The organism is Vibrio sp. 10N.239.312.D08, from assembly GCF_041466145.1.
In the GTDB taxonomy this organism is placed as follows: Bacteria; Pseudomonadota; Gammaproteobacteria; order Enterobacterales; family Vibrionaceae; genus Vibrio; species Vibrio crassostreae_C.
This window is the reverse complement of record NZ_JBFSSD010000038.1, coordinates 1-51,407: the sequence shown is the minus strand read 5'-3', so window position 1 is coordinate 51,407 and position 51,407 is coordinate 1. Positions and strand designations below refer to the sequence as shown.

Below are 51,407 nucleotides of genomic sequence, written 5' to 3'. Positions count from 1 at the left end.
GCCTTGGAACTTCAAACACTGACAAGTCGCCCCGTGGGTTCATGGGGCGGATACCCTGTAATTCCTTGTGTTATCTCGTTCTTTATGAACAATCAAAAAAGTCCACTGAATGTGGGCTTTGATGTAGATCTTGTCGTCTTCTAAACTAAGCTCGAATGATCATTTGCTCGCGCTCAGGACCTACCGATACCATCACGATTGGAACACCCATTAACTCTTCGATACGAGTAACGTAATCTTGTGCTGCTTGAGGAAGGCTCTCAAACGTGCGGCAACCCGTGATGTCTTCATCCCAGCCAGCCATATCTTCATATACGGGCTTTAGCTCAGCCGTTTGTGGCCAAATCGGGTTCTCTGTGTGCTCTCCTGAGTAAGCAGTACAGATCTTAAGCTCAGACAAACCAGACAGGCAATCAATCTTAGTCAGTGCGATTTCCGTTGCAGCTTGCAGGTCAACACCGTTGCGAGTTGCCACTGCATCAAAGTAACCCATATCACGTGGTCGACCCGTAGTTGCGCCGTATTCGTTAGAGCTTTCGCGGAAGCTGTCTTGTTCTTCCATTGCAGTTACTAGCGTGCCAGTACCAACAGACGAGCTGAATGATTTAGCAACAGCGATAACACGTTCAGGACGAAGTGCAGGTAAACCGCTACCAATGCCAGCATAAGCTGCGGTTACATTCGAAGATGTTGTCCAAGGGTATTCACCGTAGACAAGGTCGCGACCTGCGCCTAACTGAGCTTCAAACAGTAGGTTTGCGTCTTGTGATTGCAGCGCTTTAAGCGGCTCAGTTACGTTGCAGATGAACGGGCGCCACGCTTTAGTTACTTCAAGTAGCCATTCTGTCATTTCAGAAGCAGTCTGGGAGAAGTCACATTGAGGGTATAGCGCTTTAAGCTGAGGCATCTTCCAATCAAGTAGGAATTGAATACGCTGCTCTAAAATTTCAGGTTGATTCAGCCAACCGACAAGAATGCCTTTCTTCATTACACGATCGCCGTACGCTGGTGCAATGCCTTGACGTGTAGAGCCGTAAGCGCCATCGCCCAAACGCTCTTCTTCAAGCGTATCTTCAAGAGCATGTAAAGGGAGACACAGTGTCGCACGATCTGAGATCGCCATTTTCACTTTGATGCCAGCCTCTTGAACTTCTGCAATCTCTTCAGTTAGCGCAGCAGGGCTGATCACCATGCCAGGGCCAAGAACCGCCGTACAATTAGGATTAAAAATACCACTAGGTAGTTGGTGCAGTTTGAATGTACCGAAGTCATTTACCACAGTATGACCTGCATTGTTTCCGCCTTGGAAACGAATGCTAGCAGAAGCTTGGTCTGCTAAAAAATCGACGATGCGGCCTTTGCCTTCATCACCCCAGTTTGCGCCCACAACAACGATAGATGGCATAATTTTTCTCCTAACTGATTGAGGAATCATGTTAGGCCTATAAGGTGGATAAGAGAAATTAATTATCTTTATTATCTTGATAAGGATTTCATATATCCTTAAAGTCTTAAGCTACAAACGAGATTCCCTATCACGTTCGTTCCTCACTGTAGGGAATGACGATGGGGCATTCTTTACTTTTAGGGAATGATATTAGTGACACGAGAGAGAGGACATGATGCTCGATATTAATTTGTTGAAGACGTTTGTGACGCTTGCGGAGTACAAGCATTTTGGGAAAGCGGCCAATGCACTGCACATGACACAACCCAATGTGAGTTTGCACCTAAAACAACTGGAACAACAAACACGCATAAAGTTGATAGAGAGAAGCCCTTTTCAATTGACTCAAGCGGGTGAACGGCTATTGGAAACAAGCCAAAGAACGCTACTCGAACTGCAGATTTGTCAGGCCGATCTCAATGCCATTAACGACCTTAAAATAGGGACGTTAACCATTGCCGTAAGTGACATCATTTCTCGATTTTTGCTAATTCGTCCGTTCCAGAAGTTCAAAGCGCAGTATCCCGGTATTGACCTTACGCTCTTGAATACCACGTCATCTCAGGCATCGAATTTAGTTAAAAATGCTCAAGCGGATATTGGTTTTGTTATCGCCAAAGAGCAGCACAACGAGTCTTTGTATTTCACTAAGCTGCAAGAGCTTTCTTGGTGTGCGCTTGGCGATGGGTTTGATATCCGAGACTCTGATGCAGAGCTCACTTTGATTCTACTAGGTCATGATACGAGAACGCGTGACTTTATTGATGAAGGTTTACCAAGCCTTAATCTACCTAATTATAGGGTGATGGAAGTAGGGAGTGTCGATGCTCAAATCGACTGGGCAGAAGCGGGATTTGGTGTGGCTATTGTCCCGGAGTTTGCGGTATCAACCAAGCAGCACCTGCATTCGAAAGTGACACCATTGACCAACTTCTCGAGCACCAGTCTTGGTTATATTGTTCGGCAGAACCAAGTCTTGTCGAAAGCAACCAAGCAGCTGTTAGGTTGGGTGAATGATGAGATTATTTCATTGCAAAACAAATAAATACAATCATTGAGTTTGACTCAATCAGCCCACCTCGAGTGGGCTTTTTTGTCCCTGGAAAGCCTCGTTTTTACTGAATCAATAATCTTTGGAACAAACTAGCGCTCACCATCAACTATTCGTCCCGCAAATCAGAGTTTCAAAATTCATCGTTGACAAAGTTTGATAATCAAACTAAATTTCAAATTATTACTTTGATTATCAAATTACTTGTCAATCAAAGGGCTTTTATTTGCAACGATCATCTAACCACAAACACAAGCTAAGGACGCCATTTTGAGTTTTCCAACACGTCACCAACACAACTTTTCTTCACATAACAGTCAAGGTGAGAAACGCACGTTCTATGTCCTGTTATTGACCGTCGTTACCATGGTTGTCGAAATTGTTACAGGTACTATTTACGGCTCGATGGCATTGCTTGCCGATGGTTGGCACATGGGGACGCACGCCGCAGCGTTTGGTATCACCTTATTTGCATACCGTTATGCGAAGAAACATGCCGAGAGCGAACGTTTCTCTTTCGGTACTGGCAAAGTCAGCGTGTTAGGGGGCTACACCAGCGCGATTGCATTGGGGATTGTGGCATTGTTGATGCTGGTGGAATCAGTACATCGTTTGTTTAACCCACAAGCGATTCAGTTCAATGAAGCGATCATCGTTGCTTGTATTGGTTTAACTGTGAATGTGGTGAGTATGTTTTTACTTGGCGATCACCATCATGATCACGGACACGAGCATGGCCACAATCATAGTAAGAATCACGGTCATTCACATAGCCATGAGCACGACAGCGACCGTGGTCATAAACATGGCGAGCATCACGGACACCATCATGATCACAACCTACGCGCAGCCTACATGCATGTGTTGGCGGATACTCTAACTTCGCTGCTTGCGATTGTTGCGCTGCTATTTGGTAAGTTTTACGGTTGGAACTGGTTAGATGCAGCAATGGGAATGGTTGGCGCATTCGTGATTGCTAAGTGGACGATGAACCTTATGAAACAAACCAGCCCAATCCTGCTGGATGAGAATATCGACCAAGATTATCGTGACTCAGTGACCAAAACCTTAACGCCTTATGCGTCGGTCACCGATTTCCATATGTGGAAGGTGAGTGGGCATCACTATTCAGCAGCGATTACTCTTGAATCAAACAGTGATAAAACCGTCTCTGAATATAAACAAATGCTCGCCAAGTTTGATAAGATTAATCATCTTACTCTTGAAGTGCATTCAAACGACCATGCGAAATATAGAACAGCTTAACCAAATACTGACTGAGTTCTACGATAAAATGTCTTCGTGGGAGCAGTCTGTTGTCAAAGAGACGGGTTATTCCCTGGCTCAAGTACACACCATTGAAGTACTTGGTATGCATGGCGCGTTAAGAATGAAAGAGCTCGCTGAAAAGTTAGGTATCACCACGGGTACACTTACTGTTCAAATCGAAAAGCTGGTTAAAGCTGAATTGATTGAACGCCATGAACACCCAACGGATCGTCGTGCAATTGTGGTGGCATTAACTGATGAAGGTCAGAAGATCCACGTCCACCATAACCAGCTTCACTTGAATTTGGTTAATGAGCTGACGCAAGACATCGAAGAAGACGAGAAAGCGGTATTATTGAAGTGCCTAACCAAGATGGTGAAAGCGTTTTAGCCAGCCTTGAATTCGCACCTAACTCTTTAGCTGCAAAGCGATTGACTAGAAAATCAAAAGATGGACCTGACTCGAATTGAGTAGGTCCATTTTTTTCGCCGTTTACGCTCTACTGTACAATCATCAATAGACGGATTCACTGTTTAAAAACCAAGTCAAAACCTCCAATATTGCGCTTCGCTCGTGCTCTTCTGGAGAGCCAAAAAAATGTCATCATAAATAATGCATCCAAATGTGCGTCAAAGTCTTTTAATTCAATGCCTTGTATACCATGACATTCAAACCATTTATGTTCCGTCAAATAGCTGTCTCTCACTTTTATCATTCAACTAATGTACATGTATTCAATTTGTGTTATTGATGCTTTTATCTTTAGTGAAAAGATTCATTCTCTGTTTGAATACCATTGAGAATGTCACTGCTGGTGGGCTGAACAGTCGCTAGATTTAGTGCTCATTACTGATACAAAAAATATAACAATAATCAGGTCGCGCAAGTTGGATATCCATTCTTTGATGCGATTTATTTAGATACTCATAGTTAATTTAGTAAAGACGAGCCACGTATATGAACATAAAGAGAAAGCTCTATTCGTTGGGGATGTTCTCCATCTTCGGCATGATTTCACTGCTGTTTACCACATCACAATTTGCAGACACCACCGCTCAAATGAGCGAAGCCAAACAAATTACCAAAGAGCTTGAAGTGCGTTTGCTCAACTTTCGCCGTAACGAGAAAGATTTTTTACTGCGTAGCGATATGAAATACCTCGACAAGTTCGACGTAAACTACAAAAAATTCTTAGCGTCTGAATCTGAGCTAGATACAGTGCTCAGTGATTTAGGTTTAGCCAACAGCACACACTTACGTGAAGACATCGAAACTTACCACACCAGCTTTGTTAACTTAGTTAAAGCGAGCGAAGTCTATGGGCTATCACGTGACAAAGGTATGCTAGGCGAGTTTCATGTTTTGCTCGATAGCATCAGCGCGACAGCCAGTGCGGAACAAAAAATCGAGCTTTACCTGTTCAATGACTTAATTGAGAAGGGGGAGTTTGACCCGAGTGTTCTTTCTATAACTTCAAATATGAGTAGCTCAGCTGCTTTGATTGACGCTGCTCGCCAAGTGGTTGAGCAAAAGCGAGTGATTGGCTTGAAGCACAACGAAGGTCTGCTTGGGCAAGCTCGCTCGGGTTCTCATGCTATCGAAACTCAATTTAAAGAGTTCTCCGCGGTGCTAGACCAACAAACGCAGCAAGAGATGGACAAGCTATCGCTGATCAACAACATCCTTTGCGTCACGCTACTCGTGTCGATCATTCTGTTCAGCTGGTTAATCGTCCGTTCTATCATTGGTAAAATTGAGTCACTGCTTTCGGTGATTCGTAACATCGTTGATTCTAACGACGTGTCTATTCGTTCGCACCTTGATGGCAAAGACGAACTCAGCACTTTAGGCCAATACTTCAACCAACTGTTGGATCAACTGGAAGGGCTTATCGCTGCCTCTCAATCTAAGTCACTGCAACTGACACAAAGCACATCGAACATGCATGATGAGCTAGAGTCAGTAATCAAACAGTTTGAAGTTCAAGCAAATCACACATCTACAATGACAACGTCAGTTCAAGAGATGGTACTCACCATTGGCGAGATCTCTGAAAGCACATCGGTTGCCGCTGAAGGTGTACATCAAGCGAAAGTGAATGCCGATAAAGGCCGTGAAGTGGTGGTTGAAACCATCAGCAACATCACCCAGTTGTCTGAACGTCTTTCAAGCAGCCAAGATTCGATCAGTTCACTGAACCATCATGTTGACCAGATCGGCGATGCAGTAAACATCATCCAAGGCATTGCAGAACAAACTAACCTATTGGCATTGAACGCAGCAATTGAAGCAGCACGTGCGGGTGAACAAGGTCGTGGCTTTGCGGTAGTTGCCGATGAAGTACGCGCACTAGCAAGCAGAACGCATCAATCGACCACAGAGATAACTTCAGTGGTGAGTGCAATTCAAAGCCAGATGCAGGCGTCGATGGCAGAGATTGGCGAGTGTAATCAACAAGGTCAACTAACGCTGAAAGATTCGGAAGAGCTGGATGCGAGCTTGCAACTTATCTTGAGCGACATGGAAAGCATCCAAGGTAATTCAGAACGTATTGCTTCAGCGATTGAAGAGCAGGGCGCAGTAATGGCGCAAGTGAGTGACTCAATTACTGAGCTGAACACTATCTCGAACGACAATAACGCTTCGGCGCAGCATTGCTTAGTTGAAGTGGACAAGGTAGCAGAGCAAGCGAACGATATGGACCAAGCGGTCGCGCAGTTCAAGACTTCATAAACAACATAGAACTTACTAAAACAAAAGGCGTGGATCATCTACGCCTTTTTTGTGCCTGAAATTCAAATAGATAAATGACGAGAATGAAAAAACGGCCCGATCTGGGGGAAGATCTGGGCCGTTATATTACGTATTAAAGGGGGGACTACTTATTTCGGCCTTCCAGCACATCCAGTGCCAGTTCAACCGCTTTATCAATATTGTCGCATCCCGCTAACTTACCTGAGCTGATAGGACCAAGCACATTAGCGTATAACGAGAGCTGCTTGTTAAATGGCAGGCTCAACTGCTCATATAAACGCTGGCGAATCTCGGCATGTTGCTCAGGAGCGTGAGCAGCAAGGCTTTTCAAAGTGTCATAAACAAGAGTGGTGGTAGTGTTCATTCGTCTCTTTATCATTAAGTGGGAGGCGCTTATTTTATAATCTTTTCGTATTCTTTTACTGTGATATAAGTCATACAATATTATTAATGTGTTTATCTTTTCAATCTAATGAGAATAAGGCATTCCAAAATAGACTTAAGTATCTGTGAAATATAACTAAAATAATGACAGACTATCGAACACACAAACGAATTGGCGCGTTTCTGGCAAACGGTTAAATCTATAGGAAGAGGAACAACATGCACTACGACGTATTCAACGGAGACGCAGATGGCATAATCGCGTTGTTACAGCTGCGATTAAGTGAGCCAAGAGAGAGCGTGCTCATTACTGGTGTTAAGCGTGATATTAAGTTGGTCTCTCAAGTTGTTACTCAAATTATGGATCCGGGTAAGCAAGGTGATGTTTCTTCCGTTACCGTTTTAGATGTATCGATGGAGAAAAACCTGCCTGCACTGCACTCACTGCTAGACGCAAACATCAATGTATTTTATTGCGATCACCACCGAACAGGGGATGTCCCAACTTCTAGTCATTTAGATACTCTGATTGATACCGCGCCAGAGAGCTGCACGAGCTTGCTGATTAACCAGAAGCTGAATGGTGCGCATGTGGCTTGGGCAATCGCAGCTGCCTTTGGCGACAATCTAAAAACGGTGGCGGCGCGGCTAGCGGATGAAAATGGATTCGCTCAATCTCAAAAAGAGTTTCTAGAAGAGCTAGGTACCTTGGTTAACTACAACGGTTACGGTTCGTCACTGAGTGATTTGCATTTCACGCCAGCTGAGCTCTACAAAACCCTTTATCAATACCCGAATCCGTTTGATCTTTTGGATGATAAAGACTCTGTGTTTTATCGACTACGAGATGCTTATCAAAATGATCGCCAGCAGTTATCAAACCTTGCTCCTGTTTATGAAAGTGAAGTCGCACGTGTGTTTGAACTGCCAGGTGAGACGTGGGCAAGGCGCATCAGTGGCGTATTTGGTAATGAAATCGTTAATCAAGATCCAAACCGAGCGCAAGCAGTATTAACGAAAAACCAAGACGGCGAGTCTTACACGGTGAGCTTACGTGCGCCATTATCAAATAGAACGGGTGCAGACGAAATTTGCTCAAGTTTTGCGACTGGCGGAGGAAGAAAAGCAGCGGCTGGAATTAATCAACTTAATGAACTTGATAAGGTGAATTTTATTTCACTATTGGATGCATATTATTCATCTGGCACTGACGGTTAACTGAAAAACTCCCGACGTATACATTCAAAATCCTACAAATTCTTGCTCCTATATTCCGTTATACGTGCGTATTGCTAGCACATGTATGATGGCTATATCCAGGCTGTTTTAGTGATATCACTCGCAATGGTATCTGGTCTTAGGTCAGTAATTACGGCGTATTTGGGATGATTTTTGCCGATTTAAAGTTTATTTTTTCCTATCGGTGATTTTTTATATTTTTGGTTAATTATCTTAGTGAATTAAGGTTGATTAAATATTTATATGGTCAATGCATTCAGCCGAAAATAACAGTTTTTAGCATTTCAATTTGAATGAAAAGTCAAAATCATATTGATTCTGATATTCAATCTGTGACTTAAAATCACAAGTTAAATCAAAGGTCATCTTTTCCTATAAATTCCATTACTTCTCTATAAATATTCATGATTACAATGAATTGGTTCGGTTGTGATTGGCACAGCTGTTAAGTAAGGAAGTGGGACTAATGTTGAAACGTAAAGCTCTACAATTAGCAGTATCGCTCGGCATGGCGGCAATGTCTGGCGCTGTTTATGCGAATGGTTCAGATATGACGAATCCAGACTCTGGCGTCGTGGTTGGCTATTGGCATAACTGGTGTGACGGTGGCGGCTACCAAGGTGGTAATGCGCCATGTGTGACGCTGGATGAAGTGAACCCAATGTACAACATCGTGAATGTGTCATTCATGAAGGTCTACGATGTGGCTGATGGTCGAATCCCAACTTTTAAACTGGACCCAACCATTGGGCTTTCAGAAGAACAATTTATTGACCAAATCTCGGAACTCAACAAGCAAGGTCGCTCTGTACTGTTGGCTTTGGGTGGTGCTGATGCACACGTAGAGCTAGAAACCGGTGATGAAAGAGCCTTTGCTGATGAGATTATCCGTCTAACTGAGCGTTACGGTTTCGATGGCCTAGATATTGACCTTGAACAAGCAGCCGTAACCGCCGCAAACAATCAAACCGTGATTCCTGATGCTCTTAAGTTGGTAAAAGACCACTACCGTGCTGAAGGTAAAAACTTCCTTATTACTATGGCGCCTGAGTTCCCGTATCTCACGACAGCCGGTAAGTACGTTCCTTATATCGATAATCTAGAAGGCTATTACGACTGGATTAACCCACAATTCTACAACCAAGGTGGCGATGGTATCTGGGTTGAAGGCGTGGGTTGGATTGCTCAAAACAACGATGCGTTAAAAGAAGAGTTCATCTACTACATTTCTGATTCTCTTATCAACGGAACGCGTGGTTTCCACAAGATCCCACATGACAAGCTCGTGTTTGGTATTCCTTCAAGCATCGATGCTGCAGCAACCGGTTTTGTACAAGAGCCACAAGATTTATACGACGCATTTGATAGCCTAACGGCGCAAGGTCAACCGCTACGTGGTGTGATGACTTGGTCTATCAACTGGGACATGGGCACCAACAAAAACGGCCAACAATACAACGAGCAGTTCATTAAAGACTACGGCCCGTTTGTACACGGTCAGGTAACGCCACCACCAGTCGAGGGCGAGCCCGTTCTTAAAGGTGTCGAAAATACGCGTGTTCTTCACGGCACAACGTTTGATCCTATGGATGGCGTGACGGCAACAGACAAAGAAGACGGCGATCTAACGTCATCAATCGATGTTGAAGGTTACGTTGAAACCAGTGTTATTGGCACTTACGTTTTGACTTACCGAGTGAAAGACAGCGATAACAACGAAACCACTAAAGCGAGAACGGTAGAGGTTTACAGCCAGAAGCCAGTATTTAATGGCGTATCTGACACAACAGTTGTGTTGGGTACTGCATTTGATGCTATGGCAGGCGTGACGGCGAATGATGCTGAAGATGGCGACCTGACAAGCACTATTACACACACTGGCAGTGTCGATGTAAATGAAATCGGCAACTACACACTTGTGTATAGCGTGACAGACAGCGCGAACCAAACCGTAACCGTTGACCGTAAAGTGTCTGTAACTGATGGTTCTAACTGTGCTGCTGCATGGGATGCCGACACCGTTTATGTTGAAGGTGACCAAGTATCTCATGACGGTTCAACGTGGGGAGCAGGTTGGTACACTCGCGGCGAAGAGCCAGGAACAACAGGTGAGTGGGGCGTTTGGAGAAAAGTTTCAGACTCTTCATGTGGTGGTAACCCAGATCCGGGCGATGACTTAGAGCTTTCGGTTTCAGGACTTCAATCACAATATGCGCCAGATAACGGCAATGTTCGTTTAGATCTAACACTGACATCAAATGAAGCGTTAGATGTTACCGCTATGGTGATCAACAGTGCAGGTACTGTGGTTGAGCAAACTAAGGTTAACGTAACGGACAGCCGCGCCATTACCATCGACTTATACGATGTAGCGGAAGGGCAATATGGACTTGAAGTGGTCGGTAAAGCATCTGACGGTGAAATGGTGATGGTAAACGATTCGTTCGCTGTTAAAGACGGTGGTGGTACAACACCTCCTCCAGGTGATTATCCTCCATATGAAGCGGGCACCAACTACGCAGCGGGTGACATTGTGGTCGGCAGCGATAATGGCTTGTACGAATGTAAGCCTTGGCCATACACGGCATGGTGTGCAAGCGCGTCTTACGCTCCAGCAGATAGCCAATACTGGCAAGATGCTTGGACAAAGCTGTAGTCTGAAAGCTCAACGCTAGCAATATAAAGTAGACGATCAAAGAGAGGCCATTGTGCCTCTCTTTTTTATGTTTAAACAGTTCTGACTTAGAGCTTTAAAACCCACTTAACCTTAAACTCTGCTCTGCATATTGCTCTAGATCAAAATAGGAGTGATTATCAATTGTATTACATGTTAAGAAATAGCACTATGCGCACATTGAATTTTATATATTGTTAATATTTGCATAATGAATCTTGCTCAAGTCGACCTCAATCTACTCGTTATTCTTAAACACCTTCTTGAAGAGAAGCACGTTTCCAACACGGCATTGGCGCTGGATATGAGCCAACCTACGGTGAGCCGATCTCTGCAAAAACTGCGTACCGTTTTCAATGATGATCTATTGGTGCGAGCGGCTTATGGCTATGAGTTAACGCCAAAAGCAGAAGCCATTAAGCAAGATCTCAATTCGGTTCTGACACGTTTAGAAAAGCTGGTACATGGCGATGTATTCGAACCACAAAGCAGTGACAGTACGGTTCGTTTCTTTGGTTTAGTGCCTAATGTCGCGCACTTGCTGCCCAAGGTAGTTGCGGAGATACGTCAACAAGCGCCAAACATGACTGTTGATATCGACTCGATTCCTAAACGACACTTTGAGCCTCTGTTATCCGGTGATGCGCACTTTGTGTTGTCGACCCACGAGCCGTTAAGTTCAGAGCAAAATTTGTATCGAATGTTCGTGATTAGCCGCGATTACCGTTTGCTGATGAGTAAAAAACATCCTTTGGCGGACAAAGAGATCACGGTTGATGACTTGTTGAATAGCCAACTTGGTCAAATCTCACTGCAAGGGGATAAGAAGCTCTCGATCGAAAGTCGATTTAAAGATCTTGGCTTGATTGATAAGCAGCGCCAGCTGTCCATTCCAATTCAGCTTTCCAATTTTAACGTCGCGCCGGATATGGCAGAAGCAACCGACATCATCTTTCATTTACCGACACCTTTTGCTCAACAAGCCGCTACGCAAAGAGATCTTGTTTGTAAACGCGTGCCTAAAGCGTTGCGCCACCCATCAGAAGACGTCTACTTATACTGGCATAAGCGCTTTCATAACGACCCGATGTGTCGCTGGGTTCGCAATATATTCAAAGAGCTTTATACATAATCCATCTGCAGGGTGAATGAAAATTACGAATACCTATCGAGTTGGATATAGATCTCTTTCATTATTTGAATGGTGAATAACGAGAATCGATTTTTGGTATGAAACTTTCGTTGATAAGAGTGGTAGTTGGTTGTTTAATGCAAACCATTATCATTACCAATCACATATAAGAATGAATATCATGTCTGAGAGATCTCTTTTGATTCGCAAACCTCTTTTGGTTCGTAAACCCCTTTCGATCGCAGTCGCTGTTATTTGTACCTCACTTTCAGCTAACGTGTTGGCGCAAGAAGAAGCGCAAGCAACAGATGAGCAAATGGTTGTTACGGCAACTCGTACCGAGATGGCACTAAAACAAGCGCCAGCTTCAATGTCGGTTATCACCGCGCAAGACATTGAAGACAGCCCTGGTATTACCTTGGCGGACATCGTTGCAGAATCAACGAGTGTCGAATCTGACTTTGATAGCACACGTGCTGGCCGTCAGATGATCTCTATTCGTGGTATGGATTCAGATTACACTCTTATCATGGTGAACGGTCGTCGTTTAAGCTCTGCAAGTGCCATCATCCGTGGTAACGACTTCGACCTATCAACGATTCCTGCTGATTCGATCGAACGTGTTGAAATAATCCGTGGCCCAATGTCTGCACTTTACGGTTCAGATGGTATGGGCGGTACAATCAACATCATCACTAAGGCTCCAGAAAACGATTGGAGCTCTACACTGAGCATGGACACTTCATCTCCACTTGATGGTGATGGAGGGGAAGAGTATTCGATGGGCTTCACGACATCTGGTGCGTTGATTGAAGACGAGTTGTTTGCTCGCCTATCTGTTAACCAAACTAGCCGTGATGCTTGGCAACCCTATTCTGGTACGCATAGCTCTGGTTACGATCGTTCAGACATTACTGCGTTAGAAGAAAGAGAGACATTAAGCTTACTCGCGAGCCTGACATGGAATGCAACAGACAACCAAACCATTGATTTCGATTTTGGTTACAGTGACGACGAACGTGAGTCATCTGCGGAAAACGTATCATCTGTGATTGAGTCTGACACACGTGTTGTACGTCAGAGCCAAGCGATCACACATAGTGGTTTTTGGAGCTGGGGTGACACGCAAGTACGTTATTCACGTGAAAATGTGACAGATAATGATGCTGCGGACTCAGATACTAACTATAGCAGTGACATCGAAGAGCTGACTCAAATTGTTGAAGCTTCGGCGACCACTTATCTTGGTGATAGTCACACCGTAACGTTTGGTATGGACTACCAGTTGAGTGAATTAACCAACAAAGAAAACTTAGTCAATGGTACATCTGAAGCTTATCAAGGTGCGTTATTTGTTCAAGACCAATGGTTAATGACGGATCAACTAACGGCAACCATTGGTGGTCGTTTAGATAAGCATGAACTGTACGGTGAAGAGTTCAGCCCACGTGTGTACTTGGTTCATCAAACAACGAATGACCTGATCATCAAGGGTGGTGTGGGTAAAGCATTTAAAGCACCAACATTGACTCAAAATCAGACAGACTACACAGTTAATAGCTGTAAAGGCGTATGTGATTTACATGGTAATGAAGATCTTAAGCCCGAAACCAGCTTGAACTATGAGATCGCTGCGATTTATAGCCAACCTCGTTGGAATGTTGAAGGTGCCTTATTCCGAAATGAAATCAACGACCTAATTGATCGTGATGAAACCTATTGTGAGAACGGCGGAGTGTTTGAATCGGGTAAAGGTTGCGCTGATAGTTCAAGCTCAACTGGCTATGTGAATGGTAAGCGTACTTATACAAACGTATCAGAGGCTGTAGTTCAAGGTGCTGAGCTTACAGGCCAATTCCAAATTACTGATGAATGGGGTGTGTCTGGTAATTACACATTCTTAGACACTGAAGATAAGTCTACTGGTGACGAATTACTTGAGCGTTACAAGCATTCGGGTTTAGTTAAACTGAACTGGAGCCCAACTTACGATCTAAGTACCTTCGTGAGTGCGCGTTACCGTGGTGAACGTCAGATCGAAAGCGATCTAACTCAAGACGCTTACACAACGCTGAACCTAGGTGCTATCTACAACGTGAATGCTTCAGTACGACTACGTGCAGGTATCACGAACTTAACTGACGAAGCTGTATCACAAGAGCTAGAGAGCATGGGCTATGTTGAAGAGCCACGTACTTACTACGTAGGTATGACAGCGGACTTCTAATTTAGAGTTCAGTAACTGATAGCTTGATACAAAAGAACCCACACTGGCTGATGCTCTAAAAGGAGAATGGCGAGTGTGGGTTCTTTTTTGATCTATAGATTTGGTTTAATTTGCCGTTTATCTATTAATCTAGATTTTGACACATGTGATCAGCGCATTACCGGACTGAGTATCCCAAGGAATCAGCTTATCGTAATCGTGCTCGAAGATATTAACCTCGAAGTAGGGCTTCAATATCTCGATTAACTCTTTAAACGAGAATGCCACCATTGGGTGTTCATCATTCCACACTTGAGTTTCACCAGCAGTCGTCTTTTCGATGCTAAGCTTTAGCGCTTGCTTATCACCCTGACCAGAGTAATACCAACCAGAACGGAACGTGAAATCGTCTTTGTCTTGGTTTGTTGTGTGTCTAACAAACAGGTCATTGCTGATCTTGTCTTTATCAACCACGTTAAAACAGAAAATACCTTCTGGCTTTAACGCACGATGCACACTTTCAATACACTCTTTAAGCTTCTCAAGGCCATCGTTGTAATGGATGGAATACAGGAAGCAAGTGATAAGATCGAGTGGTTCCGTGACCTCAAAGTTACTCATGTTTTGTACTGAGAACTTGGCTTCCGGGCAGCGAACTTCTGCGATATCTAACATCGGCTTGTTAAGATCTAGGCCACCGCTTTGGTAACCGAAATCAATAAAATGACGAACGTGTGGGCCAGTGCCACAAGCTAAGTCGAGGTGTGTTTTTCCTTCATTTCCAAAGATTTGATGGAGTCTACGTACGCAGTTACTTTGCGCTTGGTAGTCAATATCTACACACATTAAATCATAGTAACCGGATAGGTCGGTATAGAGTGCGTTGGCGGACATATTTGCCTGCAGCATAAGCTGAAAAATTAGGGTGGCGCATCATATACCGAAATTGGAAAATCGCAATCAAATATTCGATCAATGAAAGCGTTTTATTTTCTAACTTATGGTCGTTTTAAATGAGACCGTTTAAAGGGATGTTTAAGCTGCCAACAACATCAGTACGCGTGTCATCGCTATTCACTTTGCCCTGACTACTTATTCGTTAACTAAAACAGGTGTTGCTCCCTCAATGCAGCGACCATACGGGCTTTGCGGAACGCTTTTATCACGAGACGAGATAGGAAAAATATGGTATCTAGGTAAACCCAGTGTGACATTTATAATTTTATGATTAATCAGTAATTTTACTGATTCAAACCGAGTTCTTGAAAAGGAAACAATTCAGGAAAGTGGGCTGTTGATAAAAACCAAATCACTCAAGCTAAATAAGCGAACTAAACAAGGAGAGTTGAAACAATGACATCAGCAATAAATGCACAGGGTTCAATGGAAAATAGAACAGCATTGGAAAGCAGTGCTTCAATAGAAATTAAGGTGGATGACTTGTCGGGTGGGGAAGTCATTGAATTACTTGAAGAGCACCTCGCTGATATGTACGCCACTTCGCCAGCCGAAAGCGTTCATGCACTGGATCTAGATGGGCTCAAGTCACCAGAGATTACTTTTTTCAGTGCTTGGAAAGACAGCCAACTACTTGGGTGTGTTGCCATTAAAGAGCTAAATACCCAACACGCTGAACTCAAATCGATGAGAACCTCACAGTTTGCTCGAAAGTCAGGTGTTGCGAGCCAACTTTTACAGCACGTATTGGATACAGCAACCGCCCGCCAGTATCAAACAATCAGTTTAGAGACCGGCTCAGAAGACTACTTTAAGGCTGCGCGTAACCTGTATGAAAAGTTTGGCTTCGGATACTGTGAACCCTTTGCTGATTATGTGTTAGACCCGCACAGCCAGTTTATGAGTATTGAGTTGCGTTAAGAGACTAGCCTTAGATGTCGACTTACTTTGCAGGTTTCTCCCTTGGCCTTTCGCTGATTCTTGCGATTGGCTCTCAAAATGCGTTTGTTTTAAAGCAAGGGCTTAAGAACCAACACGTATTGGCAGTTTGTGCTGTATGTGCCATTTCTGACGCCTTACTGATTAGCTTTGGCGTGACGGGCTTTGGCGCAATCGTTAAGCAGTTCCCACAAATTGAGCAGTTCGCCCGTTATGGTGGCGCTATCTTTTTGGGTGTCTATTCATTCTTAAGCTTCCGATCAGCATTTACCGAAAACCACGCCTTAGAAGCCACGGCAGAAACTAAAGACTCATTAACCAAAGCGATTGCGATGTGTTTGGCGTTCACTTGGCTTAACCCGCATGTGTATTTGGATACTGTGGTATTGCTGGGGTCTATCTCAACTCAATATCAACCGGATCAAATGTTGTTTGGCGCTGGGGCGGTATCGGCGTCATTCGTGTTCTTCTTTTCACTTGGATATGGCGCTCGCTTCTTGGCTCCAATGTTTAAGAACCCGAGAGCGTGGAAGGTGTTGGAATTTGTCGTTGGCGTGATCATGGCATCTATTGCAATATCTTTGATTGTCTAGCTGCGCGTAATTAGGCTTCCATTTTGGTATAGGTGTTGAATACACGCCAGTAGAAAGCCTAACCTTACGTTTAATCTCACAAGCAGATGCAGTAAATATCGAATTCTTCGGCCCGAAAGCCGTGATGTAGCGTTTAGCACAGTAACTCTGGGCGCTTCGTACAATTTTTGACGACCTCTGTGAAATAGCTTAAAGCTAAAGCTATGGACACCTAAAACCGCTCTAACGTTGAGCGGTTTTTTTATGTCAAAAATAACGATTGGTCACGCTATGGGCGGAGTTGGTCCAAAGCCTGAAATTAGTTGGTTTTCACAAGCTTATAAAAGGGAATTATCTCGACTATTTTGGTAGATTAAAGGTATTACCGACTTCCAGTGAGCAGCAATGAAGATTCTTCACACGTCCGATTGGCACCTTGGCCAAAACTTCTACAATAAAAGCCGTAAGAATGAACATGAACGGTTTTTACAATGGTTACTTGAGCAAGTTACAGAGCACGACATCGACGCGATCATTGTTGCTGGCGACATTTTCGATACCAGTACACCGCCGAGTTACGCTCGTGAGATGTATAACAAGTTTGTGGTCGATTCGAACAAGATCGGTTGCAAATTGGTGTTATTAGGTGGTAACCATGACTCGGTGTCTGTGTTGAAGGAGACACAGCAATTACTGAAGTACATGGGCGCAGACGTAATTCCGAACACCAATGAAGATCATGCGACTCAGGTTGTCGAACTAAAAGGTAAGAACGGCGATGTAGAAGCGCTGGTTTGTGCCATTCCTTTTATTCGCCCTCGCGATGTGTTGATGAGCCAGGCGGGTGTCACTGGCGTTGAGCGTCAGAAGCAACTCGGCGATGCAATCAAACAGCATTATCAAAGTGTTTATGATGCGGCGGTTGCTAAGCGCGCGACGTTTGCAAACAGCGAGCACATGCCGATCATCGCTACCGGCCACTTAACTGCGATGGGTGTTCAACAATCGGATTCGGTACGTGATATCTATGTCGGCAACCTTGATGGTTTTGCCGCTGATGGCTTCCCAGACGCAGACTATATTGCACTTGGTCATATCCACCGCCCACAAGTGGTGGCAAAGCGTGAATACATTCGTTATTCAGGCTCTCCAATCCCACTAAGTTTTGATGAACTTAAGTCTCAAAAACAAGTGTGTGTGGTTGAGTTTGTTGAAGGTGAGCGCACCATTTCTCAACTGCCTGTTCCCACATTCCAACCTCTAGCTGAAATCAAAGGCGACTTGAGCGAGATCGAATCTCAGCTTAACCAATACATAGGTTTAGATAGCGACCAAAGCGTATGGTTATCGATAGAAGTGCAAGCGCAAGATTACTTGTCGGATCTACAAGAACGTATGCGCGCACTGACCGAAGGATTGAATGTGGAAGTACTTCAACTGCGCCGAGCAAGAGAGCGTCGTAATCAAGCATTAGAGCAAGAGTCGGCAGAGACCTTATCTGAACTGAGCCCGATGGACGTGTTTACGAAGCGTATTGCCTTAGAAGAGTTTGAAACCGATTCTGAAAAAGCACGTTTAGAGCGAATGACGGTGAAGTTTAAACAAGTGATGGTTGAAGTGTCTGAAAGCGCTCAAACACCAAATAAAGTAGAAGAGTAACCAGTATGAAGATTTTAAGCCTAGAATTTGAAAACCTGAACTCTTTGAAAGGGCGTTGGAAGCTCGATTTCACCCAATCACCGTTTGCAGAAAATGGTCTGTTTGCGATTACTGGCCCAACAGGGGCGGGTAAAACCACCATTCTTGATGCGATTTGTTTGGCATTGTTCCACCGCACACCGCGTTTAAAGAGCATAGCTAAAGGCAACAACGAATTAATGACGCGTGGCACGGGTGAGTGTTTTGCTGAACTGGAATTTGAAGTTCAAGGTAAAACGTACCGATCTAATTTCCACCAAAAGCGAGCGCGTGGAAAACACGATGGCGCATTGCAAACGCCAACGTGCGAGTTTGCCGATGCGGACACCGACAAAGTCTTAGAGACCATGTTGACCAAGAAGACCAAGCTGGTGGAGCAGGTCACGGGCCTCGATTTCTCACGCTTTACTAAATCGATCATGCTGTCTCAGGGTGAGTTTGCGGCGTTCTTAAATGCCAATGCCAACGATCGTGCAGAGCTACTAGAAGAGCTGACGGGTACCGAAGTGTATAGCCTGATCTCAGAGCGCATCTACGATCACTTTAAGTCGAGTGAAACATCGCTTAATCAGCTCAAAGCGAAAGCAGAAGGTGTGAGATTACTGTCTGAAGAGCAAATCAAAGAGCTAACCGCAGAACGAGAAACGCTAGAAGCCGAGCAGAAGCGTTTAGCCGAGCAATTAAAAGAGTGGCAAGCGCATCTCAGCTGGTGGAAAGACGTGACTAAAGCTGAGCAAACTATCGCGACCAGTGAGCACGATCTTAAAACAGCTCAAGATAAACTAGGCCGTAACCAACCATCACTAGAGCGTTTGGCATACAGTGAACCGGCTGAAAAGCTGCGCCCAATGCACAAAGATTTAAAGCGTTGCGAACTAGAGGTGAACACTACTCAAGCTCATTTAGATAACAGCGCTAAGTTACTTGCCGTTCGTGATGCAGAGAAGCAAGACGCGCAAACTAAACTGACTCAAAGCAGTGCAATTGTCGAACAGGTTAAAACCGAGCAACAAGAACAAGAGAAGATCATCGATCTTGTCCGCCCGCTAGATAACCAAATTGCCGTACTCAAAGACAAACAAACTGCGGCCGTTAATGCAGCGAATACGCTTAACGAGCAACATACGCAGCAGCGCAATCAACAGGTTGTTTTAGTCCAAAAAACAGATGCACTGAAGCAACAAGATCAACGCAGTACTGAGTACTTAAATACGCATCAAGCTGACCAGCATTTGGAAAAATACCTAGGTCAGTGGCAAGCAAAGGTCGAGCAAGTTCGTACTCTAGAGCGCCAGCATTCAGAGCAGTTGAATTCAGCGAAGCAAGCGTTGTCTGCGGTTGATGCACAGCAAACGATTATCAAATCTGCTCAAGACGCTAAAGCAACGCAAGATAAAACTTTAGCTGAATTGGTTGTGCTAGAAAGTAGTGCAAAGCAACAGTGGGAAGCCTTGCAAGGCAACACTAGCGAGCAAGTGTTGAATTCGCAAAAAGATCTGTTGGAGTTTTGGAATCGCAATACGCACTCATTACTCGAGATCAATCGTGGTTTCCTAAATGCCCAACAACAGCTGCACGCAAAAACACAGGCACATCAAACCAACACCCAGTTGGTCGACAAGCTTTCGAAAGAGCGTGAAGTGCTGGTGGAACGATATAAAGAGAGAGAGACTTTGCTTGAGCGATTAACGCGTTTGATTGATCAAGAAGGCGAATTGGCGAAATACCGTGCAGCTCTAGAATCTGGGTCTGAATGCCCACTGTGTGGTTCAACAGACCATTCGGTTGAACAGTCGCAAGACATTGCAAATTTGGTTGCTCAAAAAGATAGGGAAAACCTAGAGCTAACGGCTATCAAAAAAGAAGGCCAAGAGCATCGTCAGCAGTTAGATTCTCTTGCTCCTATGATTGCTGCGCTTAACGATGACATTCAGCGAGCGCAAGCGGATATTCATCAGGCTCAACTGAATTGGCAAAGCGTTGTCGGCAAGCTTCAACAGAGTTTATCGGATTTCGTTGGCACGGCTCCTGAACTGGCACTGCTAACGATTAACGATTTAGGCAATGAAGCTACAGTCGCGACCTTTGCTCAGCAGTGTGAACTTCAACTAAGTCAGAGCGCGCAGCAACTCAAAGCGTTGGGTGATGCTAAAGCGCATTACGCTGAAGCTGAGAAACAACGCCTGTCTGTAAGTGTTATGGCTGACAAGGCGCAGTCTAATCTCGAGTTGGCCGAGCAACGCTTAGCTGATTTGAATAAGCAAAACCAAGTCGCAAACGAGCAAGTGACTCAAATAGCTCAAGCGAAAGGCCAGCAATGGAACGCTTTGAAAGAGAGCATTGTTCAAACTTCTATCGAAGCACCTGAACTTGAGCATATCGATGATTGGTTTACTGCGAAATCGCAAGCATCAAGCACATGGCAGCAAACCAAACAGCAACAGGCCGATATTGAGAAGCAACTGATTACTCAAAATGCCGAATTGAAAACGTTAGACGACAAGCTAAGCAGTGTTGAGAAAGAGCTCGCGACACTGACGCAAGAGAGTGAGTCTTTAGTGTCAGAACTCACTCGTGTAACGGCTGAAAGAACAGAGTTGTTTGGTGACAAAGACATTCAAGCCACCAGCAATGCGATGAAGCAAAAAGTCACTGAAGCGGTAAATGCATTTGATGCTGCGCAGTTAGTGCTTAACCGTTGCGAGCTGGAACATCGAACCGAGCAAACCAAACAAACTGGTTTCTCGGACGAGTTAGTCAGTAAGCAATCGAGCTACATACAAGCGTCGAATGCTTGGTTAGCAGCGCTGAAAACCAGCCCATTCGAAGATGAGGCTAATTTTGAAGCAGCGTTGTTAGATGAAGAGGTTAGAACTCAACTTCAAAGCTTGAAGAAGTCTTTAGACGAAGCGATTGTCAGTGCGCAAGCTAGGTTGAACACCGCCACAGCGACACAAGTGGAGCTACAAAATCACGAAAATGCGAAAGCATGGCAAGAGCAAGACCAACAGCAAGTTGAAGAAGCGACTACTGAGTGTCAAAACGCACAGCAAAGCCATGCGACAAAGATCGGTGCAATTTCCGCCAATCTTGAAACGGATAGCCAGAACCGCAGTAATCAGCAAGATCTGTTCAAGCAGATCGACGAGCAGCAGGTCGAGTTTGATGATATTTCACGTCTGAATTCACTTATTGGTTCTAAGAACGGCGACAAGTTCCGTAAGTTTGCTCAAGGTCTAACACTGGAAAACTTGGTGTACTTGGCGAACAAGCAGCTACAGCGTTTGCATGGTCGTTACGAGCTAAAACGTAAAGCCGATGATGGCTTAGAACTGCAAGTGCTTGATACATGGCAGGGCGATGTGATGCGTGATACAAAGACTTTATCAGGTGGCGAAAGCTTCTTGGTGAGCTTGGCGTTGGCATTAGCGCTTTCTGATCTTGTGAGCTACAAAACCAGTATTGATTCTCTGTTCTTAGATGAAGGTTTCGGCACGTTGGATAGTGACACATTGGACATTGCCCTTAACGCGTTAGATAACTTGAATGCATCAGGCAAGATGATCGGTGTCATTAGCCACGTTGAAGCACTGAAAGAGCGAGTGCCCGTTCAGCTTAAAGTGACAAAACACTCTGGCTTAGGTGTGAGTGAGATGGAGAAGCAGTACAAGGTTGTCGCTTAGGTTGTTACTTTGGTTCTTGCTAAATTTATCTGCGCAGAAATAGAAACAGAGCTAGATGAAGCAGATCCCCGACTCAGTCGTTCCTCCTTCTCGAGGATGACGGAGTCGGGAGTAGTCACAAATCACTACGCAGTCACTCCTTAAAGTCAGGAACAAACGTCATAGAGAACTAGGCTTTGTTCGTATTGCCTTCGTCATTCTCTAAAGCGAGGTACGAACGTAATAGGGAATCTAGATTTGTTCGCATTACCTTCGTCATTCCCTAAAGCGAGGTACGAGCGTAATAGGGAATCTCTAGTAAACGCAGGAAGTGGATGCTTCAAGAAGGGAACGGCCATGCACAAGAAACCCCATTTACCGACTAAGATATGTCCTGTTTGCCAAAAGCCTTTCGCATGGCGTAAAAAATGGCAGCGCTGTTGGGATGACGTGATCTACTGTTCTGAACGTTGTCGTCGTAATAAGTCTTAGTCCCATAATCTGAATAGATCAGGTCAATCCTCATGATCTAAACCCGTTAACTCCAATATTTCCTTCCTTTGTCGTAATTTTGATGATCCTTTAATCGTTTCGTCATTCATTTCTCAAGTTAATATTTCTATCTGTAAGATAAGTGATGTATAAAGGCGGCATGAAGATACCTAAAAGAATACAGCCTTTAGTTGACGACGGTTTAGTCGACGAGGTGACAAGCCAACTCATGAGTGGCAAAGAAGCATCGGTGTACATTGTGCGCTGCGGCGATACGATCCGTTGTGCCAAGGTATATAAGGAAATTAGCCAACGCAGCTTTAAAAAAGCGACCGCGTATCGTGAAGGCCGAAAAGTCCGGAATAGCCGCCGTGCACGAGCGATGGAAAAAGGCTCTGGCTTTGGTCGTGAACAACAAGAAAAGGTTTGGCAAAGTGCTGAAGTGGATGCTTTATATAAACTGGCAGAAGCGGGTGTTCGTGTGCCTGTCCCTTATGGTTGCTTTGATGGCGTACTGCTTATGGAGCTGGTCACTGACGATGAGGGTTACGTTGCACCACGTTTGAACGATGTGGTGATGTCAGCAGAGCAAGCGATCGAAGACCACGCCGTGATGATGACTTACGTAGTTAAAATGCTGTGTGTTGGTTTGATCCATGGTGACTTGTCTGAGTTCAACGTATTGGTGGATGAGTACGGTCCAGTAATTATCGACCTACCACAAGCGGTTGACGCTTCGGCTAACAACAACGCTGAGTGGATGCTGGCGCGTGACATCAATAACATCCGTGACTATTACGCTCAGTTTGCTCCTGAACTGGCAAAAACCGAGTATGCCAAGGAAATGTGGGCGCTGTACGAGAAAGGCGACTTGAAGCCAGACAGCAAACTGACGGGTGAGTTTACGGAAACCGACGACTTGGCTGATATCGAAGCCATCATGCAAGAGATAGACGCTGCGCGAATTGAAGAACAACATCGACGCGAGCGAGCTAAAGAAGAGAAAGAAGGTGTTGACGATACTAAGTTCAATTGGGCTGAATAATCGTGATGATCAGTTTTGATCTTTAGCTAGATATCAACCAAACGCCTTTTAAAACAGAGGCGTTCTTTCTAAATAAAAACCCAATGGAGCTTCAACTCTGTTGGGTTTTCTTTTTTAGCACTAATGAAAGACGGACACTCGTATCAACTACCAATTTAACTGTTCACCATCGTAAGCGTAGAAGTGCCCACTGTTATCCGGTGTGGCAGTGCGAATAATATCGACCAACTGATGGGCGACATAGCTTGACTCAAACAACTTACCTTCAGGGACATTGGTCCGAAAAGGCTTCGACAGAGCTGTGTCTGTCGTGCCCGGGTGCAGAGCCAACACGGTGCCTTTCTTAATGGTGCGTTGCCATTCGATCGACATGGTTTTGATGAACATATTTAGGGCTGCTTTCGATGAGCGGTAGCTATACCAACCGCCTAATCTGTTGTCTGAAATACTGCCAACCTTTGCGGATACCACAGCAAATTTTGGATTGTCACTCGCTCTAAGAATCGGCGTGAAGTGCTTTGCCAATAATAAGCTCGGTAGGGTGTTCACAGAGATGTTTTTGAGGAAAAAATCAGGGTCGATGGACGACAAGTTTTTTTCCGGTCCAAGATCTGGAGTGTGGAGCATACCCACGCAGTTGATCAACCAATCAAGTTGTTCAAACTCAGAACTCAAACGCTTGATATCAGCTTCATTGGTCGCGTCGACTTTGTGCCAGGTCAAGCGATTGTTTTCTAGTTCCGGCTGTTGAGAGTGGTAAGTCGCGTCTACATGCACATCAAGAAAATCAAACCGAGAGAGCTCAGATAATAGGTGTTTAACCACAGCGAAACCAATACCGCCGCTCCCACCGACCACCAATATGTGTAATCTGAGTTGCTCCACCATTATAAGTTCTCCAAGTTTGTGATTCGTTGTTCAGCAGTATCGAGAATCGCTTGTTGTGATTGCTCATCCATGTTGTCCCAAGAGCGATATAACATGCCCATACGTGGGTTGCGGTTTAACGCATCGCGGTGCTGGTCCATAAAGCGCCAATACAAGCTATTGAAAGGGCAAGATTGCTCGCCGCTGCGTTCTTTTATCTTGTAGTGACAGCCTTTGCAGTAGTCACTCATGCGGTTGATATAGGAACCGCTGGCAGAGTATGGTTTGGTTCCTACGATCCCGCCATCCGCAAACAGTGCCATACCTCGCGTATTTGGCATTTCAACCCACTCAATCGCGTCGACGTAAATACCGAGGTACCAACTGTCGACTTGGTCAGGGTCTATACCCGTGATTAAACAGAAGTTGCCAGTGATCATTAACCTTTGGATGTGGTGCGCGTAAGCAAACTCAAGAGACTGGTCAATCGCATGCTTCATGCAGTTCATCTTGGTTTGTCCGTCCCAAAAGTAATGGGGCAGGTTATTATGTGCTGAGTAATGGTTTTTGTTGGCGTAAGCAGGCATGTTTGCCCAATAGACGGCGCGTATGTACTCTCGCCACCCCAGTATTTGGCGTACAAATCCTTCGACCTGTGCAATATCGATGCTTGGCTTATCTGGTGAGCTGTCTCGAAGACAGGATGCTTGGTAGGCCGACAGTGCTGCATCAATCACTTCTTTAGGGCTCAGCAGTTTACTGTTCAGCGAGAACGATATACGGCTATGATACAAGCTCCATTTAGAGTCGTGCTCTGTCGTCATCGCATCTTGAAACTGCCCAAATAACGGCAAGCAGACTTGGCAGAAATGAGCGAGTAGAGACAAGCTTTGTGCGCGGTTCACCGGCCATAGTAACTGGTTGCCGACTTGACCAATGGTTTGTACTTGGTGACGTTCGATACGTTGCAAAATGTCGGTTATATCATTGGTAAACATCAGCGGCTGAGGTAGGTTTTCGATGTCTTGTTTCTTGAGCTTATTTCGATTGTTCGCGTCGTAATTCCATTTTCCGCCAACGGGCTTTCCGTCTTCTAGCAAAATGTCGAAACGTTTTCTCATTCGGCGATAGAAGTGTTCCATCATGATGTGTTTGTCTTTTGGAAACTGTTGTTCTATCTCCTCGAATGGAAAGAGGAAGTGTTCTGTATCACAACAACCTTTGGTCGCATTGGTCAGCTTGAGCTTGTTCATCTGCTCTAAGAGGCGATATTCATCTGGCCTTTGATATTCGAATTTCTCTGCGCCGAATTCGTGTACATAGTGCTTTAAAAGTGTGTCTAGGTTTTCAAATTGCGTTGTGTCGTCAAGAGTAAGGTGGAGTACTTGATGACCTTGTTCTTTGAGTTCGTTAGCGAAGTAACCCATCGCACAGAAAAACGCGGCCACTTTTTGAACGTGAGAGGCAACATAATCTGTTTCTTGTTTTAGCTCAGCAATGATGTAAATAACGTCATCGTTAACCTGTCTAAACCATGAATGCTCAATGTTGAGTTGGTCACCTAATACAAGTCGTACCGTTTTAAATTTCATAATGCGTCCTGGTTTGTGAGGCTTGTTGTGACTGCGTTACCGCCTGTCCATTGATTGATGAAGGCATGGTCTGGGTCGTACATTTCAGTACGTTGATTCAAATCGAAATGACGTGATTTGTTAATTATTAGACGCTTACGAGTTGATAGGCTGACAAGATCACAAATGACTACTCTAAGTGGGAAATAGGAGATTTCGATCAGGATGAGTGTGTTGAAGAGGATATCAAGCCAACCAATAATACCGATAGAGGTTGGCAATGCCGGTTATTTTTGAGTGTCGAACTGGAGCTTCTATTCCATTGTAACAACGAGAATATCGATAGGGGAAGTATCGATGATCTGTTTAGAATGGGAGATGAGCTTATGCCAAAAATCATGGTGATGGCCGCACAGCAATAGGTCAACGCCGTTTGCTTCGATGGCATTTTTGAGCTTATCGTTCAAATCACCCGTTCCCACGAAAATGTGCTTGATTGGGTGTTTGGCGTAGGCTTCAAACTCTTTCAAATGCTTAACGGCATCTTCATTGATGGGTAAATCACCGTCATTTCCCTGAATATCAACGAGCTCTGGATAAATTTCTCCATGCGTACCATCGATATAAACAAATGAAATGCCAGCCTCCAGTTTATCAGCGAAGAAGGTCGCTCTATCAATGAGAATCTTGGTGTCGTCAGACAGTTCAAGTGCGACCAGAATATGTCGGTAATCCATAATTAAAGCCTCTTGTTGTGAGTTATGTAACAAGCATAGTTTCTGTTGACGCAAATGATATCGAAGAGATCTCATATTCCGTAAAATCATCATTCAATGTTCTTCTAAGCACTATCGTATTTATATCGCTTTGATTGGTAAGAAATTTACAAAAGGTTGATATAGTGGTTGAAGCGCTAGCTTATGCTGTTAGATAGGCTTGATAGTTCAATGCGCCAATAACGAAGAGGCATCAATGACAGCACTACTAACCATTCCCACTCGAACATTAGGTTTCGACTACGATATTGAGATCCGAGACTGGTCTCAAAAGCTCGTCGGCTTTCATGTGTTTGAAGATGGTAGACGACCGCTTGATGGAGGCATTGGGCTGAGCCTCAACCTTGTTGAACAGTTTGACGTGAATGGTCGTTGGCTAAATTCATTACCTGCGCGTTATCGTGAAATCACCGACGACTTTCCAGAATACCAATACCAGATGTTGTGGCTTGCTGCGAATACTTATGAAGCCGCGCAATTGCTTGAATTAAGGCCTGTTATTTTGGCTTTGATCTGCATGAAATACAGTGTCGACAACAAGAAAGCACTGGCACTAAGTCGCTTAGGGCAGAAGAAGGTCCTTACCAAGTTGGGCTTAGACGGCAGCAAGGCGACACTCAAATTCATCGACAAGCTAGAGCTTCATTACAATGTTGGTGATGAACTCGACCACATTGTTCGTATTCTCGAACCGCTGCAAAGACGAGTCCTTAAGTTTAAGCATTACTCAAAAGTTGGATACACAGCCCTGCGTTTGGACCAAGTTCATCCATTTTTAACTGGTAGCAGGCTAGGGATTGCAATGGTGGAAGAGGGCAGACTTAACGCACCGTCGAAGATGGCGATGTTCCAAGATGCGATATTGCTAGGGCAAGATTTGGAGATGGATGATCCACTGCGCGCGATTACCAGTCAGAACTCTTTTGCGATGTTTGAACAACTCCATGACCGCTGGACGGAGCAACGCCAATTACGTCGTTTGGAGGGTAATCGCCCAATGGATAAAGACATCCCTTATCCCGTTCCTTTACTTGGCAATGACAACATTCATCCGCTCACGGATTATTACGACCTTGAACACGAAGGCATCGAGCAGAAGCACTGTATTGGCGTGTATCACAACCGAATCATGAGCGATCGTTATGTGGTGTTCCGCATGCTCAAGCCTCAGCGTTTAACCATAGGTTTACGCCGCGTCCCGAGCAAAGCATTTCCTTTTGAAATAGACCAAATCTGCGGAAAACGAAATGCACCTCCGTCGGAATCCGCTCGCCAAGTGATTCACGACTGGCTAGAAGCGAGTAAGCAAAAATATCCTAAGCAATAGCCATTAAGTAGAAGGAATACAGGATGTTTCAACAAGGCGATCTTTGCCCTCATTGTGGTTTGATTATTGTGATGCCTACGGATCTGCAAGGTGAATGCCTAGGATGCGGCGAAGAAATTAATCAATACCCAGCAGACGATTACGACGAAGAAGAGTAGCTTTACCTACACTTAGATTAAACAAGGCTAGGATAGCCGAATTACTCTCTTTAAAAGGACGGAAAAATGCAGAAAGTAATCTTTAGAAATTGCGATGAAAACTCACCTTATTGGCATGAGTTAGAGGGCTTATTTCAAAGTGAATGGTCTGATTTCAAGTTTAAAGATACATATAAAGAAAACGTACAACTCCCTCCAGTAATAACAGTACTTCGCGATAATGTGGTCATTGGTGGCTTGGCGTATTCCTATTTTCAAGAACCTCACCAAGTTCGTGATGTAGTGTGGATCAACGCTGTGTTTGTCGACCCTCAATGGCGCGGTCAAGGCATTGCCAGTGAACTGATTAATCGTGGTGTCAGACAGGTTTCTTCTGCAGTGCAAACTCAACTCTACGCGTACACCAATATCATGGGTCTCTACCAAGGGCTAGGTTGGTCAATCGTAAATATCGAATCAGAACCGAACCATAAAGTGATGAGTATTGAGCTTAATCGATAAGCTCGGAATAAAAGCCTGATATTAGTTTATCTGCCGTTCGAGTATTGAATTTCTCCCTTTCATCCATAATGCATAAACCTGTTAAATTTTCGTTGAAACTCATGCCGATATCGCCTTTAAATCAAACAACTAGCTGTTGATTAAAACGATCAAGACGATTTATTGCAGCAGTTGTTGAGCACAAAGCCTATATTGACTAGAATGACGCACTTTTTTTATTTACGTACATACAGGTAATGAACATGAGCGATACTAATTCAAGACCAGCTTTACCAGATCATCTTGCAGGCAACCCACGCAGCCCACACCACGTTGCTGAGTGTTTCGAATACCCAATCGGCATTCGTCTAAATGGTAAAGAGCGTACTGATGTTGAAGAATACTGCATCAGCGAAGGTTGGGTTAAGATCCCTTCTCCAAAAGCGCTAGATCGTTTTGGTCAGCCAATGCTTATTACTCTAAAAGGCACTGTAGAAGCTTTTTACATCGACGCATAATCATGTCGTGTGGCTAGCTAATACTTCGAGTAATTAGCTAATGTTTGCTTAATTAGCCAACATCAAGCCACCAAGCGTTATTACCTAAAAGGGTCTAGAGAAATCTAGACCCTTTTTGTTTGCATTGATTTTAGCGAACTTCTTTAACCAATAGCCCAAACCACCTTCATAACTCCACAGATTCAACCAAAATTGTTGTTATTCACTATGCATTCGCAGTAATAACAAAGTTGTTGTTGGTTGATTTATGTTCGCTCGCTCTTTTTGGATTTATTCGTACTCGAAAGTTCTGATGTTTAATTATACAGATACAAACAAAAATATGAAGCGCAGTCTAATTAAATGAAACTAATATGCTGTATTTAAAGTTATTTTTTGTTAATAACTACCTCTATCACAGAAATTAATCCTGAAGCACATACAATTCCCTTGATTTCGAATGAGCGCTAAATTTTTTCGTTCGAGCATTTAAATTCTTCCTTCGCCCAATAATTATGAGGTTCCTATGTTTGGAATATTCAAACCTATGGCGCATATCGATCGCTTGTCATCAGATAAGATCGATAGCACCTACACACGACTACGATGGCAGCTGTTTCTTGGCATCTTCGTTGGCTATGCGGGGTACTACTTAGTCCGTAAAAACTTTAGTTTGGCGATGCCTTATCTCATTGAACAAGGTTTTAGCCGTGGAGAACTAGGGGTTGCATTAGCGGCGGTATCTATCGCTTACGGCTTATCTAAGTTCTTAATGGGCAGTGTTTCTGACCGTTCTAACCCTCGTTACTTCCTCAGCGGTGGCTTGTTAATGTCGGCACTGGTGATGTTCTGCTTTGGCTTTATGCCTTGGGCAACAGGCAGCATCACTGCGATGTTTATCCTGCTGTTCTTGAATGGTTGGTTCCAAGGTATGGGTTGGCCAGCTTGTGGACGAACCATGGTCCACTGGTGGTCACGAAAAGAACGTGGTGAGATAGTGTCAGTATGGAACGTTGCTCACAACGTGGGTGGCGGTTTGATTGGCCCAATGTTCTTGTTGGGGCTGTGGGCTTTTAACGACGATTGGCGAACCGCTTTTTATGTTCCTGCATTTTTTGCCACTCTCGTTGCTGTCTTTGTTTGGTTTACTGTAAGAGATACACCTCAATCTTGCGGCTTACCACCGATTGAAGAACATAAAGACGATTACCCAGACGACTACGATACGTCTCATGAGAAAGAAATGACGGCGAAAGAGATCTTCTTTAAGTACGTTTTCTCTAACAAACTGTTGTGGTCAATCGCTATTGCCAATGCGTTTGTTTACCTTATCCGCTATGGCGTACTCGATTGGGCTCCAGTTTACTTAAAAGAAGCAAAAGACTTCTCTGTAGATAAATCATCTTGGGCTTACTTCTTGTATGAGTGGGCAGGTATCCCTGGCACCTTATTGTGTGGTTGGATTTCAGATAAGTTATTCAAAGGCCGACGTGCACCTGCAGGTATCTTGTTCATGGTTCTAGTGACAGTCGCTGTGTTGGTATATTGGCTGAACCCTGCGGGTAACCCAACGGTTGATATGTTGGCACTGGTTGCGATTGGTTTCCTTATCTATGGTCCTGTAATGCTGATCGGTTTGTATGCACTGGAACTTGCACCTAAGAAAGCTGCAGGTACAGCGGCTGGTCTAACAGGTTTGTTTGGTTACTTAGGTGGCGCGGTTGCTGCGAACGCAATACTCGGCTTTATGGTTGACCATTACGGTTGGGATGGCGGCTTCATTATTTTGGTCGGCGCTTGTGTAGCTTCAATCATCTGTCTGCTGTACGCCTTCTTAGGTGAGCGTGCGCACCATAAACAAAAAGATCTCGAACGAGAGAAAGAAGCGTTAGCTCAGTAGTGTATTTACTGAATCACATCTATAAATAACAACAGAGGCAGGTATATCCTGCTTCTGTTTTATCAAGGGAAACAATAATGAAAACAACGTCACTGTCTCTGACCTTATTAGCACTAAGCTTATCTGCAAATGCATTAGCAGATCCTTTAGTGATTGCGCATCGCGGTGCTTCTGGTTATTTACCTGAACACACATTACCCGCTAAAGCGCTCGCTTATGCAATGAAACCCGACTACATCGAACAAGATGTCGTGATGACCAAAGACGACCAATTGGTGGTTTTGCATGATCATTATCTAGACCGAGTCACCGATGTCGCGGATCGCTTTCCAACACGTGCTCGTTCAGATGGCCGTTACTACGCGATTGATTTTACGCTCGCTGAGATCAAATCATTAAAGGTGACCGAAGGCTTTAAGTTAGATGAACAAGGCAACAGAGTGGCAGGGTACCCAACGCGCTTCCCAATGTGGCAGTCTGATTTTCGTGTCGCTACCTTTGCAGAAGAAATCGAGCTGATCCAAGGCCTAAATAAGACCTTAGGTTATGACGTGGGCATCTATCCTGAAATTAAAGCACCTTGGTTCCATCGTCACGAAGGCAAAGACATCTCCAAAGCGGTACTTGCGACCTTGCATCAATATGGTTACCTATCGAAAGACGACAAAGTGTATTTGCAGTGTTTCGACGCCAATGAACTTCAACGCATTAATGATGAGCTCATGCCAGCGATGGAAATGGACCTTAAGCTCGTTCAGTTGATGGCCTATACAGATTGGAATGAAACCATGACCTACCAAGGCGACAAAGCAACGCCGTACAGTTACGACTGGATGTTTGAAGCTGGTGGCATGGAAAAAGTGGCGAGTTATGCTGAAGGAATTGGTCCTTGGAAGCCAATGTTGGTGGACAATGCATCGACCAAAGATAACATCATCATTAAACCGTTAATGAAGTCAGCAAAAGACGCGGGCTTAGACGTTCACCCATACACGTTCCGTGCCGACCCAGGAAGAATCCCAGCTTATGCTGATAACTTTGATGGCATGTTGGATGTCTTCTACAACCAAGTCAAAGTCGATGGTGTGTTTACTGACTTCCCAGACAAAGCGGTCGACTTCTTGAACCGTTAATATCCTGCCAATTACGAGCGACTACTAACGAGATATTCAGAGCCAAAAGCACACACTAAATGTACTTTTTGGCTCTCCTTGTACTGGCCTCGAAATCCTACCTATATTCTTCTTTCTCAGCCCACATTTTGATATTCACTCGGTTTACAGCAATAACCTGACTTGATAGGTTACTCCCAATGCAGCCAGATGCTTATTCTATAAGTCTTTATCGGCTCAACCTAATATTGAATTTGGAAAGATCATGGAAGAAAGAAGCAAAGCTTATCTTGATAGCTACCTCAACACATTACCAGCAGACGTTGCTTCGCAATACACCTCTTTTAGTGCCGACTATTACTGTGCTGATGAATACAACGCCAACCTCTGCGCCCAGTTAATTCTCAAGGGTGAAAAACAAGCGTCTTGCAGCCTTGAATATTGGTACAGCCATGAAGGCGAGACGAGACCAGTAGTTGGTCACTTGCAAGTCGTCACTGACTGGGATGGCAAGCCAGTTTGCATTGTAGAGATCACTTCAGTCTCACAGTGCAAATATAACGAAGTGACGGCGGAGTTTGCTGCTGCCGAAGGCGAGGGTGACAAAACACTCGAATGGTGGAAAGAAGCTCACTGGAACTTCTTCTCTCGTGAATGTGAAGAGCTCAAGATCTCACCAAGTGAAGACATGTTACTTATGTTGGAGCGTTTCAAAGTGGTTTATCAATAAAGGGTATTTTGTGTTTAGAAGATCGTGCTCCATAAACAGTAACAAGGTTGTCCATAATGAGCCTAACCGTCCGAGAAGTTTTTATAGGCTCGCTTAAACATTAGATAATTCATCGTATGCAGGAGGCAAGATGACAAAGCTAATCGAATTAACAGAAATAGTCTTATTCGACTGGGGCAATACGCTGATGGTCGATTTCCCAGACGCACAAGGGAAGATGTGTGACTGGGAAACCGTGCAAGAAGTGAGTGGTGCTCGTGCATTACTGGGGGAGTTGTCGAAAACTCATCTAGTTTATGTTGCTACCAATGCTGGTGATTCCAGTAAAGACGACATCATTCGAGCCTTTGAGCGTGTTGGCCTGTCTCAATATATCTTGGGTTACTTTTGTAAGGCGAGCATTGGCTTTTCTAAGTTCGAGTCGGGGTTCTATCCTGCCATTATTTCTAAGCTCGGTGTTTCACCACAAGAGATCACCATGGTAGGCGACACTCTAGAGAAAGACATTTACCCAGCACTTGAAGCGGGTTTGCAAGCGGTGTGGTTGAACACGGAAGGTGCTGAGCTTAAGTCACAGCATCCAGGTATCGTACAAGTTCAATCCCTAAGCGAACTGTTGGAGTAGCGCGATTAACTCTCTGATATTAAGTTCAGATAAAGCGCTTGTCCGTTTTGACGTAAACCTCTCATCTCTTTGCTGTTTAATCCTCTAAGCTAACTCTAGTTTCTACTATGAGGGCTAGGTTATGAGTATCGAACGTCATGGAATATCGGTTGGAATTGAACGTGTTAGCGGTGAAACCATCGTTGTGTTTAAAGCGAAAGGCAAGCTTACACACGATGACTATCAAGCAATGATGCCAATTCTAAATACCACGCTAGAAGAACTCGATTCATCTGAACTCAAGATGCTGGTCGACATCTCCACCTTAACGGGTTGGGAGTTACGTGCTGCTTGGGACGATTTTAAACTTGGATTAGAGCTCAATTCGAAGATAGACAAAATCGCGATATATGGTGATAAAAGCTGGCAAGAAATGGCATCAAAAGTCGGCAGTTGGTTTGTGTCGGGTGAGATAAAGTCATTCGAAGACCATGACTCTGCGCTTAATTGGCTAGTCGATTGATTCTATCTGCGGACAGCTAGCTAACAATCCCTAAACAACGCCAATGACAGTAGACGAGCATTGTCTCGAAAGCTGTTATTTTTGTTTTGGCGATGATATCTCCAATTCGATTCAATAGAATATGTTCACTGCTGGATGTAATATACGCCTAGCGCGATACGTTGTGCTAACCAAAATAATAAACACAATAACAAGGTCTAAGAACATGAATAAGGTAATTGATAAGCTGGCTTGGATATTCATCAAAGACGGCAAGTTGTTGATGGTGAGATCAAAAGGCAAAGAACTGTTCTACCTACCGGGTGGTAAGCGTGAAGCTGGCGAAAGTGATGAGCAAGCACTGGTTCGTGAAATCAAAGAAGAGATCTCCGTAGATTTAGTACCAGATTCCATCAAATACGTAGAGACCTTTACTGGCCAAGCTGATGGTAAAGCGGAAGGCGTATCAGTGCAATTGACTTGTTATCTTTCTGATTATACTGGAGAACTGTCTCCAGATGCTGAAATTGAAGAGCTTAAGTTTGTTGATGGCAACGACAGAGCGGTATGCTCATTGGCGGCACTGGTTGCGCTTGATTGGTTAGAAGCGAACCAGTATTTGGCTTAAGGTTTTAGCGGCTATTAGCTAATACTGATGATTGATCTTCAAAAGATCATCGCTTACGAATAGCTTGAAGGGCGGCTGTCTTTCATCAATAGGTCGAGTTTCCTTTGAGCTTTCTTCGTGTCTTGCAAATCCACCACCTCAATCATTTCACACTCATCTCGTACCATCTCATTAATCAGGCTTGGATAGTGTCTGCAATCTTCTGGTCGGTCTAAGTAAATGCTGCATGTGTACTTGGCTTGAGCCTTGGTGTCTTTCGTCGGAACCAGCTCTAGAAAAGGGCAGCGAGTTAAACGTTCGCCAGATTCAGGGTCGAACCAGATCTCGCTTCCTCGAACATATTCAAAGATGTCTGGGTTGAACAACTCCCACAAATCGATCTCTTCTTGAGTCGCGGCAAGGTCGCCATCTCCGTATTTGATACAGCATTTTCCGCATTGATTACAATCTTTCATTATCGACTTCATAAGTTGGTGAGCTTTTATCATTTTACCACTGATAGGCGTGGCACGTTGATTTTGTTGTTCATGGTTAAGCCGTTACGGGCGGGAACTTGGAATAGCGGTACTTAAAATCAATTTATCTATGAACCGCCACTCCAATCAAAGCTGTAAACAGTGATACAATTTGCGCCTCTCACGTTATTCAAGCAAAGGCATCAAAATGAGAACCGTATACACCACCGAAGGCAACATTAACGCAAAGAAACAAAAAGAGGCTTACCCAAAGCTCGCTTTATGTGACAAGTGCGTTGGTGACTATGTGGTTATCGAGCAAGGTGAACGAACTTACAAGCCTTGTGCTAAATGTGGTGCCGACGATTAATGCGCCTTGATAAATACCTATGTAAAAGCACTGACCTAACCAAGCCTGAAGCGATTGAACGCATCCATAATGGCGAGGTGAACGTAAACAGTGAAACAGTTACTGATGAGTCAGCCCAGGTTCATGAAAGCAACACCATCTTGTTAAATGGCACGCCGCTTAAGTTGCGTGAATTTCGTTACCTCCTGATGCACAAGCCTGCGGGTACCATCTGCTCTAATGTCGATGAAGTTTATCCTTCACTGTTCAAATACATCGAGATAGACAAAGCATCAGAACTGCACATCGCAGGGCGCTTAGATGCAGACACTACTGGCTTAGTTTTGATTACCGATGATGGGCGATGGTCATTCAATATCACGCTGCCCACCAAGTCATGTAAGAAGGTCTATCGCGTGACATTGTCACGAGATATCAAAGACGATGTTGCTGATAAGTTCAAAGCGGGCATTCAATTGCAGGGCGAACAAAAGCCGACGCGTCCGGCAGAGCTTGAAGTGATTACCAGTAAAGAAGTGCTGTTGACCATAACTGAAGGCAAGTTTCATCAAGTGAAACGAATGTTTGCTGCGGTAGGGAATCGAGTTGTTGGCCTACACCGTGAACAGATTGGTGATGTTCGTTTAGATGTTGAAGCAGGCCAGTGGCGTTATCTAACTAAAGCCGAAGTCGACTCATTTCAGCAAGGCTATGAATAAGAGCTCGGAATAAACGCCGTAACCACTTAAAGCGTTCAGCGTGTCAGGAGCAGAATATCAACACTATAAGGATGTAGGATGGAAAACCTCAAAGTCTCAGAAACTAAGTCTTTTGTACCCGCGAAAGACTTCGATTTATCCAAGCGTTTTTACCAGTCAATCGGCTTCGAAGTGATGTCTGAATTTCACGATATCGCCTATCTGCGTCACGGCAGTTGTGCGTTCCTTCTGCAAAATTTTTATGAACCTGCGCACTGTCACAATTACATGATGCACTTGCTGGTTGAAGACGTAAAAAGTTGGTATCAACACATCCAAAACTCTAATGTAGTGTCGGAATTTGAAGTTACGGTTTCCGATTGAGCTTGAATTTGTAACAGACTCGCGCGCATCTTCCCAATATCAAAACAATCCTTGGAGTATTTAGAAATGTTGTTTTCTAGTCTGTCTAAACCATAGGTTCATGGCTCCGAGTTATGTTCTGAACTGCTCAATTTCTTAACCGAGCATAAGAGTGATTTCGAAGAAAAGTTAATCCCTGATCTGTCATACATCGATGATATGGCACATGTGGTGAACGGTATCAAAATCAAAGGCGTTCTCCACATCAATGCGAATCAATACCGACTTCAATATTCGTTTGATTGGGAGCGGTTTCTAGGCTGTTCAGATAGAAACGAAACCGGTGTAGAGAATGGAAGTGTTCTATTCACTCTTGAGGACGATAACGTTCTTAATATCAACTTCCCAAACTACGGTTCTCGAGACACTAGCGATGAGCTCTAGTCGGTTTTTCGTGCGTGTTATACAGAAGGAACAACAATGATAACTATCGAAAGGCTTGAAGATTCACATGTGGCGTTAGTTCAGGCCATCCAACTCGCCGATGAACAGGTTAAGTTCGCTGGTACAGCTGCAGAGTTTTTATTAGACGGCAGTGAAACGACGCACTTGCACGTGATTAAGTCTGATAACGAAGTTGTGGGTTTCTTTAAGCTGGATATCGCTTACGCAGAGCACTACGAATTCTGCCCTGAAGGAAGCATTGGCTTGAGAGCTTTTGTGCTTGATAAAAACCAGCAAGGTAAAGGTTTAGGAACAGGCACGGTGAAGGCTTTGTTTCCGTATTTAAAAGCGAATTACTCAGCGTATGAGTCGATTTACTTAACTGTGAATTGCAAAAATCCGGCAGCATTCAACTGTTATAAGAAAGGCGGCTTCGAAGATATCAATCAACAGTATTTAGGTGGCGCAGCAGGCCCGCAATTTATCATGCGCGGTCGAATTGCTTAGTAATAAATTATTGATGAGAAACACCTGCACAGCTGTATGCAGGTTGAGAGTCTTAAAGAACACGAGAAGGAAATTTGATGAAGGTTCAATATCTTGAAGTGGTTACCCCAGAGGTCGATGTCGTTTGTGCAACATACGCTCAGCTCTACAACGTGAAATTCAGTGGTGCAGATGTGAACCTTGGTGGGGCGCGCACTGCAAAGCTATCTAATGGCGGGGTAATTGGCATTCGAGCACCGCTTCGTGAAACTGAAGAACCAACTGTTCGTCATTACACGTTGGTTGAGGATATTCAGTCTGCAGTAAATGCCGCCGAGAAACTAGGCGCCGAAGTTGCGGTGCCGCCAATGGAGTTACCACGTCACGGGATGTGTGCCATTGTCATTCAAGGTGGCGTCGAGCTCGGATTCTGGCAGTTATAAATGATGTATACCTTTTAGATTGTGACGGACGAGATACTACGATTTATGATGCGACACCTAGTGTCTTTACCTGCTTCATGGCATCATTCCACGCAGCTAAAACCCCAACAAGGTATGTTATGAAACAGAATATTGTCCACATTGCACTCGTGGTAAAAGACTACGATGAAGCGCTTGATTTCTATGTAAACAAGCTTAAGTTTGATCTCATCGAAGACACGTATCTGCCAGAAGAAGATAAGCGCTGGGTTGTTGTTGCTCCACCAAATTCAACCGGTGTGAGCCTGTTACTTGCTAGAGCTTCCAAGCCAGAGCAACTCGATTTCATCGGCAACCAAGCTGGTGGACGCGTATTCCTATTCTTAAACACCGATGACTTCTGGCGTGATTACGAACGTATGACGTCTTTGGGCATTAACTTTGTCCGAGAGCCTAAAGAGCAAGGCTACGGCACCGTTGCTGTGTTTGAAGATCTTTACGGTAACTTGTGGGATCTGCTTCAGTTAAATCCTGAACACCCTATGGCTAACAGGTAGATAAGCTTAGCCCACAACCATCGGGTGTTGCGTATTACAAAATGTCGGTTCATTGGGAGTAACGCTTCTTTGTCGCTAGGTTAACCCTCCGCACCGCTCAATCATCAACTTAAGTTAAGGAAGCTTATCGTGGAAGAAATCAAAGGCATTCTGCAATTCATGGTCGAAATTGAACAATTAAAGGATGTTCATCGACAGACGAAACCAGTTGGATTGGACCGATATGAAAACTCGGCCGAGCACAGTTGGCACGTCTGTTTGAGCGCTCTTATGTTGAAAGACTATGCCAATGAAGAAATCGATATTACCCGAGTAATGAAGATGTTGCTGATTCATGACCTTGGGGAAATCGATGCGGGAGATACCATCATTTATGCCAGTGAAACCGAAGAAAACAAGCTCAAAGAGAGAAACTGCGTCGAGCGCTTGCTGAAATCATTGCCGAGCCATTCAAGAAGCGAGTATTTGGATTTATGGCTTGAGTTCGAAGCCGGTGAGTCACCGGAAGCTAGATTTGGTAAGGCGATCGATAGAGTGCCGCCTTTGCTTCATAACATCCATGGTGGTGGTCATAGCTGGAAGAAGCACAACATATCCAAAGACAAAGTCCTGACCTTCAATGGCGAGCGTATTTCTAAAGGCAGTCGTGCCTTATGGAAAGAGCTAGAAGTGCAGCTTGAAGGTGCTGCGGACAAAGAGCTATTAAAGTAAAAGTTAATTTCGTACCTAAGCGTAACAATAGCTTTAGCTGTTCAATGAGGGAAATCTCGATGGCAACTGATTCAAGATGCATGGCACTTACCTTGTGTCTCATTTCTTTCAAATAAAGATCTAGTGGACAACAATAAGTTCGAGAACCGAGTGATAAGTTGCTAGTATGCATCAACTTTATAAATATTGGTTGGCTTATATAAATGCTTGATAGTAAGTATATTAAACATCCTTATCACTGCGAACAGTGTAACGCACTTACCCCGCACCTTGCTGTTAACGCTTCCGATGCTGAATCTAAAGCGGACACTGAATCTGAAAAGAAACAATGGAAGCTAGGCGTGTTGATGGAGTACCTGATGACGTTATTGTTTAAAGGTGACCATAATGTTCCCGGTTTTTATGTCGACAGTGATTACGAATACCAGTGTGAAAAGTGTGGGACTAAGTCGTGGCACTGATTGGGGATGAAAATTTGATTCAACCTTAATTTTTTGAGCTCTAACCCCGAAATCAACTCGCTTAAAGAACTCGTTTGCTTTAAGAATTAGTGAGTTTCAGTCAGGCGTATTATTCCAATTTTGTTATAGAGGACAAACGAGTGATATACCCAAAAGCTTTAAATATTGGTGACAAAATCGGATTTTTCTCACCGTCATCGCCCGCAACGGTCTTTGCACCTAATCGATTTGCTCGTGCTAAACGTTATTTGGAAAAGCAGGGCTTCATTCTAGTTGAAGGTTTGTTAACTGGAGAGTCAGAAGGGTATCGTTCTGGTTCCATTCAAGCGCGAGCCGAAGAACTCAATCAGCTCATTCGAGATCCTGACGTGCGCTGCATTATGTCGACCATTGGTGGTAACAACAGTAACTCACTGTTGTCATACATCGATTATGATGCCCTTAGAGACGACCCTAAGATCATCGTCGGCTATTCAGATGCCACAGCATTACTGTTAGGCATCTACGCCAAAACTGGATTGGTGACTTTTTATGGCCCTGCACTTGTTGCGTCATTTGGTGAGTTCCCGCCATTAGTCGACGAAACCTTCCAATCGTTTACTGACATCTTATGCTCGGATTCAAGCCAACATCAGTACACGATGCCTGAGAGTTGGACGGACATTAAACACGATTGGGAAACTCAAGACTCTGCAAAGCCAGTTTACAATAACGAATGGCACTTCATGGGAAGAGGTCAAGTAAGCGGTCGCGTGATTGGCGGCAACCTGAGTACGATGGCCGGGATTTGGGGCAGCGAATACATGCCAGAAATTCAGTCTGGCGATATTCTGCTTATTGAAGATTCACTAAAAGGCATTGAAGCGGTCGAGCGTTCATTCGCGCACTTATTGGCTTGCGGAGTATTCGATAAAGTAGGCGCTATTGTACTCGGCAAACATGAGTTGTTTGATGACAAAGGGACAGGGCGAACACCACTCGATGTACTTCTTGAAGTGCTGAACGGTAAAAATGTCCCGATCCTGTATGGCTTCGACAGTTGTCACACCCATCCCATGCTAGTCACGCCACTAGGTGTGCAAGGCACTATTGATTTTGATGACCAAACATTCAAGCTTCAAAGCCAATGGTTAGCGTCGAGTTAACCTAAACTGATGATAATAAGACGCATTAGAAAAGTGATCCTCTCTGCAAACTGAGAATCGAATCGCGTCTATACTGACATGGGTTACGTCGCTGATTTTAGAAGTGGCGCTATGAATGTAAGTTTGATTAGGTTAAATCTCTGAGGTGACGATGAAAAAATTACTACCACTATGCGCCATTTTACTCTCTGCATCATTTTTAGCTGCGGCTTCTGATGGTTTGATTAAATACCAAAGTAATTACTCAGTTAAAGAGACCGCTGACCGCTTTGAAGAACTCGCTATAAGCAAAGGTTTGACATTGTTTGCGCGAATTGACCATCAGAAAAACGCGAGTAAGGTCGATCTTGAATTGAGACCAACGGAAGTCATCATCTTTGGTAACCCGAAAGTAGGGACACCATTAATGCAATGTGCTCAAGAAGTCGCGATCGATTTACCGCAGAAGGTGTTAGTCACTGAAGATTCAAATAAGAAAGTATGGTTGTCTTACAACGATCCTAATTACTTGGTAGAGCGTCACGCGATCAATGGCTGTGACGAGGTCGTTAAGAAAGTATCGGGTGTACTAAGCAAGCTATCAGAAGCGACAGTGGCGAAAAAGAAAGCGAAATAACCAAGACCAATTAGCACTCATTAAGACTATTAATGGGTGCGACTTGACGAGGATATAGCTTCCCAATCAACGTTTGGCTGCATTGACAACTAAGCAACAATATATAAAAGTAGTTTTATGAAACTGAATTTAGCGCCATCTAACCAACGAATTATCATCATTCCATAAGAATGGTGGGATTGTTGATGCGCTTTGTTTATCGAACCCACCCGTAAGGTGGGTTTTTTGTCGCTGTCTTATGGGTTTTATCTGAATAGAGGAAGTCATATGAAAAAGATCGCGGTTTTTGGTAAGCCTGGGAGTGGAAAGTCCACAGTCAGCAAGGCGTTAGCACTAGCTACAGGGATAGAGCTTCACCAGTTGGACTCTATTGTTTACAAGGCCAACGGAGAGTTTGTTGAACGTGAAGTATTTGAGGAGGCTCATGAGAGCATACTTAAGTCAGAAAGCTGGATCATCGATGGTTTTGGCCCTCTAGGCTCGTTCAACACACGTTTAGATGCAGCTGATACCTTGGTTTATATCGACATTCCTTATTCAACTAGCTACTGGTTTGTAACCAAGAGAATGCTCAAAGGTTTATTTGTTAAACCTGAAGGCTGGCCTGCTGGAAGCTCAGTGATAAAAGGCACGATACAAAGCTATAAGACACTACAACTGTGTCCTAAATTTTGGAATGACGACTTTAGAGCGCAGTTAGAATTGCGCGCTAAAGAGAAAGAGGTTTACATCATCAGAAGCGTGACTGAATTGAATAACTTTGTTCACCAACACTTCACTTAACAGTCGAGAGTTTACTTTTCTTTAAAACGCTCTTACTTACTCATAACTTCATGAAAATATTTAGATTTAACTCTACGTGTGGCATATTTGCCATATGTTTAGTTTGTGCTTTGAGTTAAGGAGATAGATATTATGTATGGAAGTGAGAAGACGAGAGCGTTCTGTAGTAACTGTAAGGAACTGACACTGCACAAGTACACTATGTTCAGTAACCAAGCCGAAAAAGCGCCACAACATGAAAAGAAGCCAGGGTTGCTTGGAATGATTTTATCGTCGTTAGCTTCAAGTGGCGGAAACGGTGACTATAAATGTACAAAGTGTGGAACCAATTTACGTACACCGGACAACCTTGATTAGCCTTTAACCTACTTAATACTTCAACATTCTTCTTCTTTAATTATCCGTTTTCATTTGATAATAATTCAAATTGTACCGTGTTTTTCATTGAATGAACTTCTAGTAGTCTATGCGAATAGTTAATTATTGGGCATTCAAATGACACAGTATCAGTTCCAACAAGGGCATATTCGCCCACCTTCAGAAGCGGATAGCTTATTGATTCGCACCACCCAAGGTTGTCCTTGGAACAAATGTAAATTCTGTACGCTGTTTGAGGGGATGGAGTTTGCAATTCGTCCCGTTGAAGAGATTAAGAAAGACATTTGGGCTGCGAAAGCATTCTATAAGAACCGTAAATTTGAGACCTGTTTTCTGCAAGACGGTGATTCATTCACTATGGATACCGAAGACTTGCTGGATGTGTTGAATACACTCAAACAAGCCTTCCCAGAGTTAAAGCAGATCAGCTCTTATGGACGAGCGCAAAGCATGACTAAGAAGTCGCCTGAAGAGATGAAAGCCATCTGTGATGCAGGGCTCAACATGCTTTATTGCGGTATGGAATCGGGTTCTATTGATGTTCTCAAATTGATGAAAAAAGGTATTACTCCGAAATCTATTTTGAAATCGACCGAATACGCGAAGCAAGCGGGTATGAAGATGATGACCTTCATTATCCTTGGCTTGGGTGGTAAAGAATATTCGGCGCAGCATGTTGAAGAAACGGCGGCCTTACTTAACCAAATCAACCCAGATGAAATACGCATTCTGTCGCTTGCTGTGAAGCCTGGAACCGAATTGGATGAACTGGTGCAGAATGGAGAGTTCACGCCACTTAGCGAACGTGAAATGCTTGAAGAACAATATCAATTGATCAGTAAACTAAACCGCGTGACGGGCAACTATGGTAACTATCACGGTATTAATTTGTTGATGGAACTGAACGGACAGCTGCCACAGGATAAAGCGAAGTTCTTAGCGACAATAGACCGTTTCAATATGATGAGTGAGAATGACCAGAATAACTTTATCTTGGGACGTCGCATTCATTACTACGCCGCATTGAAAGACATGGATAACCAACTTATGTACGATTCTGTACAAAGAGAGCTTAATCGCATTCAAAAGCAAAATCCCGATGAACTCGACAATGTGTTTTACCAACTCCGTCAACGCATGATCTAGCAGCAAGGACTAATAACATGAATAACCTCGTTAACTGGCAAATCAGAAATGAAAATCCGGAACATCGGTCTTTGGAAAACGGCGTGCTGACGATGCAAGTGCAAGAGGGCAATATCTTTGGTGCGGGTTCAGCTGATGTTGATAATATCTTCGTTCATCCAGTATCTAGCTCGGATTACAGCACAGAAGTGACGGTTCAATTAGATCCAAACCTCGCATTTGAACAAGCTGGGTTAGGTATTTACTGGGATAACGACAACTACATTAAAGTGAGCAAAGAGATGTTCATGGGCGAGCGTTCATTGGTGTTCGTTGTAGAACAAAATGGTCAGCCACAGATCAAGGAACGTCTGTTGTTTAGTGAATCTAGTGTGTCGGTAAAGCTCGTCAAACAAGGCGGAAAAGTCAGCGCTCATTTCCGCCCGTTAGAAAAACAACAATGGCAGGAAGTGATCACGTTTGATTCGTTAGTAGGCAGTGAACAGGGTGTGATGCTTTATACGTTCAGTGGCAGTAAGGCGACGCCTAATTTCGCCAAATTTAGTGGCTTCAGTTTGTCTGACGCCTAATAATTTGTCTTACGCTGAATAAGCTTGCTTAGCGTATAAAAAAACGGACCGATATTGCTACCGGTCCGTTTTTAAATTCTTCAAGTCAAAGCGCTTATGCACAGCACTTCTTGTATTTCTTACCGCTGCCGCAAGAACATGGGTCGTTACGGTTAGGGGTCTTTTCAAACGTCATCGTTTTTGGCTTGTTCAGTAGAGTATCAAGCTCGATGGTGTTCTCTTCTTTGTCTGCGTCGACTGTAACAGTAACGAAGATAGTATTTTCAGCGGCTAGTGCTTCAACTTCTGCTTTGCGCGCTTCAGTTTGAACCATTACAGCGATTGGAGATTCTTCAGTACCCGCTTTTACATCGCGGTTTACGTTGTAGCCAGCAAGAACGTGGTTCTGTCTTGTTTCGATACGGCCTTTGAAAAATAGTTTCGACATTGGGTACTCATTAAAAATGTTGAATGGCGCTATTTTTAATGGCGATAGCGCAATGGAGCGGGGATTATACGCATATATTGCAATTGATAAAGCAGTGATGTGAGTAAAAGCTGTTTGGTTTCTACTTAAGTATGATTGAGAGTATCGGCACTTATCTGATTTAAACAGACATTAGGGAATAGAGATGACATCAAAAGACGTGGTATTAGGTTTTTGGGACGCAATGCGCACCAACGACTTTGCCAAAGCGGCCGAATGGCTAGCGGAAGATTTTCAAGGGTATTGGCCTCAGTCGTCTGAATTGACGGTAGGGCGTGATAACTTCACAGCTATCAATTCTGAATATCCAGCGAATGGGGTTTGGAAGTTTGAGCTGAACTCGATTGTTTGCGAAGGTGATACCGTCGTGACCGATGTATCAGTGACGGACAGCGTACTAAACGATCGCGTGATTACCTTTCACACGATTGTTGATGGTTTAATCCAAAAGCAAACTGAGTTTTGGCCAGATGGCTTTGCTGCACAAGAGTGGCGTGCAAAGTGGGTTCAGATAGCGAGCCCTGAATCACTCAAGTAACTATGCTAAATGCGAGAACACCAAATACAAGAACACCAAGCTCACAATAGAGTATGTGCATAACAACAATCAGATAAATAAAAGTCAGCGAGTTAGGAGATTTCATGAACAAAATCGTAATCGTCACAGGCGGAAGCCGAGGCATTGGTGCCGCTACATCGAAGCTATTAGCAAAACAAGGCTATGCGGTGTGTGTCAATTTCATACACAATGAATCAAGAGCTGATGAACTGGTGAATGAGATACGCGATCAGGGCGGTACTGCTATCTGTGTGCGTGCCGATGTGTCGGTAGAATCTGACGTAAAGTCCCTGTTCGAAATTGCACGTCATAAGCTTGGGCCAATTACCCACTTGGTCAATAACGCTGGCATCTTATTTACCCAATCTGCACTAGAAGACATCGAGATTGATCGCTTTGAAAAGGTCATGAAATCGAATGTCTCAAGCTGTTTCTTATGCAGTAAAGCCTTTATCAAACAAGCCGATGGTGCTGGGTCGATTGTGAATGTATCGTCTGCCGCTTCTCGCACAGGCGCACCGTTTGAGTATGTGGATTACGCAGCATCGAAAGGTGCGATGGATTCACTCACCAAAGGCTTATCGCTTGAATTAGCTTCACGCAATATCCGAGTGAATGGTGTAAGGCCAGGTTGTATCTACACTGAAATGCACGCAGACGGCGGAGAGCCTGATCGCGTAGACAGACTAGCTTCGCAGTTACCATTACAACGAGGTGGCACGCCAGAAGAGGTCGCTAACTCTATCGCGTGGTTACTGTCAGACGAAGCTTCTTATGTAACCGGCTCATTTATTGATATTGCGGGCGGTCGATAGGGCACGTTGGCCTTTACACTAATATAAACAAGTTACAACCATCAACACGCAACAAAAGTACCTAACTAAAAGAACGAAACTAAGAGTACAACCATGAAAAACTATTTTGAAAGCCCGTTTGTTGGAAAGTCACTCAAAGAACAAGTGACCAACCCAAACATCATCGTGGGCGAGCACAGCTATTACTCGGGTTACTACCATAACCACAGCTTTGATGACTGTGCGCGTTACCTATTACCGGATAGAACCGACATCGATAAGCTGATCATTGGCAGCTACTGCTCGATTGGTTCTGGCGCCGTGTTTATGATGGCGGGCAACCAAGGCCACCAAAACCAGTGGGTGAGTACCTTCCCGTTTTTCTATCAAGACGATGAGAAGTTTGAAGGTGCGATAGACGGCTTTGAACGCTCTGGTGATACCGTGATTGGTAACGATGTGTGGATTGGTACAGAAGCCATGATCATGAGTGGTGTTAAGGTTGGTGACGGAGCCATCATCGCAAGTCGAGCGGTTGTGACTAAAGATGTCGCGCCATACTCGATTGTCGGTTCAAACCCAGCACGCCATATCCGTTATCGTTTCAATGAGACTGAAATCGCTCAGTTGCTAGAAATGAAATGGTGGGAATGGAGCGAAGAACAAATCAAAGGCGCAATGTCGCTAATGTGTTCTTCAGACATTGGTGGTTTGTACCATTATTGGAAAGGATTCTTGAAGCCTTAAATTGTCGTTCACAGATGAAATGTGAATGGTGAGAACGAGATTAAATTTAACAAATTACTCAATAATCTGATTATGGCAATGCGATTGTGATACGAGTAACTTATTGATTATATGCATATTGCATAGTATGGCGTGTCGCATTAGCGTGGTGGATGAATTGGAGGGGTATTATGATTAGTTGCAACGATTACGATTATATTGAAATTGTGTGTATGCACCGATACCCAATCAAGTTAACGCTGAAGTCTGGCGAGCAGATTGAATGTGTCGGGTTAGATACCCAGCGCAATGACAGCCGTGAAGAGTGCATTAAAGTCAGTACTCAAGGCGAGCAACAACTTGTCGTATTAACTCAAATAGCGACATTGGATGTCTGTGTCGACAACCCTCACTTTCAGCATGTTTCATTCAAAACGTCATAGGCTTTCAAATGAATAGAACCATAGAACAATGCTATTGCACCGCGTGCAGAGAAGAGACACAACATGTTGTTGTGTTGGTCAGAAAGACGAGTGCGTTTGCAGACAAACCTAACCAAAAGCGAAGTGAGTTTTGGGCAGGCATGATAAAAGGTTGGTTCCTTGGCCCGTTTGTCGCGTCAATGGATGAGTTTTCTCGTCACCTTGTCTGTGAAAAATGTGGACACAAAGAGATTCAAGATTAGCATCGTTATCTTATAAAACATTGGATTCAATACAGTTAGATCGTCAATTGGCTTAGGAATAGAACGAATGAAAGTAGAAACGATTGAAGCCGTAAAGGCGTATGGGTTTTCAGTAAGAACCACTAATCAGGATGAGGTTGACCCAACTAAAGCGAAGATAGGTCAATTGTGGCAGGGCTTTTTTGATCAGGCTTTTCCCAAACTGACGCCGGATTCAAAAGTGTACGGTGTCTACACTAATTACGAGTCTGATTTTACGGGTGAGTTTGATGTTATCGCGTGTGCTAATGCGTTAACGGATCAAGACTTAAATAATCTTATTGAAACCAAGATTGAAGCAGGCAAATATCTGACGTTTTCTGCTGAAGGTGAACTTCCTCAAGCAGTCATCGATCTATGGGGTGAAGTGTGGGCGTATTTCAGCGCTGCTGACTGCCCACATGTGAGAACTTACACGACAGATTTTGAACTATACAAAGGTGAAACTGAAGTCGAGATTTCGATAGCGATTCAGTGATCAGGTTAAAATGAACAAAAGGCTTAGCTTAGACTGTGTTTGCCAGTTAAGAGACAGTAGTTACCGGTAAAGAGACAACGGAAACCCAGTTAAGCCTTTGAATATCTGCTCATTACAAAGAAGATACAGTGTCACGTACTTATCTTGATTACTACGCTTTCTCTATCCTTGAATTACCATTATCCACCAAAAAGACAATCGTGCTTGGTTTCATTCCACAAAGGGTATTGCTTCATTACTTGGGTGTAGAGCTTACTTTCGAGATGCGCTCTTAACCAACGTCCTACGTTTTGATATTCCGATTTCACAAACCACTTCTTTTCGACTCGCACAAACTGGCTGACAAAAGGCATCACCGCAAAATCGGCCAAGCTTGGGGTTTCTCCAAAAAAGTAGGGCTGATCGGTGAGTCGCGCTTCCAGCTGACTAATGAAGGTTTCGCAGGCTTGTCGGCGTTGTTCAACATCGATGTTTCGGTAACGAACCGATGCACGATACTTTTCTAAATAGCCAATAAATTCTTCATCGTTGGTTTTAATGAGCTGCTGAACTTGTTCGCTAAGCGTTGGATTGCTTGAACGCAGAAGATCTTGAGGATCGTTTTGTTGAAGTGACCAGTTCATCACATCCAAGCTCTGTTCAATGACTTGCCCATTGGGTAACACCAATACAGGCACTGTTCCTTTTGGCGAACTGGCCAATAGTTCGCTAGGCTTGTCTTTGGTAACGATTTCTCGAAGTAACACTTTTTGCTGTGATAGTGCGATGCCCATTCGTCCACGCATTGCATAAGGGCAACGGCGTAAAGAATAAAGGATAGGTAGATCGGATTCGTTCGGCATTATTGAGGTCATTTAGTTTGAAAAGTGTTGTACGGTGGTAAAGAGATCGTGATGTGGGTAGAATACGCGGCTTAAAAATTATAAGTAAGTGAGCGACTTCAAAAATGAGCAGAAAAATTGAGTTATTAGCCCCAGGTGGCGATGTAGAAGCGATAAAAGCCGCCATCGTAGCGGGTGCTAATGCAGTTTATTGTGGTTTAGACACATTCAACGCTCGTAACAGAGCCTCTAACCTGTCGTTAGACGAATTGAATGGTGTGATTCGCCTTGCTCATGAATACGGCTGTGAAGTGTTCCTGACTCTTAACGTTGTGCTACTGGAGCACGAGACTAAGAGCATCACCAAACTGCTGAACCAGCTTGTGAACACCAAAGTGGACGGCATCATTGTTCAAGACTTGGGTTTATTCAACCTGGTTAAGAAGCATTTCCCATCGTTAGACGTTCACGCGTCGACTCAGTTAACTACGCACAACGAAGGTCAGATTAAGTTCTTGTCTAAGATTGGCGCGACGCGCGTTAACTTGTCTCGTGAGTTGAACCTGCCTGAAATCAAGATGCTGACGGAAGTAGCACACGATCACGACGTATTAACCGAAGTGTTCGTACACGGCGCTCTGTGTATCGCATTCTCTGGTCAATGTTACTCAAGCTCAGTAAGTGTGGGTAACTCAGGTAACCGTGGTCGTTGTAGCCAAGCGTGTCGTGATGAGTACGAAATCACCAACGCGGGCAACAAGTTCCCACTTAACCTGAAAGATAACTCAGCTTACTACGACCTACCTGAATTGGTTGATGCGAAAGTCGACTCATTGAAAGTAGAAGGCCGTATTAAAGGCGCACACTACGTTTACACTGTGGTAGACACATGGCGTAAACAGATTGATAGCTTTGTAGAAAGTGGTTTGTTGATCGAAGACGATTCGAACCTGCACAAAGTATTCAACCGTGATTTCACCAACTCTTTCCTAAAGGGCAACCTAACGAAAGACATGTTCATCGATAACCCGCGCGACAACAGCATGAACTACGCTGTTGAAAAAGCGACGGAGCAGAACAACGAAATCTCAGTTGTACAGATTCAAGAAGTGACCAACGAACTTCACCAAGCGAAAGACGTTCTTGGTAACGAAATGCGTGACAAGATCGAGTTCCTTGATATTCGCAAGACACCAGTAGCACTGTCGTTCAGCGCAAAAGTGGGTCAACCATTTACGGTGACTGTGAACACGCCAAAAGAGAACTTTACTCTTCAATCTAAATCGCTATTGAAAGCGGTTGAAGAGAAGGCGATTACTCAAGAGCTACTTGAGAAGCGCTTCAAAAACGTGAAGAGTGCAGTTCACACGCTAGAAAGCCACGACTTCAGTGAAGTGGATGCAGGCTTGTTGATTCCTCTAAAAGAAGTTTCAGACCTAAAAGACGAGATCGACTTCATTCTGAACGGCTCTGTGGAAGTGATTAAGCACGTTGAAGTGCCAGCACTGCCTCAGCACCCTAAAGTGAACGAGAAGCCGACTATGTCGATGCTTATCGCCGATGTAGAAGACTTACACCTGTGTGACGTGACTGACGCGGATGTTTACTTCAAACTTCCAGAAAGCTTCAAGAAGCGTTGTAACAAGTACATCGACATCTTGGCAGCAAACCCACGTTTGATTCCTTGGTTCCCAGCGGTATTGATCGGTAAAGATTACGACGAAGCGGTTCGTATTCTTGAAGAGATCAAGCCAGCTCGCATCGTAACCAACAACACGGGTATTGCTTACAAAGCTTACGAGATGGGTATTGAGTGGGTTGCAGGCCCGTTCATGAACACGACCAACTCTCACGCACTGGTTACTCTGAAAGAAGAGCTGAACTGTGCAGGCGCATTCATTTCGAACGAGATCAACAAAGGTCAGATTCGTCATATTCGTCGCCCAGAGAACTTCAAACTGTTCTACAGCATTTACCACCCAATCTTGATGATGACCAGCCGTCAGTGTTTCTTCCAAAGAACCGTGGGTTGTAACAAGCCAAGCATCGAAGCAGGTTGTATGTTGAAGTGTGAGAAAGCGACCACGATTACCAACGTGAAAGGCATCTCTTTTGCGGTTGATAAACAGAAGGGTGGCTACCCAAGCATTTACAACCACGAGCAGTTCTTGAACCACGACGCAGTAACTGACTTCTCTGGTCTGTTCGACGAGTTCTTCATTGACCTAACCAACATCGGTGCAGGTTCTAAAGAAGTGAAAGACAAAGTTGAGCTTATCAAGCATTTCGAAGCGCTACTGAACGGCGTTGAAGGTTCACAACAGAACCTAGAGCAGATTGTTGAAGTTCGAACTAATGCTCAGTACGTGCAAGGTCTATAGCGTACAAGGTTTATAGGGTTCAATGTCTATGGGCTGTAAGGCTTATAGCTTCTAACGCAAAGAGCGTTCAAGGTTTATAACGCTCAACCGCTTATAAGCACTCTGAACCAATAAACAAAAGGCCACTCAATCGAGTGGCCTTTTTAATGGTGCGCCGAGCATGGCGTTGATCTAGGAGGTGAAAGTCCTCTACGGGCTCAG

At 44.1% G+C, this 51,407-nt stretch carries 54 protein-coding genes and 2 pseudogenes; 47 read left to right on the top strand and 9 right to left on the bottom strand.

Annotated features, from left to right (window positions below; all coding sequences use genetic code 11):
- Positions 1 to 145 precede the first annotated feature (145 nt).
- The gene (locus AB6D58_RS18210; RefSeq protein ID WP_017059182.1) at positions 146 to 1,405 is read right to left on the bottom strand and encodes an adenylosuccinate synthase; all 1,260 of its coding nucleotides are present in this window, start codon (positions 1,403 to 1,405) and stop codon (positions 146 to 148) included.
- A gap of 214 nt (positions 1,406 to 1,619) precedes the next feature.
- Here AB6D58_RS18210 and AB6D58_RS18205 point away from each other — a divergent pair, with 214 nt between their 5' ends.
- The 4 genes from AB6D58_RS18205 to AB6D58_RS18190 all read left to right on the top strand — a co-directional run bounded on the left by AB6D58_RS18205 (position 1,620) and on the right by AB6D58_RS18190 (position 6,501).
- Positions 1,620 to 2,492 carry a LysR family transcriptional regulator gene (locus AB6D58_RS18205; protein WP_017059183.1) on the top strand — a complete coding sequence of 291 codons (873 nt, stop codon included), beginning with the start codon at positions 1,620 to 1,622 and terminating at the stop codon, positions 2,490 to 2,492.
- A 276-nt stretch (positions 2,493 to 2,768) separates the two neighbouring features.
- Positions 2,769 to 3,764 carry a CDF family Co(II)/Ni(II) efflux transporter DmeF gene (gene dmeF, locus AB6D58_RS18200; protein WP_372074061.1) on the top strand — a complete coding sequence of 332 codons (996 nt, stop codon included), beginning with the start codon at positions 2,769 to 2,771 and terminating at the stop codon, positions 3,762 to 3,764.
- Complete coding sequence (locus tag AB6D58_RS18195) at positions 3,742 to 4,158, top strand: MarR family winged helix-turn-helix transcriptional regulator (protein WP_017059185.1); 417 nt, start codon at positions 3,742 to 3,744, stop codon at positions 4,156 to 4,158. Before dmeF ends, AB6D58_RS18195 begins: the two co-directional genes overlap by 23 nt.
- Before the next feature lie 618 nt (positions 4,159 to 4,776).
- A complete protein-coding gene (locus AB6D58_RS18190) occupies positions 4,777 to 6,501 on the top strand; it encodes a methyl-accepting chemotaxis protein (protein ID WP_372074118.1) in 1,725 nt (574 codons plus the stop codon).
- A gap of 145 nt (positions 6,502 to 6,646) precedes the next feature.
- Here the strand turns inward: AB6D58_RS18190 and AB6D58_RS18185 are convergent, their stop codons facing one another.
- Positions 6,647 to 6,886 (bottom strand): PAS factor family protein, encoded by a 240-nt coding sequence (locus AB6D58_RS18185; protein ID WP_004733935.1) that lies wholly within the window; start codon positions 6,884 to 6,886, stop codon positions 6,647 to 6,649.
- A gap of 239 nt (positions 6,887 to 7,125) precedes the next feature.
- On the opposite strand from AB6D58_RS18185, the gene AB6D58_RS18180 reads away from it, so the two are divergent.
- The 4 genes from AB6D58_RS18180 (at position 7,126) to AB6D58_RS18165 (ending at position 14,178) form a co-directional block, all read left to right on the top strand.
- Complete coding sequence (locus AB6D58_RS18180) at positions 7,126 to 8,124, top strand: DHH family phosphoesterase (protein ID WP_372157950.1); 999 nt, start codon at positions 7,126 to 7,128, stop codon at positions 8,122 to 8,124.
- Between the two features lie 487 nt (positions 8,125 to 8,611).
- Positions 8,612 to 10,801: an immunoglobulin-like domain-containing protein gene (locus AB6D58_RS18175; protein ID WP_372074065.1), complete on the top strand. Its 2,190-nt coding sequence runs from the start codon at positions 8,612 to 8,614 to the stop codon at positions 10,799 to 10,801.
- A gap of 229 nt (positions 10,802 to 11,030) precedes the next feature.
- Positions 11,031 to 11,951, top strand: coding sequence for a LysR family transcriptional regulator (locus AB6D58_RS18170; RefSeq protein WP_017059189.1), 921 nt, complete (start codon positions 11,031 to 11,033; stop codon positions 11,949 to 11,951).
- 181 nt (positions 11,952 to 12,132) lie between these two features.
- Positions 12,133 to 14,178, top strand: coding sequence for a TonB-dependent receptor domain-containing protein (locus AB6D58_RS18165; RefSeq protein WP_102333278.1), 2,046 nt, complete (start codon positions 12,133 to 12,135; stop codon positions 14,176 to 14,178).
- 129 nt (positions 14,179 to 14,307) lie between these two features.
- Here the strand turns inward: AB6D58_RS18165 and AB6D58_RS18160 are convergent, their stop codons facing one another.
- Entirely contained in the window at positions 14,308 to 15,051 is a 744-nt protein-coding gene (locus tag AB6D58_RS18160) for a class I SAM-dependent methyltransferase (RefSeq protein ID WP_029235856.1), read from the bottom strand.
- Between the two features lie 459 nt (positions 15,052 to 15,510).
- Here AB6D58_RS18160 and AB6D58_RS18155 point away from each other — a divergent pair, with 459 nt between their 5' ends.
- From AB6D58_RS18155 to AB6D58_RS18125, 7 genes and pseudogenes are all read left to right on the top strand, one after another.
- Positions 15,511 to 16,035, top strand: coding sequence for a GNAT family N-acetyltransferase (locus AB6D58_RS18155; RefSeq protein ID WP_017059192.1), 525 nt, complete (start codon positions 15,511 to 15,513; stop codon positions 16,033 to 16,035).
- A gap of 14 nt (positions 16,036 to 16,049) precedes the next feature.
- Positions 16,050 to 16,646: a LysE/ArgO family amino acid transporter gene (locus tag AB6D58_RS18150; protein WP_017059193.1), complete on the top strand. Its 597-nt coding sequence runs from the start codon at positions 16,050 to 16,052 to the stop codon at positions 16,644 to 16,646.
- Between the two features lie 13 nt (positions 16,647 to 16,659).
- Positions 16,660 to 16,817, top strand: a pseudogene (locus AB6D58_RS18145) (porin family protein); the annotation flags it as partial.
- A 213-nt stretch (positions 16,818 to 17,030) separates the two neighbouring features.
- Positions 17,031 to 18,284, top strand: coding sequence for an exonuclease subunit SbcD (sbcD, locus tag AB6D58_RS18140; RefSeq protein ID WP_372074067.1), 1,254 nt, complete (start codon positions 17,031 to 17,033; stop codon positions 18,282 to 18,284).
- A 5-nt stretch (positions 18,285 to 18,289) separates the two neighbouring features.
- Positions 18,290 to 22,006, top strand: a complete 3,717-nt coding sequence (locus AB6D58_RS18135; RefSeq protein WP_372157948.1) for an AAA family ATPase — start codon at positions 18,290 to 18,292, stop codon at positions 22,004 to 22,006.
- Between the two features lie 336 nt (positions 22,007 to 22,342).
- The gene (locus tag AB6D58_RS18130; RefSeq protein WP_081324519.1) at positions 22,343 to 22,477 is read left to right on the top strand and encodes a DUF2256 domain-containing protein; all 135 of its coding nucleotides are present in this window, start codon (positions 22,343 to 22,345) and stop codon (positions 22,475 to 22,477) included.
- Between the two features lie 160 nt (positions 22,478 to 22,637).
- Positions 22,638 to 23,522: a PA4780 family RIO1-like protein kinase gene (locus AB6D58_RS18125; RefSeq protein ID WP_029235559.1), complete on the top strand. Its 885-nt coding sequence runs from the start codon at positions 22,638 to 22,640 to the stop codon at positions 23,520 to 23,522.
- Positions 23,523 to 23,669: 147 nt separating this feature from the next.
- On the opposite strand, the gene AB6D58_RS18120 is transcribed toward AB6D58_RS18125, so the two are convergent.
- The 3 genes from AB6D58_RS18120 to AB6D58_RS18110 form a co-directional block, all read right to left on the bottom strand.
- Positions 23,670 to 24,410: an SDR family oxidoreductase gene (locus tag AB6D58_RS18120; RefSeq protein WP_372157946.1), complete on the bottom strand. Its 741-nt coding sequence runs from the start codon at positions 24,408 to 24,410 to the stop codon at positions 23,670 to 23,672.
- A complete protein-coding gene (locus tag AB6D58_RS18115) occupies positions 24,410 to 25,981 on the bottom strand; it encodes a cryptochrome/photolyase family protein (protein ID WP_102321009.1) in 1,572 nt (523 codons plus the stop codon). The genes AB6D58_RS18120 and AB6D58_RS18115 overlap by 1 nt, the downstream gene beginning before the upstream one ends.
- Before the next feature lie 293 nt (positions 25,982 to 26,274).
- The gene (locus AB6D58_RS18110) at positions 26,275 to 26,697 is read right to left on the bottom strand and encodes a universal stress protein (RefSeq protein ID WP_102393695.1); all 423 of its coding nucleotides are present in this window, start codon (positions 26,695 to 26,697) and stop codon (positions 26,275 to 26,277) included.
- Between the two features lie 235 nt (positions 26,698 to 26,932).
- Here AB6D58_RS18110 and AB6D58_RS18105 point away from each other — a divergent pair, with 235 nt between their 5' ends.
- The 10 genes from AB6D58_RS18105 (at position 26,933) to AB6D58_RS18060 (ending at position 34,674) form a co-directional block, all read left to right on the top strand.
- Positions 26,933 to 28,063, top strand: a complete 1,131-nt coding sequence (locus tag AB6D58_RS18105) for a PcfJ domain-containing protein (RefSeq protein WP_102393696.1) — start codon at positions 26,933 to 26,935, stop codon at positions 28,061 to 28,063.
- Positions 28,064 to 28,086: 23 nt separating this feature from the next.
- On the top strand, positions 28,087 to 28,221 hold the full coding sequence (locus AB6D58_RS18100) for a hypothetical protein (RefSeq protein WP_276605522.1): 135 nt from the start codon (positions 28,087 to 28,089) through the stop codon (positions 28,219 to 28,221).
- Between the two features lie 66 nt (positions 28,222 to 28,287).
- On the top strand, positions 28,288 to 28,722 hold the full coding sequence (locus AB6D58_RS18095; RefSeq protein ID WP_017059203.1) for a GNAT family N-acetyltransferase: 435 nt from the start codon (positions 28,288 to 28,290) through the stop codon (positions 28,720 to 28,722).
- Positions 28,723 to 28,964: 242 nt separating this feature from the next.
- On the top strand, positions 28,965 to 29,219 hold the full coding sequence (locus AB6D58_RS18090) for a DUF3297 family protein (protein ID WP_017059204.1): 255 nt from the start codon (positions 28,965 to 28,967) through the stop codon (positions 29,217 to 29,219).
- Between the two features lie 505 nt (positions 29,220 to 29,724).
- A complete protein-coding gene (gene glpT / locus AB6D58_RS18085) occupies positions 29,725 to 31,098 on the top strand; it encodes a glycerol-3-phosphate transporter (protein ID WP_029235560.1) in 1,374 nt (457 codons plus the stop codon).
- Between the two features lie 77 nt (positions 31,099 to 31,175).
- Entirely contained in the window at positions 31,176 to 32,231 is a 1,056-nt protein-coding gene (gene glpQ / locus AB6D58_RS18080) for a glycerophosphodiester phosphodiesterase (protein WP_102393697.1), read from the top strand.
- Between the two features lie 244 nt (positions 32,232 to 32,475).
- Positions 32,476 to 32,940 (top strand): ASCH domain-containing protein, encoded by a 465-nt coding sequence (locus tag AB6D58_RS18075; RefSeq protein ID WP_017059207.1) that lies wholly within the window; start codon positions 32,476 to 32,478, stop codon positions 32,938 to 32,940.
- 130 nt (positions 32,941 to 33,070) lie between these two features.
- A complete protein-coding gene (locus tag AB6D58_RS18070; protein ID WP_136982728.1) occupies positions 33,071 to 33,565 on the top strand; it encodes an HAD family hydrolase in 495 nt (164 codons plus the stop codon).
- Positions 33,566 to 33,686: 121 nt separating this feature from the next.
- Entirely contained in the window at positions 33,687 to 34,067 is a 381-nt protein-coding gene (locus tag AB6D58_RS18065; protein WP_372157943.1) for an STAS/SEC14 domain-containing protein, read from the top strand.
- Positions 34,068 to 34,272: 205 nt separating this feature from the next.
- Positions 34,273 to 34,674: an NUDIX domain-containing protein gene (locus AB6D58_RS18060; protein ID WP_372157941.1), complete on the top strand. Its 402-nt coding sequence runs from the start codon at positions 34,273 to 34,275 to the stop codon at positions 34,672 to 34,674.
- A 53-nt stretch (positions 34,675 to 34,727) separates the two neighbouring features.
- Here the strand turns inward: AB6D58_RS18060 and AB6D58_RS18055 are convergent, their stop codons facing one another.
- Entirely contained in the window at positions 34,728 to 35,129 is a 402-nt protein-coding gene (locus AB6D58_RS18055; protein WP_017065706.1) for a YkgJ family cysteine cluster protein, read from the bottom strand.
- A 208-nt stretch (positions 35,130 to 35,337) separates the two neighbouring features.
- Between AB6D58_RS18055 and AB6D58_RS18050 the strand changes: the two genes are divergently transcribed.
- The 15 genes and pseudogenes from AB6D58_RS18050 to AB6D58_RS17980 all read left to right on the top strand — a co-directional run bounded on the left by AB6D58_RS18050 (position 35,338) and on the right by AB6D58_RS17980 (position 44,257).
- Entirely contained in the window at positions 35,338 to 35,499 is a 162-nt protein-coding gene (locus tag AB6D58_RS18050) for a hypothetical protein (protein ID WP_017059212.1), read from the top strand.
- Positions 35,499 to 36,197 (top strand): pseudouridine synthase, encoded by a 699-nt coding sequence (locus AB6D58_RS18045; RefSeq protein ID WP_372157939.1) that lies wholly within the window; start codon positions 35,499 to 35,501, stop codon positions 36,195 to 36,197. The genes AB6D58_RS18050 and AB6D58_RS18045 overlap by 1 nt, the downstream gene beginning before the upstream one ends.
- Positions 36,198 to 36,275: 78 nt before the next feature.
- Positions 36,276 to 36,557, top strand: a pseudogene (locus AB6D58_RS18040) (glyoxalase); the annotation flags it as partial.
- A gap of 126 nt (positions 36,558 to 36,683) precedes the next feature.
- Complete coding sequence (locus AB6D58_RS18035) at positions 36,684 to 36,983, top strand: hypothetical protein (RefSeq protein ID WP_372074120.1); 300 nt, start codon at positions 36,684 to 36,686, stop codon at positions 36,981 to 36,983.
- 36 nt (positions 36,984 to 37,019) lie between these two features.
- Complete coding sequence (locus tag AB6D58_RS18030) at positions 37,020 to 37,490, top strand: GNAT family N-acetyltransferase (RefSeq protein WP_017070703.1); 471 nt, start codon at positions 37,020 to 37,022, stop codon at positions 37,488 to 37,490.
- Between the two features lie 77 nt (positions 37,491 to 37,567).
- Positions 37,568 to 37,912, top strand: coding sequence for a VOC family protein (locus AB6D58_RS18025; RefSeq protein WP_050649969.1), 345 nt, complete (start codon positions 37,568 to 37,570; stop codon positions 37,910 to 37,912).
- A 119-nt stretch (positions 37,913 to 38,031) separates the two neighbouring features.
- Positions 38,032 to 38,448, top strand: coding sequence for a VOC family protein (locus tag AB6D58_RS18020; RefSeq protein ID WP_017061801.1), 417 nt, complete (start codon positions 38,032 to 38,034; stop codon positions 38,446 to 38,448).
- 129 nt (positions 38,449 to 38,577) lie between these two features.
- Positions 38,578 to 39,159 carry an HD domain-containing protein gene (locus AB6D58_RS18015; RefSeq protein ID WP_372157936.1) on the top strand — a complete coding sequence of 194 codons (582 nt, stop codon included), beginning with the start codon at positions 38,578 to 38,580 and terminating at the stop codon, positions 39,157 to 39,159.
- Positions 39,160 to 39,362: 203 nt separating this feature from the next.
- Positions 39,363 to 39,620, top strand: a complete 258-nt coding sequence (locus tag AB6D58_RS18010; protein ID WP_372074083.1) for a hypothetical protein — start codon at positions 39,363 to 39,365, stop codon at positions 39,618 to 39,620.
- Positions 39,621 to 39,760: 140 nt separating this feature from the next.
- The gene (locus AB6D58_RS18005; protein ID WP_017061804.1) at positions 39,761 to 40,765 is read left to right on the top strand and encodes a S66 peptidase family protein; all 1,005 of its coding nucleotides are present in this window, start codon (positions 39,761 to 39,763) and stop codon (positions 40,763 to 40,765) included.
- A gap of 151 nt (positions 40,766 to 40,916) precedes the next feature.
- On the top strand, positions 40,917 to 41,381 hold the full coding sequence (locus tag AB6D58_RS18000) for a DUF302 domain-containing protein (RefSeq protein WP_017061805.1): 465 nt from the start codon (positions 40,917 to 40,919) through the stop codon (positions 41,379 to 41,381).
- A gap of 267 nt (positions 41,382 to 41,648) precedes the next feature.
- Positions 41,649 to 42,164 (top strand): adenylate kinase, encoded by a 516-nt coding sequence (locus tag AB6D58_RS17995; protein WP_136978486.1) that lies wholly within the window; start codon positions 41,649 to 41,651, stop codon positions 42,162 to 42,164.
- Between the two features lie 132 nt (positions 42,165 to 42,296).
- Positions 42,297 to 42,521 (top strand): hypothetical protein, encoded by a 225-nt coding sequence (locus tag AB6D58_RS17990; RefSeq protein WP_017061807.1) that lies wholly within the window; start codon positions 42,297 to 42,299, stop codon positions 42,519 to 42,521.
- A gap of 138 nt (positions 42,522 to 42,659) precedes the next feature.
- Positions 42,660 to 43,688, top strand: coding sequence for a radical SAM protein (locus AB6D58_RS17985; RefSeq protein ID WP_017061808.1), 1,029 nt, complete (start codon positions 42,660 to 42,662; stop codon positions 43,686 to 43,688).
- 17 nt (positions 43,689 to 43,705) lie between these two features.
- Positions 43,706 to 44,257 carry a DUF1349 domain-containing protein gene (locus AB6D58_RS17980; RefSeq protein WP_017061809.1) on the top strand — a complete coding sequence of 184 codons (552 nt, stop codon included), beginning with the start codon at positions 43,706 to 43,708 and terminating at the stop codon, positions 44,255 to 44,257.
- Between the two features lie 94 nt (positions 44,258 to 44,351).
- Here the strand turns inward: AB6D58_RS17980 and AB6D58_RS17975 are convergent, their stop codons facing one another.
- Positions 44,352 to 44,684: a PBPRA1643 family SWIM/SEC-C metal-binding motif protein gene (locus AB6D58_RS17975; RefSeq protein WP_017068336.1), complete on the bottom strand. Its 333-nt coding sequence runs from the start codon at positions 44,682 to 44,684 to the stop codon at positions 44,352 to 44,354.
- A 184-nt stretch (positions 44,685 to 44,868) separates the two neighbouring features.
- Here AB6D58_RS17975 and AB6D58_RS17970 point away from each other — a divergent pair, with 184 nt between their 5' ends.
- From AB6D58_RS17970 to AB6D58_RS17945, 6 genes are all read left to right on the top strand, one after another.
- Positions 44,869 to 45,261 carry a nuclear transport factor 2 family protein gene (locus AB6D58_RS17970; protein WP_136982721.1) on the top strand — a complete coding sequence of 131 codons (393 nt, stop codon included), beginning with the start codon at positions 44,869 to 44,871 and terminating at the stop codon, positions 45,259 to 45,261.
- Positions 45,262 to 45,365: 104 nt separating this feature from the next.
- Positions 45,366 to 46,097, top strand: a complete 732-nt coding sequence (locus AB6D58_RS17965; RefSeq protein ID WP_136982720.1) for an SDR family oxidoreductase — start codon at positions 45,366 to 45,368, stop codon at positions 46,095 to 46,097.
- Positions 46,098 to 46,190: 93 nt separating this feature from the next.
- Positions 46,191 to 46,823 carry a type B chloramphenicol O-acetyltransferase gene (gene catB / locus AB6D58_RS17960; protein ID WP_017063920.1) on the top strand — a complete coding sequence of 211 codons (633 nt, stop codon included), beginning with the start codon at positions 46,191 to 46,193 and terminating at the stop codon, positions 46,821 to 46,823.
- A 170-nt stretch (positions 46,824 to 46,993) separates the two neighbouring features.
- A complete protein-coding gene (locus tag AB6D58_RS17955) occupies positions 46,994 to 47,245 on the top strand; it encodes a Rho-binding antiterminator (protein ID WP_017068339.1) in 252 nt (83 codons plus the stop codon).
- A gap of 8 nt (positions 47,246 to 47,253) precedes the next feature.
- Positions 47,254 to 47,487, top strand: coding sequence for a hypothetical protein (locus AB6D58_RS17950; RefSeq protein WP_017068340.1), 234 nt, complete (start codon positions 47,254 to 47,256; stop codon positions 47,485 to 47,487).
- Positions 47,488 to 47,554: 67 nt separating this feature from the next.
- Entirely contained in the window at positions 47,555 to 48,004 is a 450-nt protein-coding gene (locus AB6D58_RS17945) for a GyrI-like domain-containing protein (RefSeq protein WP_136982719.1), read from the top strand.
- A gap of 179 nt (positions 48,005 to 48,183) precedes the next feature.
- On the opposite strand, the gene AB6D58_RS17940 is transcribed toward AB6D58_RS17945, so the two are convergent.
- Positions 48,184 to 48,846, bottom strand: coding sequence for a glutathione S-transferase (locus AB6D58_RS17940; protein WP_136982718.1), 663 nt, complete (start codon positions 48,844 to 48,846; stop codon positions 48,184 to 48,186).
- A gap of 104 nt (positions 48,847 to 48,950) precedes the next feature.
- Between AB6D58_RS17940 and AB6D58_RS17935 the strand changes: the two genes are divergently transcribed.
- Positions 48,951 to 51,206 carry a peptidase U32 family protein gene (locus AB6D58_RS17935; protein ID WP_136982717.1) on the top strand — a complete coding sequence of 752 codons (2,256 nt, stop codon included), beginning with the start codon at positions 48,951 to 48,953 and terminating at the stop codon, positions 51,204 to 51,206.
- Positions 51,207 to 51,407 lie beyond the last annotated feature (201 nt).

What these genes read in the sequence shown, in the direction of transcription:
- AB6D58_RS18190 (WP_372074118.1), top strand. Translation starts at nt 4,777, where the DNA reads ATGATTTCACTGCTGTTTACCACATCACAATTTGCAGACACCACCGCT.
- AB6D58_RS18180 (WP_372157950.1), top strand. Translation starts at nt 7,126, where the DNA reads ATGCACTACGACGTATTCAACGGAGACGCAGATGGCATAATCGCGTTG.
- AB6D58_RS18110 (WP_102393695.1), bottom strand. Translation starts at nt 26,697, where the DNA reads ATGGATTACCGACATATTCTGGTCGCACTTGAACTGTCTGACGACACC.
- AB6D58_RS18020 (WP_017061801.1), top strand. Translation starts at nt 38,032, where the DNA reads ATGAAACAGAATATTGTCCACATTGCACTCGTGGTAAAAGACTACGAT.
- AB6D58_RS17975 (WP_017068336.1), bottom strand. Translation starts at nt 44,684, where the DNA reads ATGTCGAAACTATTTTTCAAAGGCCGTATCGAAACAAGACAGAACCAC.
- AB6D58_RS18125 (WP_029235559.1), top strand. Translation starts at nt 22,638, where the DNA reads ATGAAGATACCTAAAAGAATACAGCCTTTAGTTGACGACGGTTTAGTC.
- AB6D58_RS17945 (WP_136982719.1), top strand. Translation starts at nt 47,555, where the DNA reads ATGAAAGTAGAAACGATTGAAGCCGTAAAGGCGTATGGGTTTTCAGTA.
- AB6D58_RS17970 (WP_136982721.1), top strand. Translation starts at nt 44,869, where the DNA reads ATGACATCAAAAGACGTGGTATTAGGTTTTTGGGACGCAATGCGCACC.
- AB6D58_RS18185 (WP_004733935.1), bottom strand. Translation starts at nt 6,886, where the DNA reads ATGAACACTACCACCACTCTTGTTTATGACACTTTGAAAAGCCTTGCT.
- AB6D58_RS17980 (WP_017061809.1), top strand. Translation starts at nt 43,706, where the DNA reads ATGAATAACCTCGTTAACTGGCAAATCAGAAATGAAAATCCGGAACAT.
- AB6D58_RS17995 (WP_136978486.1), top strand. Translation starts at nt 41,649, where the DNA reads ATGAAAAAGATCGCGGTTTTTGGTAAGCCTGGGAGTGGAAAGTCCACA.
- sbcD (WP_372074067.1), top strand. Translation starts at nt 17,031, where the DNA reads ATGAAGATTCTTCACACGTCCGATTGGCACCTTGGCCAAAACTTCTAC.
- AB6D58_RS18095 (WP_017059203.1), top strand. Translation starts at nt 28,288, where the DNA reads ATGCAGAAAGTAATCTTTAGAAATTGCGATGAAAACTCACCTTATTGG.
- catB (WP_017063920.1), top strand. Translation starts at nt 46,191, where the DNA reads ATGAAAAACTATTTTGAAAGCCCGTTTGTTGGAAAGTCACTCAAAGAA.
- AB6D58_RS18010 (WP_372074083.1), top strand. Translation starts at nt 39,363, where the DNA reads ATGCTTGATAGTAAGTATATTAAACATCCTTATCACTGCGAACAGTGT.
- AB6D58_RS18195 (WP_017059185.1), top strand. Translation starts at nt 3,742, where the DNA reads ATGCGAAATATAGAACAGCTTAACCAAATACTGACTGAGTTCTACGAT.
- AB6D58_RS18050 (WP_017059212.1), top strand. Translation starts at nt 35,338, where the DNA reads ATGAGAACCGTATACACCACCGAAGGCAACATTAACGCAAAGAAACAA.
- AB6D58_RS18055 (WP_017065706.1), bottom strand. Translation starts at nt 35,129, where the DNA reads ATGAAAGATTGTAATCAATGCGGAAAATGCTGTATCAAATACGGAGAT.
- AB6D58_RS18165 (WP_102333278.1), top strand. Translation starts at nt 12,133, where the DNA reads ATGTCTGAGAGATCTCTTTTGATTCGCAAACCTCTTTTGGTTCGTAAA.
- AB6D58_RS17965 (WP_136982720.1), top strand. Translation starts at nt 45,366, where the DNA reads ATGAACAAAATCGTAATCGTCACAGGCGGAAGCCGAGGCATTGGTGCC.
- AB6D58_RS18175 (WP_372074065.1), top strand. Translation starts at nt 8,612, where the DNA reads ATGTTGAAACGTAAAGCTCTACAATTAGCAGTATCGCTCGGCATGGCG.
- AB6D58_RS18135 (WP_372157948.1), top strand. Translation starts at nt 18,290, where the DNA reads ATGAAGATTTTAAGCCTAGAATTTGAAAACCTGAACTCTTTGAAAGGG.
- AB6D58_RS17940 (WP_136982718.1), bottom strand. Translation starts at nt 48,846, where the DNA reads ATGCCGAACGAATCCGATCTACCTATCCTTTATTCTTTACGCCGTTGC.
- AB6D58_RS18090 (WP_017059204.1), top strand. Translation starts at nt 28,965, where the DNA reads ATGAGCGATACTAATTCAAGACCAGCTTTACCAGATCATCTTGCAGGC.
- AB6D58_RS18170 (WP_017059189.1), top strand. Translation starts at nt 11,031, where the DNA reads ATGAATCTTGCTCAAGTCGACCTCAATCTACTCGTTATTCTTAAACAC.
- AB6D58_RS18130 (WP_081324519.1), top strand. Translation starts at nt 22,343, where the DNA reads ATGCACAAGAAACCCCATTTACCGACTAAGATATGTCCTGTTTGCCAA.
- AB6D58_RS18100 (WP_276605522.1), top strand. Translation starts at nt 28,087, where the DNA reads ATGTTTCAACAAGGCGATCTTTGCCCTCATTGTGGTTTGATTATTGTG.
- AB6D58_RS18150 (WP_017059193.1), top strand. Translation starts at nt 16,050, where the DNA reads ATGTCGACTTACTTTGCAGGTTTCTCCCTTGGCCTTTCGCTGATTCTT.
- AB6D58_RS17990 (WP_017061807.1), top strand. Translation starts at nt 42,297, where the DNA reads ATGTATGGAAGTGAGAAGACGAGAGCGTTCTGTAGTAACTGTAAGGAA.
- AB6D58_RS18065 (WP_372157943.1), top strand. Translation starts at nt 33,687, where the DNA reads ATGAGTATCGAACGTCATGGAATATCGGTTGGAATTGAACGTGTTAGC.
- AB6D58_RS17950 (WP_017068340.1), top strand. Translation starts at nt 47,254, where the DNA reads ATGAATAGAACCATAGAACAATGCTATTGCACCGCGTGCAGAGAAGAG.
- AB6D58_RS18205 (WP_017059183.1), top strand. Translation starts at nt 1,620, where the DNA reads ATGATGCTCGATATTAATTTGTTGAAGACGTTTGTGACGCTTGCGGAG.
- AB6D58_RS18120 (WP_372157946.1), bottom strand. Translation starts at nt 24,410, where the DNA reads ATGGTGGAGCAACTCAGATTACACATATTGGTGGTCGGTGGGAGCGGC.
- AB6D58_RS18160 (WP_029235856.1), bottom strand. Translation starts at nt 15,051, where the DNA reads ATGTCCGCCAACGCACTCTATACCGACCTATCCGGTTACTATGATTTA.
- AB6D58_RS18155 (WP_017059192.1), top strand. Translation starts at nt 15,511, where the DNA reads ATGACATCAGCAATAAATGCACAGGGTTCAATGGAAAATAGAACAGCA.
- AB6D58_RS18030 (WP_017070703.1), top strand. Translation starts at nt 37,020, where the DNA reads ATGATAACTATCGAAAGGCTTGAAGATTCACATGTGGCGTTAGTTCAG.
- glpQ (WP_102393697.1), top strand. Translation starts at nt 31,176, where the DNA reads ATGAAAACAACGTCACTGTCTCTGACCTTATTAGCACTAAGCTTATCT.
- AB6D58_RS17985 (WP_017061808.1), top strand. Translation starts at nt 42,660, where the DNA reads ATGACACAGTATCAGTTCCAACAAGGGCATATTCGCCCACCTTCAGAA.
- AB6D58_RS18025 (WP_050649969.1), top strand. Translation starts at nt 37,568, where the DNA reads ATGAAGGTTCAATATCTTGAAGTGGTTACCCCAGAGGTCGATGTCGTT.
- AB6D58_RS17935 (WP_136982717.1), top strand. Translation starts at nt 48,951, where the DNA reads ATGAGCAGAAAAATTGAGTTATTAGCCCCAGGTGGCGATGTAGAAGCG.
- glpT (WP_029235560.1), top strand. Translation starts at nt 29,725, where the DNA reads ATGTTTGGAATATTCAAACCTATGGCGCATATCGATCGCTTGTCATCA.
- AB6D58_RS18105 (WP_102393696.1), top strand. Translation starts at nt 26,933, where the DNA reads ATGACAGCACTACTAACCATTCCCACTCGAACATTAGGTTTCGACTAC.
- AB6D58_RS18210 (WP_017059182.1), bottom strand. Translation starts at nt 1,405, where the DNA reads ATGCCATCTATCGTTGTTGTGGGCGCAAACTGGGGTGATGAAGGCAAA.
- AB6D58_RS18115 (WP_102321009.1), bottom strand. Translation starts at nt 25,981, where the DNA reads ATGAAATTTAAAACGGTACGACTTGTATTAGGTGACCAACTCAACATT.
- AB6D58_RS18075 (WP_017059207.1), top strand. Translation starts at nt 32,476, where the DNA reads ATGGAAGAAAGAAGCAAAGCTTATCTTGATAGCTACCTCAACACATTA.
- AB6D58_RS18045 (WP_372157939.1), top strand. Translation starts at nt 35,499, where the DNA reads ATGCGCCTTGATAAATACCTATGTAAAAGCACTGACCTAACCAAGCCT.
- AB6D58_RS18000 (WP_017061805.1), top strand. Translation starts at nt 40,917, where the DNA reads ATGAAAAAATTACTACCACTATGCGCCATTTTACTCTCTGCATCATTT.
- AB6D58_RS18060 (WP_372157941.1), top strand. Translation starts at nt 34,273, where the DNA reads ATGAATAAGGTAATTGATAAGCTGGCTTGGATATTCATCAAAGACGGC.
- AB6D58_RS17955 (WP_017068339.1), top strand. Translation starts at nt 46,994, where the DNA reads ATGATTAGTTGCAACGATTACGATTATATTGAAATTGTGTGTATGCAC.
- AB6D58_RS18070 (WP_136982728.1), top strand. Translation starts at nt 33,071, where the DNA reads ATGACAAAGCTAATCGAATTAACAGAAATAGTCTTATTCGACTGGGGC.